This window comes from Thauera sp. DNT-1, assembly GCF_055393985.1.
Map to the genome: position 1 here is coordinate 3,540,485 of NZ_AP043752.1, position 55,654 is coordinate 3,596,138.

Consider the following 55,654-nt stretch of genomic DNA (forward strand, 5'->3'; position numbering starts at 1 on the left):
ACTGAAATGGAACACCTCATCAGCCTGTTCGTGCGCTCCGTGTTCATCGAGAACATGGCGCTGTCCTTCTTCCTCGGCATGTGCTCGTTCATCGCGATCTCCAAGAAGGTCGAGACCGCGATCGGCCTGGGCGTGGCGGTCGTCGTCGTGCAGGCGATCACCGTGCCGGCCAACAACCTGATGTACAACCTGCTGCTGCGCGAAGGCGCGCTGGCGTGGGCGGGGCTGCCGGAGGTCGACCTGTCCTTCCTCGGCCTGCTGTCCTACATCGGCGTGATCGCGGCGATCGTGCAGATCCTCGAGATGCTGCTCGACAAGTACATGCCCAGCCTCTACAACGCGCTCGGCATCTTCCTGCCGCTGATCACGGTCAACTGCGTGATCATGGCCGGCTCGCTGTTCATGGTCGAACGCGACTACACGCTTGCTGAAAGCGCGGTGTATGGCGTGGGCTCGGGCGCATCCTGGGCGCTGGCGATCGCGCTGCTCGCCGGCATCCGCGAGAAGCTCAAGTACAGCGACGTGCCCGAGGGCCTGCAGGGCCTGGGCATCACCTTCATCACCATCGGCCTGATGTCGCTCGGCTTCATGTCGTTCTCGGGCGTGCAGCTCTAAGGAGACCGTGCAACGATGAATACCGAAATCATCCTCGGCATCGGGATGTTCACCGCCATCGTGCTCGCACTGGCCGTGTTCATCATCGCTGCCCGCTCCAAGCTGGTTTCGTCGGGCGACGTCACCATCGACATCAACGGCGAGAAGAAGATCGTCGTCCCCGCCGGCGGCAAGCTGCTGCAGACGCTCGCCGGCAACGGTCTCTTCCTGCCCTCGGCCTGCGGCGGCGGCGGCACCTGCGCGCAGTGCAAGTGCGTGGTCATGGAAGGCGGCGGCTCGATGCTGCCCACGGAGGAGTCCCACTTCACCAAGCGCGACGCCAAGGAAGGCTGGCGTCTGTCCTGCCAGACCCCGGTCAAGCAGGACATGAAGATCGAGGTCCCGGAAGAGGTCTTCGGGGTCAAGAAGTGGGAGTGCACCGTCGAGTCCAACCCCAACGTCGCCACCTTCATCAAGGAGCTCACCCTGCGCCTGCCCGAAGGGGAGGACGTGCACTTCCGCGCCGGCGGCTACGTGCAGCTCGAGTGCCCGCCCCACGTGGTCAATTACAAGGACTTCGACATCCAGGACGAGTACCGCGGCGACTGGGACAAGTTCAACCTGTGGCGCTTCGTCTCCAAGGTCGACGAGACCACGATCCGCGCCTACTCGATGGCGAACTACCCCGACGAAAAGGGTGTGGTGAAGTTCAACATCCGCGTGGCTTCGCCCCCGCCGGGGCGCGACGATGTCCCGCCCGGCAAGATGTCGTCCTGGGTGTTCAACCTCAAGAAGGGCGACAAGGTCACGGTGTACGGTCCCTTCGGCGAGTTTTTCGCGCGCGACACCGACCACGAGATGGTCTTCGTCGGCGGCGGCGCGGGCATGGCGCCGATGCGCTCGCACATCTTCGACCAGCTCAAGCGTCTGCACAGCAAGCGCAAGATCAGCTTCTGGTACGGCGCGCGCTCGATGCGCGAGGCCTTCTACGTCGAGGAGTTTGACAAGCTCGCTGCCGAGAACCCCAACTTCAAGTGGCACCTCGCGCTCTCCGACCCGCTGCCCGAGGATAACTGGACCGGCTACACCGGCTTCATCCACAACGTGCTGTACGAGAACTACCTCAAGGACCACCCGGCCCCCGAAGACTGCGAGTTCTACATGTGCGGTCCCCCGATGATGAACGCCGCGGTGATCAAGCTGCTGCTCGACCTCGGTGTCGAGCGCGAGAACATCATGCTCGACGACTTCGGCGGCTGAAGGCTGCCGCATCCGCGACCGCACCCGCCCGCGCATCCGCCTTCAGAGACGGGCGCGGGTTTTTTCATGAACGGCGAGACGGTCTGCCGGTGCCCTGCGGTACGACGGGGCGGTCGTCGTGTTCTGACCTCCCCGCAGGTCTCAGCGCGACCAGCGGTAGGCGAGCCGGCCCAGCAGCTCGTGCAGCGCGAACCAGGCCGCGTAGGCGGTGTTCTGGCTTGGCGCGAAAGGCAGGGGCTGGGCGTCGCCGGGGCTGTCGCCGCCGCCCAGCCAGGCCGTCGGAGCCGGGATCACGTCGAGTCCGGCGGCCTCGAACTCGGGGCGCGCGCGCTCCATGTGCATCGCGTGGGTCACCAGCAGGATCCGCTTCACCCCCGCAGCCTGCAGATGAACCGCCGAGAAACGTGCGTTCTCGCGCGTGTCGCGCGAGGCCGATTCCACCCAGCGCGGCGGCACGCCGTATTCGTCGCGCAGCAAGGCCTCCATCAGGTAGGCCTCGGGGGTGTCGCCGGCCGGTGCGCCGCCGCTCACCAGCACCGGCAGCCGGGTCTCGCGTGCGAGCGCGGCAGCGTAGCGCAGGCGCTCGAGCGCGAGCCGGTTGACCGTCTCGCCGCCGAACTCGGGCGCGTGCGTGCGCTTGCCGGCGCCGAGCACCACGATCGCCTGCGCCTCGCGCGCCCGCGCGCGATCGAGCATCTGCGGATATTCGACGCGCGCCACCAGCCACCCCACGCTCGGCGGGAAGATCAGCAGCAGGTTCAGCGCCACGCCCGCCCACGCGAGCGCCAGGCCGAGCCGAGGCCGTCGGCGCAGGGTGATCAGGCCGATCACGATCGGCAGCAGCGGCAGCACCGGTGGCAGCGCGAGCACTGCGACCAGCTTCTTGAGCCAGAAGAGCAGGGTGTCGGGGTCGAGTTCCATGGTCGGTCGGGGCGGGTTTGGCGGCGGCTGCCGCGGCCAAGTATTATCGGTGCATCGAGCCTCTGTTGCCCTCATGCGCCCTCTCCTGAACTCCCGCCGTCGCCCGCTGCGAGATCGCTGCCGATTCCGCGTGGGTGACCGTGCCTCGTGGAGGATCGCCGCTCATGCGTGAGGCCTTGTGGTCGCTGGCCCTGTTGCTGGCGGCCTATGCCGCGTTCGAGTTCCTGCGCGCGCTGCGCCTGCCGCGCGAAGGGGCGTCCGGGCTTGCCGTCGGGCCGCAGCCCGTCACGGGGACGCGGACGGCGGCGGCCGCGGCAGCCCACGACGCGAGAGATGACGAGGACGACGACTTCCTCGCCTACGCACCCTTGCCTTCCTCCGTTTCCTCCGCGGCGCCTGCAGGCGCTGCGCCTTCCGCCCCCACCTCCGCTCCTGCCGCCTCTTCCGGCGCCGCCGAGGCCGAGGCGGCCGCCGCAGCGCGCTTCGAGCTCGAGCTCGAGAACTCCCGGCTGCGCCAGGCACTGCAGGCGCAGCGGGACCTGGTGGCGCTGCAGCAGACCGAGATCGATCGTCTGGTGGAGGACATCGCCGCGTTGCGCGACGAACTGGACGCCCAGGCGTCGTCCGTCGCCAGCTCGCCCGAATACTCCGAAGCCATGGTGCTCGCCAGGCAGGGGCTTAACGCCGAGATGATCGCCGTGCGCTGCGGCATCACCCTCGCCGAGGCCGAACTGGTCCTCGCACTCGGGCGCGGTGCGGAAGGGCACGGATGAAGCTGCCGCGCTTTCCGGCCACCCGCTCCGCGCTGCCGCGCGGCTCGCCGCGGCGCGCAGCGCTGCTCCGCGCAGCCGCGGCGCTGGCCGCCGCTCTCGTGCTGTTGGTGCTCGGGCTGCTCGACCGCGACCGTCCGGTGCCGTCGCGCGCGGGCGCTGGCGCGACGGTTGGTGGGGCGGCGCCCGGCGCTGCGGCCTCGACTCCTCCTGCCATGCCCGCGAACCCGCTGCCGGCGGCCGGAAAGCCCGGCCCCGGTGCGCCAGCGTACGAGGCCGCCGTGCCGCTCACGGCCGGGGCCGGGCAGGGGGCTGCATGCGCGCCCCCATCCGCGCCCCCACCCTCCTGCCCGACTCCGCCACCTGCGCCGGCATGCACTCCGCTTCCGGTTCCCACCGCAAAGCTCGATGGTGTCCTGCTTCCCCGTGCCGCCGTGGCGCCCGCCGGCTCCGGCTATCTTGTCCAGCTCGGCGTCTTCGCCGCCCCCGACAACGCGCTGCGCATCTACCAGCAGGCCGCAGCCGCGGGGCAGCCGGCGCACATCCAGAGCCGGGTGGTGCTCGGTCCTTTCGTCGACCGCGAGGCCGCCGAGCGTGCGCGCAAGCGGCTGCAGGCGGCGGGCGCCGGGCCTGGCGTGTTGATCCCCCCAGAACGCCCGCGTTGAGCGGACGTGAAGCGTGTCACGGCGGGTCCGCCGTGCCTCGGATGATGATGTTTTTTTGAAGCGAGGTTCCAGTCATGCAGATCAAGAGTCCGCTGTTCGGCAGCGCCGAGATTGCCGAAGACAAGATCATCGAGTTTCCCAAGGGCCTGCCCGGCTTCGAGGAGTGCCGCCGCTTCACCCTGCTGCACGAGGAAGGACGCGAGGCGCATGTGTTCCTGCTGCAGAGCGTGGACGAGCCCGATGTCGCCTTCTCGGTGACCGCGCCCGAGCGCCTCGGCGTTCACCTGGAATTCCCGCTGAGCGACGAGGAAGTCGCGATGCTGCGCCTGCGCACGCCCGAGGATGCCGCGGTCGCGGTGATCGTGCGCAAGGACGAAGGCGAAAGCCCGGCTGGCACCGGCCTGCGCGCCAATTTCATGGCGCCGCTGGTCATCAACACCGGCGAGCGTGTCGGCTTGCAGAAACTGATCGATCGCCTCGGCTGCGAGATCACCCTGCGCGCCGGCGGCTGAGCCGCCCGGGTGCCCTGCGGGCGGCATGTCCGCCCGCGCCCGCGGGTACAATGCCGGCTTTCCCCAAGCAGAGGCAAAACCATGGCCCGTCAGATCATCTCCACCCCCAAGGCACCCGCCGCCATCGGCCCCTATTCGCAGGCGGTAAAGGTCGGCAACCAGGTCTTCCTCTCCGGCCAGATCGGTCTCGACCCCGTCACCATGGAAATGGTCGAGGGCGTCGAGGCGCAGGCGCGTCGCGTGTTCGACAACCTCGCCGCGGTGGCCGAGGCGGCCGGCGGCTCCTTCGCCGACGTGGTCAAGATCACCATCTATCTCACCGACCTGGCCAACTTCGGCGTGGTCAACGAGATCATGAAGTCCTGCTTCGCCGAGCCCTATCCGGCACGTGCCACCGTCGGCGTGCGCGAGCTGCCGCGCGGCGCGCTGGTCGAGGCGGATCTGGTGCTCGTGCTCGGCTGAGGCCTGCAAGGGGCAAGGCACGAGGTGTGAAACGTAAGGGGCGGGGCGCTCGGAGCGCTGCCTCCTTGGCCTACCGCTTCGGTGTCCCGGTCGCGTGCCGGCCGATGAACGGCGGGCGCGCGAGACCTGTTGCCCCTTTCCTCCTTCCGAGAAGGATCGACGATTGAACGCGACGCAGCCGCCGCGCGGCTGGCCGGGGGTCGGGGCGCAGCTGGCGGGGCGGCTGGCCAGGCTCGACCTGCGCGGGCCACGCGATGTCCTGCTCCACCTGCCGCTGCGCTACGAGGACGAGACCCGGCTGACCCCGATTGCCCGGTTGCGCCCCGGCTTTCCCGCCCAGGTCGAGGGCGAGGTGCTCGGTAGCGAGGTGGTGCTGCGTCCGCGCCGCCAGCTGGTGGCGCGGATCGCCGACGACAGCGGCACCCTGGTGGCGCGCTGGCTCAACTTCTACCCCTCGCAGCAGAAACCGCTCGCGCCGGGCGGGCGCGTGCGCCTGTTCGGCGAGGCGCGCGGCGGCTTCTTCGGGCTCGAGATGGTGCATCCGCGCCTGCGCGCCGTGGCGCCCGGCGAGGCGCTGCCCGATGCGCTCACCCCGGTCTATCCCACCACCGCCGGCGTCGGCCAGATCACCCTGCGCAAGCTGGTCGCACAGGCGCTGCAGAGCGAGCCGCTCGACGAACTGCTGCCGGCCGCCTGGCTGCACCGCCTGGGGCTGCCCGGCTTCGCCGAGGCCTTGCATGCGCTGCACCATCCCGCGCCCGACGCCGACCCCTTCGCGCTCGAGCAGCGCGAGCATCCCGCCTGGCAGCGCATGAAGTTCGAGGAGCTGCTGGTGCAGCAGCTCTCGCTGCGCCGCGCCTGGCTCGCGCGCCGTGCCCAGGCGGCGGTGGCGCTGCCGGCGCGCGCCCTGCTGACCGCGGCTTTGCTCGAATCGCTGCCTTTCCGTCCCACGGGGGCGCAGGCGCGGGTGGGCGCGGAGATCGCCGCCGACCTCGCGGCGCCGCATCCGATGCAGCGCCTGCTGCAGGGCGATGTCGGCTCGGGCAAGACCCTGGTCGCCGCGCTGGCGATGCTGCAGGCGGCCGAGAACGGGTGGCAGGCGGCGATGATGGCGCCCACCGAGATCCTCGCAGAGCAGCACTGGAAGAAGCTCTCGGCCTGGCTGGAGCCCCTGGGCATCGGCGTCGCCTGGCTGTCGGGCAGCCGCAGGAAGCGCGCGCGCGAGGCCGAGCTCGCCCGCCTGGCGAGCGGCGAGGTGCTGCTCGCGGTCGGCACCCATGCGCTCATCGAGGACCCGGTGACGCTGCCGCGGCTGGCGCTCGTGGTGGTCGACGAGCAGCACCGCTTCGGCGTGCGCCAGCGCCTGGCGCTGCGCGAGAAGGGCGAGGGCGGGCGGCGGCCGCACATGCTGATGATGTCGGCGACGCCGATCCCGCGCACGCTGGCGATGACCCACTACGCCGATCTCGACGTGTCGGTGCTCGACGAGCTGCCGCCCGGGCGCACGCCGATCCGCACCCGCCTGGTCTCCGACGTGCGTCGTGACGAGGTCGTCGCGCGCGTGCGCGCGGCCTGTCTGGAGGGCCGCCAGGCCTACTGGGTGTGCCCGCTGATCGAGGAGTCCGAGGCGCTGCAACTGCAGACCGCGCAGGACACCTTCGCGACGCTGGTCGAGGCGCTCCCCGAGCTGCGCGTGGGCCTGGTGCACGGCCGCCTCAGGAACGAGGAGAAATCCGCCACCATGGCCGCCTTCTCCGCCGGCGCGCTCGATCTGCTGGTGGCCACCACGGTGATCGAGGTCGGGGTGGATGTGCCCAACGCCAGCCTGATGGTGATCGAGCACGCCGAGCGCTTCGGGCTCGCCCAGCTGCACCAGCTGCGCGGCCGGGTGGGGCGCGGCACGGCGGAGTCGGTATGCATCCTGATCTACGCCCAGCCGTTGTCGCAGACCGGCCGCGAGCGCCTCAAGGTGATCTACGAGAACACCGACGGCTTCGCGATCGCGCGCGAGGACCTGCGCATCCGCGGTCCGGGCGAATTCGTCGGCGCGCGCCAGAGCGGCGTGCCCCTGCTGCGCTACGCCGATCTCGAACTCGACGCCGGGCTGGCCGAGCCCGCGCGCGAGCTCGCCGAGCACCTGCTCGCCCACGACCCCGCCGCCGCCAACGCGCTGATGCGGCGCTGGCTGGGCGGGCGCGAAGCCTTGCTGCGCGCATGATGGGCTGGCGAGTGCTGTCGGTGCCCTGTGGCACTTTTCGCCGCGCATCGGGTGGAGAACGGCAGATCGCGACTTGCGTCGCTCCCACGGAAAACCCGGAGCGCCCGGTGTGGGACGCAGGAGCACCGCAAGTCGCGATTGCTGCCGCCCGGACGCACCGCATCTCCCGTGGGAGCGACGCAAGTCGCGATTGCTGCCGTCCGGACGCCCCTCGCGTGCCCTTGCGTTGCAAGCGGCCTGCTCCTGCACGAAGAAACCGAAACCCGCTCCTGACCCGATGCGCCCCCTGACCGCCTTCCCCCTGCACACCGGCCCGCGCCACGAGACCTGGCTCGCCCATCCGCCGCGCGTCTTGCTCCCGTCCGCGCTGCTGCCCTGGCTGAAGGATGCCGGCTCGCTCACCGCGCGCATCCGCGCGCGCTGCACCCGCTTCGAGGTGCGCGTGCTGTGCCAGCGCCTCGCCCACGTGCGGCGCGACGAGGCGTGGCTGCTCGGCCTGCGCGTCGGCGAGCTGGCCTGGCTGCGCGAGGTGCTGCTGGTGGCAGACGGCCGTCCGGTGGTGTTCGCGCGCTCGCTGCTGCCCCGCCGCAACCTGCGCGGGGCGTGGAACCTCTTCCACGGCATCGGCGCCCGCCCGCTCGGCGCGGCGCTGTTCTCCGACCCGGCGATCGCGCGCCTGCCGCTCGCCTGCAGGCGTCTGGACGGGCGCGATGCGCGGTATCATCGCGCGGCCGCGGCGCTCGCCCGCCAGTCCCGCGCGCCGGCACTGCCGCGCGCGCTGTGGGCGCGGCGCTCGGTCTTCCTGCTGCGGGGCCGCGCGCTGATGGTGAGCGAGGCCTTCCTCCCCGCAATCCTGGAACTGCGCAAATGACCCCCGCCATGAGCCTGAGCGACAAGCTTCCCCACTATGCCCGCCTGATGCGGATCGACAAGCCGATCGGCACCCTGCTGCTGCTGTGGCCCACGCTGTGGGCGCTGTGGATTGCCGCGGCAGGCTGGCCGCCGCTGCACATCCTGGTGATCTTCATCGTCGGCACCTTCCTGATGCGCTCCGCCGGCTGCGTCATCAACGACTACGCCGACCGCGACTTCGACGGCCACGTCGAGCGCACCCGCACTCGCCCGCTCGCCACCGGCGTGGTCAGCCCCGGCGAGGCGCTCGCGCTCGCCGCCGCGCTGTCGGCGGCCGCCTTCGTCCTCGTGCTGCCGCTCAACACCCTCACCATCCTGCTCTCGGTGCCCGCGCTGCTGCTCGCCGGCAGCTATCCCTTCACCAAGCGCTTCTTCGCGATCCCGCAGGCCTACCTCGGCATCGCCTTCGGCTTCGGCATCCCGATGGCCTTCGCCGCCGTCACCGGCACGGTGCCGGCGACCGGCTGGCTGATGCTGCTGGCCAACATCTTCTGGGCTGTCGCCTACGACACCGAATACGCGATGGTCGATCGCCCGGACGACCTCAAGATCGGCATCAAGACTTCGGCGATCACCTTCGGCCGCCACGACGTGCTGGCGGTCATGCTGTGCTACGCCGCCACTTTCGTGCTGCTCACCGTCGTCGGCGCGCTCGCCGGGCTGGGCTTCGCCTGGTACGCAGGCCTGGTCGTCGCCTGCGCCATCGCGGGCTACCACTACACCCTGATCCGCGCGCGCGACCGCGCCGACTGCTTCAAGGCCTTCCGCCACAACAACTGGGTCGGCGGCGCGATCTTCGCCGGCCTCTTCATCGACCTCCTGCTGCGCGCTTGAGCCCTGTCGGCGCGCGGCGCGCTCTGCCTCACACCGGACCGATCCCCATGCACTTCATGACCGCCCTCCGCGCCGCCTGGCAGCAGCGCGACAGCCTGCTCTGTGTCGGCCTCGACCCCGACCCCGCTAGGTTCCCCGCCCACCTGCAGGGGCGCTCCGACGCCATCCTCCGGTTCTGCACGCAGATCGTCGACGCCACCGCCGACCTGGTGTGCTGCTTCAAGCCGCAGATCGCCTACTTCGCCGCGCACCGCGCCGAGGATCAGCTCGAGGCGCTGGTCGAGCACATCCACGCCCGCCATCCCGGCACCCCGGTCGTCCTCGACGCCAAGCGCGGCGACATCGGCAGCACCGCCGAGCAGTACGCCATCGAGGCCTTCGAGCGCTTCAAGGCCGACGCCATCACGGTCAATCCCTACATGGGCCGCGACTCGGTCGATCCCTACCTGGCCTACCCCGACAAGGGCGTGATCCTGCTCTGCCGCACCTCCAACCCGGGCGGTTCGGACCTGCAGTTTCTGGAGGTCGATACGTCGAAGGGCCGCATGAAGCTGTATGAACACGTCGCGCGCACCGTCGCCGAGGACTGGAACGCCAGCGGCAACTGCGCGCTCGTCGTCGGCGCCACCTTCCCGGCCGAGATCGCACGCGTGCGTGCGCTCGTCGGCGAGCTGCCGCTGCTGGTGCCGGGCATCGGCGCCCAGGGCGGCGACATCGCCGCGACCCTGGCGGCGGGGCGCACGGAGAACGGCACCGGGCTGATGATCAATTCCTCGCGCGCGGTGCTGTATGCGGGGAAGGGGGAAGACTTCGCGGAAGCGGCGCGGAGGGTGGCGGAGGAGACGCGGGACGCGATCAATGCGTACCGCTGATCGAGTCCGATCGCTCGCGGCGGCAACTTACCGGCGGCGGGTGCGTCAACGCCGGCCGCTGCTTCGCACCCATCACGAGACGCACGAATGAAATACGACGACCTCCGCGACTTCCTCGCCCAGCTCGAAGCCCGTGGCGAGCTCCGGCGCATCAAGACCCCCGTCGACACCCACCTCGAGATGACCGAGATCGCCGACCGCGTGCTGCGCGCCGGCGGGCCGGCGCTGCTGTTCGAGAGGCCGGTGACCAGGGGCGTGGCGCAGGCGATCCCCGTGCTCGCCAACCTCTTCGGCACGCCGCAGCGGGTGGCGATGGGCATGGGGGAGGAGGTCGCCGACGGCGACTGGAGCACGCCCCTGCGCGAGGTCGGCAAGCTGCTCGCCTATCTCAAGGAGCCCGAGCCGCCCAAGGGGCTGAAGGACGCCTGGGACAAGCTGCCGGTGCTGAAGCAGGTGCTCAACATGGCGCCCAAGGAGGTGCGCTCCGCGCCCTGCCAGCAGGTGGTGTGGTCGGGCGACGAGGTCGACCTGGCGAAGCTGCCGATCCAGCACTGCTGGCCGGGCGACGCCGCGCCGCTGATCACCTGGGGCCTGGTGGTGACGCGCGGGCCGCACAAGAAGCGCCAGAACCTGGGCATCTACCGCCAGCAGGTGATCGGCCGCAACCGGGTGATCATGCGCTGGCTGGCGCACCGGGGCGGGGCGATCGACTTCCTCGAGCACCAGCGCGCGCATCCGGGCGAGCCTTTCCCGGTCGCGGTGGTGCTGGGCTGCGATCCGGCGACCATCCTCGGCGCGGTGACGCCGGTGCCCGATTCGCTCTCGGAGTACCAGTTCGCCGGCCTCCTGCGCGGTGCCAAGACCGAGCTGGTGAAATGTCTCGGCAGCGACCTGCAGGTGCCGGCGTCGGCCGAGATCGTGCTCGAGGGCGCGATTCACCCGGGCGACATGGCGCCCGAAGGCCCCTATGGCGACCACACCGGCTACTACAACGAGGTCTCCGATTTCCCGGTGTTCACGATCGAGCGCATCACCATGCGGCGCGATCCGATCTATCACAGCACCTACACCGGCAAGCCGCCCGACGAACCGGCGATGCTCGGCGTCGCCCTGAACGAGGTCTTCGTGCCGCTGCTGCAGAAGCAGTTCACCGAGATCGTCGACTTCTACCTGCCCCCGGAGGGCTGCTCGTATCGCCTGGCGGTGGTCAGCATCCGCAAGCAGTACCCGGGCCACGCCAAGCGGGTGATGTTCGGCATCTGGAGCTTCCTGCGCCAGTTCATGTACACCAAGTTCATCATCGTGGTGGACGAGGATGTGAACATCCGCGACTGGAAGGAGGTGATCTGGGCGCTCACGACGCGCATGGACGCCACGCGCGACACCACGCTGGTCGACAACACGCCGATCGACTATCTCGACTTCGCCAGTCCGGTGGCGGGGCTGGGCAGCAAGATGGGGCTGGACGCGACCAACAAGTGGCCGGGCGAGACCAGCCGCGAGTGGGGGACGCCGATCGTGATGGATGCGGCCGTGAAGGCGAAGGTGGATGCGATGTGGGGCGAGCTGGGGCTGTAGGCTTACGTTTTGTTGTTGCACTGCAGCCGAACACCCGGCATGGTCCGCGGTCGAAGCCCTCGTCATGCGCTGCGGATGTCCCCGGCGCGGGCTTCCGTTCGAGGAAAGTCGATGAACAGTCCCTACCCCGCCCCGCTCGAGGCCGGCCAGCCGTCCGAGAACATGGTCACCGTCACCCACCTGGTGTATGCGCTGCATGCCTTCGCGGTGTTCTCGGCGGTGGTGGGCTCGGCCACCATCATCTTCAGCTTCGTGGCCAGCCTGCCCTCGATCGCTGCGGTGATCCTGAACTACTGGAATCAGAATGCGGTGCGGGGTACCTGGCTGGAGAGCCACTTCCGCTGGCAGATCCGCACCTTCTGGTTCGCGGTGCTGTGGATCGCGGTGTCGGTGCTGATGGTGGTGACCATCATCGGCGTGCCCTTCGCGCTCGCGCTGCTGTTGATCGCCGGGCTGTGGATCCTCTACCGCGTGGTGCGCGGGTGGTGGAACCTGATGCAGCGGCAGACGATGCCGATGGCGTGACGTCGCGATGGAGGAGTCGTGGCTGGCGCGAGCCAGCGGGCGCCTGTGCTTGCCGCAGCGCTTGCCGGAGCGCCGCATTCGCGGCTTGCGCCGCTCCTACAGGAGCCGCGGTGCTTCCTGACCCGCAGGAGCGCCGGAAGGCGCGAATGCGGCGCCGCCGTTGCGCGTGGGCCTCATTCCCCGCCGCTCCATAGCCACTCCAGCAGGGCGTCCTGCGCCGCGGCGCTGGCAGCGGCCTCGGGGTGGTTGACCATCATCACCACCGCGTGGCGTTGGCCATTGCGGTCGAGCAGGTAGCCGGCCATCGCGCGCACGCCATTGAGCGTGCCGGTCTTGATGTGGGCCTGGCCGCGTGCGGGGCTGTCGCCGAGGCGGCGGCGGGCGGTGCCGTCGACGCCCGCCACCGGCAGGGCGGCGATGAACTCCGGCATCCACGGCCGCTGCCAGGCGGCCAGCAGCAGCATTCCCAGGCTGTCGGCGCGGATGCGCTCGATCCGCGACAGCCCCGAGCCGTTCTCGATCACCAGCCCGTCGGTGTCGATGCCGGCGGCGGCCAGCGTCGCGGCGGCCGCGCGTGCGCCCGCGGTCACCATGTCCTCGGTCGCGTCCTCGCGCAGGCTCACCCGGCCCAGCGTGGCAAGCAGCTGGCGCGCGATCACATTGCTCGACCACTTGTTCATGTCGCGCACCACGTCCGCGAGTGGATCCGAGTCATCGGAGAACAGTTCTTCCGCCCCGGTCGGCAGGCGGCCTTCGCGCACCGTCCCGCCCAGGTGTCCGCCGACCTCGCTCCACAACGCGGCGACCAGTGCGCTGCCGAATTCGGCTGGCGGCAGCGGCGCGGCGCTCCAGGTGCGCGGGCCGCAGGCGGCGGGCAGGCTGCCGCTCAGTACCAGGCGGCGACCGGGTTCGACCACGGCCTGCAGGTCCTGGTACCAGCTGCCGCAAGGGGCGTCCGAGGTGAGGACGCGGTTGTCGATGACGAGGCCGGCGAGCGGCGGCTCGGCGGCCAGGGCGACCGGCGCGTTGGCCGCCTTGCCCGGGGTCAGGCCGAGCAGCAGGGTGTTGTATTGCAGCAACAGGCCGTACGGACCGCTGTTGTAGGGGCGCACGCCGCGGCCATCGAAGGCGTCGGGGTCGTGCGGCGGCAGGCGCAGCACCGAGGCGTCGAGCACGATGTCGCCCGCCACGCGCTCGATGCCGAGCGCGCGCAAGCGGCGCAGCACCTTCCACAGGCGGTCGTAGCCCAGTACCGGATCGGCGCCGCCGACGAGGTAGAGGTTGCCTTCCAGCACCCCGGCATGGATCGGGCCGTCGCGGGCGATGCGGGTCGTCCAGGTGTGGGCGGGGCCGAGGCGTTCGAGCGCGCTGAAGGCGGTGACGAGCTTCATCACCGATGCCGGATTCATCGGTGCGGTGGCGTTGATTGCGAGCGCGGGCGTGGCGTGGTCCACAGGGCGGGTCCAGAGGCTCACCGCCTCTGCCGGGATACGCGCGCTGTCGAGTGCAAGGCGCACCCCGGGCGGCAGGCCGGCGACGCCGGCGTGGGTGATCGGGGCCAGCAGCAGGCCGGCGATGAATAGCGCGCAAAGGGAAGGATTCTTCATGGGCAGCACAGGGATCCTGATCGAGTGCAGGCGGGCGAGGCGCTAGAATGCGCCCTTCGCCGGCGCAGCTGCGCGGCGGTTTCCATTCGGAGCGGCACACCCGCCGCGCATCTGCAGTCACGCGGCAGGCATACACGGGAAAGATGAGCGGATTCGGACACTACACGCGCACCGCGGATGAACTGGAGCGTGAAATCGTCAAGCGCGGCATCGCGATCGGCATCGACTGGGACGACGCGTCGAGGATGCGCGAGCTGGCACACCGTGCGCTGACTTGCACGCCCGCCTGCATGATGAAGCTGCTGCGCAGCCCGGTGCGCCAGGACAAGCTCACCGGCGAGCTCTTCGCGCTCTCCGAGCTGATGCTGCAGAACATGCGCCAGAGCGCCGAGATCGGCTTCGAAACGCACGGCGGACCGGCCTGGAAGGCCTTCGGGCGCGCGCTCAACGAGGAATACGACGCCGGGGCGCGCCCGCCGGTGGCGAGCGCCTGAGGCGGGCCCCATACGCCGAGCAGGTGCGTCGGTCCGATCGCGGGCCGATCGCGGGATCTGCGGCCGTTGCCCTCGCCACCGGGCTCCCGCCGTCTTACCCCGGCGTGCGCTCGCGCGCGAACAGCTCTTCCACCGTCTCACGCTCGCGCACCACGTGCGCGCTGGCGCCGTCGACCAGGATCTCGGCAGCGCGTGGGCGGGTGTTGTAGTTTGAAGCCATGGTCATGCCGTAGGCGCCTGCCGACAGGATCGCGAGCAGGTCGCCCTCGGCCACCGCGAGGCTGCGCGCACGGGCGAGGAAATCGCCGCTCTCGCAGATCGGCCCGACCACGTCGTAGGTGGTGGGGGCGAGGGCGCGCGGCGTGACCTCGACCACCTCGTGCCAGGCGTCGTAGAGCGCGGGGCGGGCGAGGTCGTTCATGGCCGCATCGACGATCGCGAAGTTCTTCGTTTCGCCCGGCTTGAGGTATTCGATGCGGGTCAGCAGCAGACCGGCGTTGCCGACCAGGGAGCGGCCGGGCTCGAAGCAGAGCTCTTCCTCGCGATCCGCAAAGACCTCCAGCAGCGGGGCGAGGTATTCCGCGACCGGTGGTGGGGTCTCGTCGCGATAGCGGATGCCCAGGCCGCCGCCGAGGTCGATGTGTTCCAGCACGATGCCGTCGGCGGCGAGGCCTTCGACCAGGCCGCGCAGCTTCTGTGCGGCCTCGGCGATGGGCGCGCGGTCGAGCAGCTGCGAGCCGATGTGGCAGGCGACGCCGGTGATGCGCAGGTTGGGCAGCGCCGCGGCGCGGCGGTAGAGCGCCGGGGCGTCCGCGAAGGCGACGCCGAACTTGTTGCCCTTGAGGCCGGTGGAGATGTAGGGGTGGGTCTTGGGGTCGACGTCCGGATTCACGCGCAGCGACACCGGCGCGCGCACGCCGAGCTCGCCCGCCACCGCGTCGAGGTGCTCGAGTTCCGCGGCCGACTCGACGTTGAAGCAGCGGATGCCCGCCTGCAGCGCCTGGCGCATCTCGGCGCGGGTCTTGCCGACGCCCGAGAACACCACCTTGTCGGCACGCCCGCCGGCGGCCAGCACGCGCGCGAGCTCGCCGCCCGAGACGATGTCGAAGCCTGCGCCCAGGCGCGCGAACACCGACAGGATGCCGAGGTTGGAGTTGGCCTTGACCGCGTAGCACACCAGCGCCCGGCGCCCGGCGAGCGCGTCCTTCCAGGCCGCGAAGGCGGCCTCGAGCGCGGTGCGCGAGTACACATAGGTAGGGGTGCCGAAGCGCGCGGCGATCTCGGCGAGCGGCAGCTCCTCCAGCCAGAGCGCGCCGTCGCGCGCGGACAGGGTGGGGGCGGGCCAGCGGGAGGCGGGGGCGTTCATTCGAGCGGCGATTCCTTGATCAGATCCTTCGGCACGACGGGTTTGCTATGATCGGCGCCCGCCGGGGGCGCCGAGGCGGTGCCGGGCGCCGGCAGATAGAGCGGGCCCTTGATGCCGCAGGCCGTCAGCAGCGCGCAGGCGAGCGCGATCGCGGGGAATTGCACGCGTAGGGGGACTCGCAACGGGACTCGCTGTGGGACTCGCATCGCCGTTCTTCGCAAAAAACCGGAATGCTAACAGAAGGAATCAGCATGGAAGAGTCTGTGTTCAATGCGCTCGCCGAGGCCGAGCTGGCGCGCATCGAGACGGCCCTGGAGGATTGCGGGGCCGAGCTCGACGTCGAGCCCAAGCCGGGTGGGATCCTCGAGATCGAGTTCGACAACGGCAGCAAGATGATCATCAACCGCCACACCGCGGCGCGCGAGATCTGGGTGGCGGCGAAGTCGGGCGGCTTCCACTTCCGTCCGCTGGACGGGGGCTGGGTCAACACCCGCGATGGTCGCGAGCTGTGGGCGATGCTCGCCGCGCTGGTGGGCGAGCAGTCCGGCGAAGCGGTGAGGCTGCTGCGGCCGAGCTGAGCGGAAGGGGTGCTCCTTCCGGGGCGTCCGATGGCGACTTGCGTCGTTCCTGCACGGCGGCCGCGGAGTCGTCATCGCGGGTTCCGCCCCTTGCAGGATCGACGCGAGTCGCCATCCCGCGAGCGCCCGCCTGCTCAAGGCCGGATCGGCATCGGCCGGCGTTCCTCGACCGGGGCGGGCGCCTGTGCGCGCGCCGGGCTGGGCGGCGGCAGGATCAGCGGTGCCGGGCCGGGCGGGATCGCCTCGCTTTCGGCCTCCATCGCCGGTGCACTGTCGTTGGCGAACATGTCGCGCAGCCAGTCCGGAACCGGCGGCGGCGCGGGCGGAGCGTATTCGGCATACTGCCAGTCCTGGCTGGTGCCCAGACCGTTCTGCACCTGCATCAGGCCCTCGGGGCGCGGCAGTTCGACCTGCGGCGCGCCTTCGAGCGCGGAGGCCATGTAGTTGATCCAGATCGGCAGCGCGGCCGCGCCGCCGGTCTCGCCCTTGCCGAGGTTGCGCGGCTGGCTGTGGCCGACCCAGCTCACCGCGACGAGGTCCGGGTTGTAGCCGCAGAACCAGGCGTCGACGTAGTCGTTGGTGGTTCCGGTCTTCCCGGCGATGTCCTCGCGCTTGAGGCTGCGCGCGCGTGTCGCGGTGCCGCGCTGGACCACGTCGCGCATCATCGAGTCCATCAGCCAGGCGTTGCGCGCATCGATCACGCGCGGCGCGCTCTGGCCCGCCACCGGCGGGTCGGTACGCGCGATCAGGCGGCCGCTGCCGTCGTACATTTCCTTGACCACGAAGGGATCGACCCGGTAGCCGCCGTTCGCGAACACCGCGTAGCCCGCCGCCATCTGCCAGGGGGTGGCGGCGCCGGCGCCGAGCGCCATGGTCAGGTAGGGGGGATTCTGCGCGGGGTCGAAGCCGAAGCGGGCGAGGTAGTCGCGTGCGTAGTCGGGGGTGATCTTCTCCAGCAGCCGGATCGAGATCATGTTTTTCGAGCGCGCCAGGCCGTCGCGCAGGGTCATCGGTCCCGCATAGCGCCCGTCGTAGTTCTTCGGCTCCCAGGCCTTGCTGCCCGTGACCCCCGCCGGGTAGTAGAGCGGGTTGTCCTCGAGCACGCTTCCCGGACCGAACTGGCGGTCGAGCGCGGCCGAGAAGATGAAGGGCTTGAAGCTCGATCCGGGTTGGCGCACCGCCTGGGTCACATGGTTGAACTTGTTGCGGTGGAAGTCGAAGCCGCCGATCAGCGCGCGCACCGCGCCGCTGTGCGAGTCGATCGCCACCAGCGCGGCCTGCACTTCCGGCAGCTGTGCGAGCTCCCAACCATCCTTGCCGGTATTGCGCACGCGCACGATCGCCCCGCGGCGCACGCGTCGGGCTTGCGGGGCCTTGTCCGAGAGCATCGGCGCGACGAAGGACAGGCCCTTGCCGGTGATGCGGATCTCCTGGCCACGGCGGTAGGCGAGCACCTCCTTCGGGCTGGCCCTGAGCACCAGTGCGGCAAGCAGGTCGTCGTGGTCGTTGGTCTCGCCGAGTGCCTCGTCGAGTTGCTCGTCGGGCACCTGCCCGGAGGGCAGCTCGACGAAGGCCTCGGGGCCGCGATAGCCGTGGCGGCGGTCGTAGTCGAGCACGCCGCGGCGCAGCGCGGCGTAGGCCGCTTCCTGGTCCTTGCGGGTGACCGTGGTGATGATGCGGATGCCGAGCTCGTAGGCCTGCTCGCCGAACTGTTCCACCGCGATCTGGCGCGCCATCTCGGCGACGTAGTCTCCGGGGACGACGATGTCCTGGACGCGGCGGGCCGCGGCGATGTCGCGCTGGCTTTGCTTCGGAGTGGCGAAGGCGAGCGCATGCTGATACTGGGCGTCGTCGATGAAGCCGGCTTCGAGCATGCGGCGCAGGACGTATTGCTGCCGCACTGCGGCGCGCGCGGGGTTTACGATCGGGTTGAAGGCCGAGGGGGCCTTGGGAAGGCCGGCGAGCATCGCCGCTTCGGGCAGGGTGAGCTGTTCGAGTGTCTTCCCGTAGTAGGCGCGTGCAGCGGCGGCGAAGCCGTAGGCGCGCTGGCCGAGGAAGATCTGGTTGATGTAGAGCTCGAGGATCTGGTCCTTGCCGAGGTTCTGCTCGATCTTGAGCGAGAGCAGGATCTCGTAGAGCTTGCGGTTGTAGGTCTTCTCCCGGGAGAGGAAGAAATTGCGCGCGACCTGCATGGTGATCGTCGAGGCCCCCTGGCCGCGGCCCCCGGACGACAGGTTGGCGAGTGCGGCGCGGGCGAGGCCGAGCGGGTCGATGCCGCGGTGTTCGTAGAAGCGCTCGTCCTCGGCGGCGAGGATGGCGTGCTTGAGGTGGGAGGGAACCTCTGCGATGCGAACTACGTCACGGCGCTCCTCGCCGAACTCGCCGATGAGGTGGCCATCGGCCGTATATACTCGGAGCGGAACACGCGGCCGGTAGTCGGTGAGCGTGTCGAGCGCGGGCAGGTTGGGCCAGGCGAAGAACGCCATCGCCGCGAGCGTGGCGATGCCGAGAATGGCCAGCGCGAGCAGCGCTGCGATCGGATACAGGACCCAGCGCATGGGCAATCCAGGATGGTTTCGAGCGGAGCGGCATTATACGGGATGCGCCCGCGTGGCTCGTGTGTCCGTGGATGAGCCGGTCTCGACCGTGACGGGGTTCGCTTTACACCCCAATGGCTTGTTGCTAGCATGCTAGAGCGTTGCTGAGCAATAGCGCGTAACATAAAGAAATTCAAGGGTTTTCTTTGTGATCGACCTCCCCTTTTTCAGCCCTTCGGCGCGCCAGCTCGTCGGGCTCGACATCTCGTCTTCATCCGTGAAGCTCGTCGAGCTATCGGCCGGGGAAAAGGACGCTTACAAAGTGGAGCGCTATGCGGTCGAGACCCTGCCGCGCGATGCGGTGGTCGATGGCAACATCGCCAACCTCGACGCGGTGAGCGAATCCGTGCGGCGCGCGCTGCGCCGCTTCGGCTCCGGCGTGCGCAACGTGGCGCTCGCGTTGCCGTCGTCCTCGGTCATCACCAAGAAGATCATTCTCCCCGAAGGCCTGCGCGAGACCGAGATGGAGTTCGCGGTCGAGGCCGAGGCCAATCAGTACATCCCTTTCGCGCTCGAGGAGGTCAATCTCGACTTCCAGAGGATCGGCCCCGCACCCGGCAGCCCCGGGGATGTCGAGGTCCTGATCGCCGCCTCGCGCAAGGACAAGGTGGAGGATCGCGTCGCGGTGGCGCAGGCGGCCGGGCTCAAGGCGGTGATCGTCGATGTGGAGTCGCTGGCCACCGAGTCCGCCCTGGAGTTGGTGTGCCGGCAGTTGCCGCGCGGCGGAGCCGACCAGGTGATCGCGCTGGTCGACATCGGCGCCTCGGTCATGAACGTGACGATGTTCCGCAACGGCCACTCCATCTATTCGCGCGAGCAGGCCTTCGGCGGCAGCCAGTTGACCCAGGACATCGCACGCCAGTACGGCATGAGCTTCGAGGAAGCGGAATCCGCCAAGCGCGCCGGCTCGCTGCCCGACAGCTACCCGCGCGACCTGATGCGTCCTTTCATGGACAGCCTCGCGCTCGAGGTCTCGCGCGCCTTGCAGTTCTTCTTCACCTCCACGCCGTTCAACCAGGTCGACCACGTCGTGCTTGCGGGCGGCTGCGCGGTGCTGCCGGGACTCGGCGACGTCGTCGCGGCGCGTACGCAGGTCGATACGCTCATCGCCAATCCCTTCGCGAGCATGACCTTGAGCGGCAAGGTCCGCCCTAAGGCGCTGCTCGCCGACGCGCCGGCGCTGATGGTCGCGTGCGGGCTGGCGCTGCGGAGGTTCGACGCATGATCCGCATCAATCTGCTGCCGCACCGGATTGCCAAGCGCAGGCAGCGCAGGCGGCAGTTCTACGCGCTCGCCGGCAGCATGGTGCTGCTGGGGGCGCTGATCGGCTTCGGCGTGCACATGGTTTACACCGCACACATCGAGGACCAGGAGGCGCGCAACGCCTTCCTCAAGGAGGAGATCGTCCGGCTCGACCGCGAAATCGCGGAGATCCGCCGCCTGCGCGAACAGATCGATGCGATGCTGGCGCGCAAGCAGGTGATCGAGTCGCTGCAGGGGACCCGGGCCGAAACCGTGCATCTGTTCAACGAGCTCGCCCAGCGCCTGCCCGACGGCGTATATCTGAAATCGGTCAAGCAGACCGGCAGGCAGGTGAGGGTCGTCGGGCTGGCGCAGTCGAACGCGCGGGTGTCGCACTTCATGCGCAACGTCGAGGCTTCCGCCTTCCTGGAGCAGCCCCGGTTGATCGAGGCCAAGGCCGTCACCCAGGATAACCGCCGCTTGAGCGAGTTTTCCCTCGACATCGCCATCCGCCCGCCGGTGCAGGCGGAGCCCGAGGGGGCCGCCGGCGCCGCGAAGGCGGCCGCGAAGGGGACGCAAAAATGAGCTTCGATCTGGGCGCGCTGCGCGACGGCATCGACTTTCGCCGCCTGGCGGAGGATTTCCGCGGCCTTGATCCGCAGGATCCCGGCATGTGGCCCGCCGCGCCGCGCGTGGTGGTCGCGGTCTGTCTGCTGTTGCTTACGGTCGCCGGGTTCTGGTGGTTCGACTGGCAGGGCCAGGTCGAGACCCTGGAGGCGCGCCAGACCGAGGAGGTGCAGCTGCGCGAGAGCTGGGTGACGAAGAAGCGCCAGGCAGTCAATCTCGAGGAGCACCGCCGCCAGCTCGCCGAGATCGATCGCCAGTTCGGCGCCCTGCTCAAGCAGTTGCCCAACCGCGCCGAGATGGACTCGCTGCTTTCGGACATCAACCAGGCCGGCCTCGGGCGTGGCCTGCAGTTCGAGCTCTTCAAGCCGGGCGCGGACGTGATCAAGGAGTTCTACGCCGAGATGCCGATCGACGTGCGCGTGACCGGCGTCTATCACGATCTCGGGGAGTTCGTCGCCGACCTCGCCAGCATGCCGCGAGTGGTGACCCTGGGCGACGTCGGCATCGAGGCCGACAAGGATGGACGCCTCAAGCTGCAGGCCAAGGCGGTCACCTACCGCTACCTCGACGAGGAAGAGCTCGCGCAGCAACGCAAGGCGGCGCAGGCCGCGAAGCAGGGGAACAAATGATGAACAGGGCCGTGTTGATCGGCGCCTGTGTACTGCTCGCCGGCTGTGCCGGGGGTGGCCAGGACGACCTCGAGGCCTGGATGGGCGAGCAGGCCAAGACCATGCGCGGCGCGGTGCGGCCCCTGCCCGAATTGCGCCAGGTCGCGGTCGTCGCCTATGCGGGAACGCAGGGAGACGATCCCTTCCGCAGTGCGCGCATGGAGCCCGAGCGGCGGGCCTCGGCGAGCGCGCTGCGCCCCGACCTCGATCGCCGCCGCGAGCCGCTCGAGGCCTTCCCGCTCGAATCGCTGCAGATGGTGGGCGTGCTGATGCAGGGAAACAACACCCATGCGCTGGTCAAGGCGGGGACCGTGCTCCATCAGGTGAAGGCCGGGAACTACATGGGACAGAATTTCGGCGTGATCACTCTGGTCACCGAGAACGAGATCAAGCTGCGCGAACTGGTCGAGGATGTCTATGGCGACTGGGTTGAACGGACCAGCACGCTGACATTGCAGGAGCGCCAGGAGGCAGGAAAATGAGACACCGCATCGGAGTGCTGCTGACCGCAGCCGCTTTCGCAGGCCTGGCGCCCGCGCCTGCCGTGCTGGCCCAGGACGCGTCGCAGACGCAGAGCTTCGACAACCGGATCGAGGCGCTGGAGGTCGCCGAACAGGGCGGCGCGATCTACGTGCGCCTGACCCTGCGCGAGCCGCTCGCCAGCCCGCCGCCGAGCTTCAGCGTGGCCAACCCGGCGCGCATCGCCTTCGATTTTCCGGGTACCGCGAACGCCCTCGGGCGCAACGTGCAGACCATCGACCAGGGCGACCTGCGCAGCGCCAACATCGTCCAGGCCGGCGACCGCACCCGGCTCGTGCTCAACCTCACCCGCATGAGCCCCTACGAGGCGCGCGTGCAGGGTCGCGACCTCATCATCGCGCTCTCGCCGGCCGCTGCGCGCGCGGTGCAGGGCACGGCGGTGAGCGAAGCTGCGGCCAACTTCGCCGCGCCGCGTTCGAATGCGGCGGCCGCGGGCGGCCTCGCGGTGCGCGACATCAACTTCCGCCGCGGCGCCGGCGGCGAGGGGCGCGTGGTGGTCGACCTGTCGAATCCGGAGGCCGGCATCGACATCCGCCAGCAAGGCGGCAACCTGGTCGTCGACTTCCTGCAGGCCGCGTTGCCCGACCACCTGCGCCGCCGCTCCGACGTCACCGACTTCGCCACCCCGGTCACCTCGATGACGGCCCAGCAGGTGGGCGACCGCGTACGCCTGACCGTGACCCCGAACGGGCTGTGGGAGCACAACGCCTACCAGAGCGACAACCGCTTCGTGCTCGAGGTGCGGCGCGTCGCCGAGGACCCGACCAAGCTCGGCGGCGGGCGCAGCGACTACAAGGGCGACAAGCTCTCGCTGAACTTCCAGAATGTGGATGTGCGCTCGGTGCTGCAGGTCATCGCCGACTTCACCGACTTCAATATCATCACGTCCGACTCGGTGCAGGGCAACCTGACCCTGCGCCTGAAGGACGTGCCCTGGGACCAGGCGCTCGACATCATCCTGCAGGCCAAGGGCCTGGACATGCGCAAGAACGGCAACGTCATCTGGATCGCCCCGGGTGACGAACTCGCCGCGCGCGAGAAGCTGCAGCTCGAGGCCAAGGCGCAGATCGTCGACCTCGAGCCGCTGCAGACCGAGAGCTTCCAGATCAACTACCACAAGGCCAAGGAGATCTTCGATTTCCTCAAGAGCAAGGACCAGACCATGCTCTCGAAGCGTGGCAGCGTGGTGGTGGACGAGCGCAGCAACAAGGTCTTCGTGACCGACGTCGCCACCCGCTTGCAGGCCTTGCGCCGGCTGGTGCAGGAGATCGACGTGGCGCCGCGCCAGGTGCTGATCGAGGCGCGCATCGTCGAGGCCAACAAGACCTTCGCGCGCGATCTGGGGGTCCGGCTCGGTTTCGGCAGCAAGGGCGTCGCCTCGCTGGATGGTGCACGCCTCGGCTTTGGTTCGTCGTCGCTGACAGGGGGGGGGAGCAACAATCCCAACACCTTCACGCCGACCGTCGCGCAGTCGGGGACGGGGTTCATGCCGGTCGGCTACGGCTCACTCGGGCTCAGCCTGTTCAACAGCCGAGCCACCCGTTTCCTCAACCTCGAGCTGCAGGCTCTCGAGACCGATGGCCGTGGGCGGGTGGTTTCCAGCCCGCGCGTTCTCACCGCCAACCAGGTCGAGGCTTCGATCGAGCAGGGCACCGAGATTCCTTACCAGGAGGCGTCGAGCTCCGGCGCGACCAGCGTGTCCTTCAAGAAGGCGGTGCTGTCGCTCAAGGTCAAGCCGCAGATCACCCCCGACGGCCGCCTGCAGCTGTCGATCGAGGTCAACAAGGACCGCCCGCTCTACGAGCAGACCCTGCTCGGCGTGCCGCCGATCGAGACCAAGAACGTCAAGAGCGAGGTGCTGATCGAGAACGGCGGGACCGTCGTGATCGGTGGCATCTACGAGGAAGAGGAGTCGACCGGCGAGGACAAGGTGCCGGTGCTCGGCGACGTGCCGGTGCTCGGCCATCTGTTCAAGTCGCAGAGCAAGGTGTCGAACCGCAAGGAGCTCCTCGTCTTCATCACCCCGCGCATCGTCTCCGACGCGCTCACGCTGCGCTGAGTCCGGCGCTTCTGCTGATACAATCCCGAGGGCGGGCATCCGGCATGGATGCCCGCCCTTTTTCATCAGGATTTCCGGCGAGTCACGCGTGAGCTGTCTGATACTGATCGGCATGATGGGCGCCGGCAAGACCACGGTCGGCAAGGAACTGGCACGCAGGCGCCGGATGCGCTTCGCCGATTGCGACCAGGCGATCGTGGCGCGCACCGGCGTCAGCATTCCGACCATCTTCGAGCTCGAGGGCGAGGCGGGATTCCGCCGTCGCGAGACGCAGATGATCGACGAGCTCACCCGCGAGCCCGACCTCGTGCTCGCCACCGGCGGGGGGGTGGTCGTCACGCCGCTCAACCGCGAGCTGATGCGCGAGCGCGGCATCGTGATCTACCTCGACGTGCCGACGCAGGTGCTGTTCGAGCGCACCCGTCACGACCGCAACCGCCCGCTGCTGCAGGTCGAAAATCCGCGCCAGCGCATCGAGGAACTCCACCGCGCGCGCGACCCCCTCTATCGCGAGACCGCCCACATCATCCTCGCAGGCGGCCGCGGCAACCCCTGCAACATGGTGCGCCAGATCGAGGAGGCGCTCGCCCGCTACAAGGCCGACACATGCAGACCCTGAACGTGGCGCTCGGCGAGCGCGCCTATCCCATCCACATCGGCCGCGGCCTGCTCGGGCGCGCCGACCTGATCCTGCCTCACCTGAAGACGCAGCGCGTCGCCATCGTCACCAACGAGGTGGTGGGCCCGCTCTACCTCGAACGCCTGCGCGCCGGCCTCGAGGACGCGGGCGTGCGCACCGCCGCGGTGGTGCTGCCCGATGGCGAGGCGCACAAGGACTGGGAGACGCTCGCCCGCATCTTCGACATGCTGCTCGCCGAGCGCTGCGAGCGCTCCACCACCCTGGTCGCGCTCGGCGGCGGGGTGGTGGGCGACATGGGCGGCTTCGCCGCGGCCTGCTACCAGCGCGGCATGCCCTTCATCCAGGTGCCGACCACGCTGCTGTCGCAGGTCGACTCCTCGGTGGGCGGCAAGACCGCGATCAACCACCCGCTCGGCAAGAACATGATCGGCGCCTTCTACCAGCCCAGGCTGGTGCTCGCCGACATCGACACCCTCGACACCCTGCCCGATCGCGAGCTCTCCGCCGGCCTGGCCGAGGTGATCAAGTACGGCCTGATCCGCGACCCCGGCTTCCTCGCCTCGCTGGAGCTCAATCTGGACCGCCTGATGGCGCGCGACACCGATGCGCTCGCGTGGGCGATCGAGCGCTCCTGCCGCAACAAGGCCGAGGTGGTGGCAGCCGACGAGACCGAGCAGGGCGAGCGCGCGCTGCTCAATCTCGGTCACACCTTCGGTCACGCCATCGAAACAGGCCTCGGCTACGGCGAATGGCTGCACGGCGAGGCGGTCGCGGCCGGCACGATGATGGCCGCCGAGCTGTCGCGCCGCCTGGGCTGGATCGACGCCGCCGCGGTGGCGCGCATCGAGGCGCTGCTCGAGCGCGCCCGCCTGCCGGTGTGGGGCCCGCGGCTCGGCGTCGAGCGCTATGTCGAGCTGATGTCGCACGACAAGAAGGTCGAGGCTGGCAAGCTGCGCCTGGTGCTGCTGCGCGCGCTCGGGTGCGCGGTGATGCACGGCGAGGCCCCGGCCGGCGAGATCGCCGCGGCGATCGAGGCGCGCTGCCGCTGAGTTCGCGGCGATCGAGGCGCGCTGCCGCTGAGTTCGCGGCGAGCGCGGTCGAGGGCGCTCCCGCTGCGTGCTCCGCCGTCGTGGGCGCGGGCATGCCCGCGAATGGGGCGGCGAGGAACGTCCGCCCGCTGTCGTCTTGCTGCGCCAATTCAGGAGCCTGCATGCTGCAACTCGCCCCCTATGCCGTCACCGAGACCGCGTCGCGCGGCCGTGTTCATGACGAGCCTGCCCCGGTCGCGCGCGGCCAGTTCCAGCGCGACCGCGACCGCATCGTGCATTCCACCGCCTTCCGCCGCCTGGAATACAAGACCCAGGTGTTCGTGAACCACGAGGGCGATCTGTTCCGCACCCGACTCACGCACAGCATCGAGGTGGCCCAGCTCACCCGCGGCATCGCGCGCGAGCTCGGCCTCAACGAGGATCTCGCCGAGGCCATCGCGCTCGCGCACGACCTCGGCCATACCCCCTTCGGCCACGCCGGGCAGGACGCGCTCAACGCCTGCATGAAGGACTACGGCGGCTTCGAGCACAACCTGCAGTCGCTTCGAACGGTGGACCTGCTGGAAGACCGCTATGCAGGCTTCGACGGGCTGAACCTGATGTTCGAGACGCGCGAGGGCATCCTCAAGCACTGCTCGCGTGCCAACGCCGAGCGCCTCGGCGAGCTCGGCCAGCGCTTCCTCGACGGCACCCAGCCCTCGCTCGAGGCCCAGCTCGCCAACCTCGCCGACGAGATCGCCTACAACAATCACGACGTGGATGACGGCCTGCGCTCGGGGCTGATCACGCTCGAGCAGCTCGACGAGGTGCCGATCTTCGCGGTGCAGCGGCGCGAGGCCGAGGCGCGCTGGTCGGGTCTTTCGGGGCGCAAGCTGATCAACGAGACGGTGCGGCGCATGATCCACCTGATGGTGATCGACCTCATCGAACAGACTCGCGCCAACATCGCCGCCGAGGGGGTGGCGACGCTCGCCGACGTCCATGCCGCACCGCGCCTGGTGGCGTATTCCGACGCGCTGCTGCCGCGTCTGCGCGAGCTCAAGGTCTTTCTGCGCGACAAGCTCTACCGCCACTACCAGGTGCTGCGCATGACCAACAAGGCGCGCCGCATCGTCGGTGACCTGTTCGCGGCGTTCATGGACGATCCCCACATCCTGCCGCCGCAGTATCAGGCAATGGCGCGCGAGGACAAGCCGCGCGCCATTGCCGACTACATCGCCGGCATGACCGACCGCTACGCGATGAAGGAGCACCGGCGCCTGTTCGCGGTGGGGGAGATTTATTGAGACGGGGGCTTCCTGCATGCTCGGTGCAGTCTCCGGACTGCACGGCGAGTCGGGTCGGCTGAATCGCGACTGGCGTCGCTCCCACGGGCAAGTCGAGCACCATGGCGCGCATCGGTCACGGCGGCGGGGTGGGCGGTGGTTTTCGTAGGAGCGACGCGAGTCGCGATCCATGCATGCGAGCCCCCGCGGCGCTCGTTTGCGCGCCGCACATCGGGTTCGCCGAATCGCGACTGGCGTCGCTCCCACGGGCAAGCCGAGCACCATGGCGCGCATCGGGCGCGGCGGCGGGGTGGGCGGTGGTTTTCGTAGGAGCGACGCGAGTCGCGATCCATGCATGCGAGCCCCCGCGGCGCTCGTTTGCGCGCCGCACATCGGGTTCGCCGAATCGCGACTCGCGTCGCTCCCACGGGCAAGCCGAGCGTCGCGGTGCCATTCGGCTGCGGGGGGCGACTGCGGGGTCTCGGAGAGGCCGCCCGGCGGGTGTTTTCGTCGCGTGCCGCAGTGCAAAAAAACTGTTGAATCCGGCGAGCTTTGGGGGGTATAGTTTTTCGACCGCAGCGAACAGGACGGTAGTGTCCAAAATGGTGCATGAGGCCTGAAAAGGTCGCCCTTCGACCCTGTGGAATCGCTGTTTCTGCACCAGATTGGTGCAGACTACAAAGCCGGTGCGCGCGCGCCCGGCTTTTTTGTGCGCGTTCGGTTTGTCGGCGACGGCCTTTCGGCCGATTTCGTCCGACCCCGAGCACGTGATCTTGAGTGTCGTTTGAGGAATCGAAGATGGATCTGCCCCAAAAGCAGGGTCTGTATGACCCCGCCAATGAACACGATGCCTGTGGCGTGGGTTTCATCGCCCACATCAAGGGCGAGAAACGTCATGACATCATTCTGCAGGGCCTCGAGATCCTGAAGAACCTCGACCATCGCGGCGCGGTGGGGGCCGACCCGCTGCAGGGCGACGGCGCGGGCATCCTGATCCAGATCCCCGACCAGCTCTACCGCGAGGAGATGGCGGCGCAGGGCGTGACCCTGCCGTTGCCCGGCGAGTACGGCGTCGGCATGGTGTTCATGCCCAAGGAAGCCGCCTCGCGCCTCGCCTGCGAGCAGGAGATCGAGCGTGCGGTCGTGGCCGAAGGCCAGGTCGTGCTCGGCTGGCGCGACGTGCCGGTCAACCGCGACATGCCGATGTCGCCCACGGTCAAGGCCATGGAGCCGATGATCCGCCAGATCTTCATCGGCCGCGGTCCCGACGTCATGGTCACCGAGGCGCTCGAGCGCAAGCTCTACGTCGTGCGCCGCCGCTCCGCCAACGCCATCGGCGCGCTCAAGCTCAAGCACGCCAAGGAGTTCTACATGGTGTCGTGCTCGGCACGCACCGTGAACTACAAGGGCCTGCTGCTCGCCGACCAGGTCGGCGAGTACTACCCCGACCTGCGCGATGCGCGTGCGGTGTCGGCGCTGTCGCTGGTGCACCAGCGCTTCTCGACCAACACCTTCCCGAAGTGGAACCTCGCCCACCCGTTCCGCTACATCGCACACAACGGCGAGATCAATACCCTGCGCGGCAACTACAACTGGATGCGCGCGCGCGAGAAGGGCGTGCATTCGCCGCTGCTCGGCGACGACCTGCAGAAGATCTGGCCGCTGATCTACCCCGGCCAGTCCGACTCGGCCTCCTTCGACAACGCGCTCGAGCTGCTGGTGATGAGCGGCTACTCGCTCGCCCACGCGATGATGATGATGATCCCCGAGGCCTGGGAGTCGCACACGCAGATGGACGAGAAGCGCCGCGCCTTCTACGAGTACCACGCGGCGATGATGGAGCCCTGGGACGGCCCCGCGGCGGTGGCCTTTACCGACGGCCGCCAGATCGGTGCCACCCTCGACCGCAACGGCCTGCGTCCGGCGCGCTACCTGATCACCGACGACGACCTCGTGGTGATGGCCTCCGAGTCCGGCGTGCTGCCCATCGCGGACAGCAAGATCGTCAAGAAGTGGCGCCTGCAGCCCGGCAAGATGTTCCTGATCGACATGGAGCAGGGCCGCATCATCGGCGACCAGGAGATCAAGGAGTCGCTCGCCCACGCCAGGCCCTACGCCGACTGGCTGCGCCGCATCAACATCAAGCTCGACACCCTCGAGGCGCCGGCCGTGCTCGACACCGCCGCCGCCGACGAGCGCGTCGCGCCGCTGCTCGATCGCCAGCAGGCCTTCGGCTACACGCAGGAGGACATCAAGTTCATCCTCGAGCCGATGGGCAAGGCAGGTGAGGAAGGCACCGGCTCGATGGGCAACGACTCGCCGCTGGCGGTGCTGTCCTCGAAGAACAAGCCGCTGTTCAACTACTTCCGCCAGCTCTTCGCGCAGGTCACCAACCCGCCGATCGATCCGATCCGCGAGCAGATGGTGATGTCGCTGGTGTCCTTCATCGGCCCGCGCCCCAACCTGCTCGAGATCAACGAGATCAACCCGCCCTTCCGCCTCGAGGTGAGCCAGCCCGTGCTCGACTTCGAGGGCATGGCCAAGATCCGCAACATCGCGCGCTACACGCAGAACAAGTTCCGCTCCGCCGAGCTGGACATCTGCTACCCGGCGGAGTGGGGCAACGAGGGCGTCGAGGCGCGCCTGGCCTCGCTGTGTGCCGACGCCGAGAACGCGGTGCTGGCGGGCACCAACATCCTCATCGTGTCCGACCGCAAGCTCGCCGCCGACCGCGTCGCCATCCCCGCGCTGCTGGCGCTGTCCGCGATCCACCAGCACCTGGTGGAGAAGGGCCTGCGCACCCGCACCGGCCTGGTGGTCGAGACCGGCTCGGCGCGCGAGGTGCATCACTTCGCGGTGCTCGCCGGCTACGGCGCCGAAGCCGTGCATCCCTACCTCGCGCTCGAGACCCTGGCCCACCTGGCCGACGACGCCGAGACCGCGGCCAAGTACGTCAAGCACTTCGTCAAGGCGATCGGCAAGGGCCTGATGAAGGTGATGTCCAAGATGGGCATCTCGACCTACATGTCCTACACCGGCGCTCAGATCTTCGAAGCCGTCGGCCTCAAGCAGGCGCTGCTCGACAAGTACTTCACCGGCACCACCAGCCAGGTCGAGGGCATCGGCGTGTTCGAGGTGATGGAAGAATCCATCCGCCTGCACAAGGCCGCCTTCGGCACCGACCCGGTGCTGCACGACATGCTCGACGCCGGCGGCGAGTATGCCTTCCGCATCCGCGGCGAGGAGCACATGTGGACGCCGGACGCGATCGCCAAGCTGCAGCACGCCACGCGCTCGGGCAAGGCCGACACCTACAAGGAATACGCCAAGATCATCAACGACCAGAGCCGCCGCCACATGACGCTGCGCGGCCTGTTCGAGCTCAAGGCCGCGCTCACCCCGGTGCCGCTCGACGAGGTTGAGCCCGCCAAGGAGATCGTCAAGCGCTTCGCCACCGGCGCGATGTCGCTCGGCTCGATCTCCACCGAGGCGCACACCACGCTTGCGGTGGCGATGAACCGCATCGGCGGCAAGTCGAACACCGGCGAGGGCGGCGAAGACCCGATGCGTTTCAAGCCGCTGACCGAGGCGATCAAGCTGTCGCAGGTGATCGGCGAGAAGCGCATCGCGCGCGACCTCGACCTCAACGCCGGCGACTCGCTGCGCTCGGCGATCAAGCAGGTGGCCTCGGGCCGCTTCGGCGTCACCACCGAGTACCTGGTCAACGCCGACCAGATCCAGATCAAGATGGCCCAGGGCGCCAAGCCCGGCGAGGGCGGCCAGCTGCCCGGCCACAAGGTCTCGGAGTACATCGGCTTCCTGCGTCACTCGGTGCCGGGCGTTGGCCTCATCTCGCCGCCGCCGCACCACGACATCTACTCCATCGAGGACCTCGCGCAGCTCATCCACGACCTCAAGAACACCAACCCGGCCGCGAGCATCTCGGTCAAGCTGGTGTCCGAGATCGGCATCGGAACGGTGGCGGCGGGCGTGGCCAAGGCCAAGGCCGACCACATCGTGGTTGCCGGCCATGACGGCGGCACCGGTGCGAGCCCGTGGAGCTCGATCAAGCACGCCGGCTCGCCGTGGGAGCTCGGGCTGGCCGAGACGCAGCAGACCCTGGTGCTCAACCGCCTGCGCGGACGCGTGCGCCTGCAGGTCGACGGCCAGATCAAGACCGGCCGCGACGTCGTCATCGGCGCGCTGCTCGGCGCCGACGAGTTCGGCTTCGCCACCGCGCCGCTCGTCGTCGAGGGCTGCATCATGATGCGCAAGTGCCACCTCAACACCTGCCCGGTCGGCGTCGCCACCCAGGACCCGGTGCTGCGCGCGCGCTTCTCGGGCCAGCCCGAGTACGTGGTCAACTACTTCTTCTTCGTCGCCGAGGAAGTGCGCGAGCTGATGGCGCAGCTCGGCGTGCGGACCTTCGACGAGCTCATCGGCCGTGCCGACCTGCTCGACATGAAGAAGGGCATCGCGCACTGGAAGGCGCAGGGCCTCGACTACTCGCGCATCTTCTACCTGCCCAACGTGCCCGCCGAGGTGCCGCGCCTGCATCGCGAGACGCAGGACCACGGCCTCGACAAGGCACTCGACAGGCAGCTCGTCGTGCTCGCCAAGCCGGCACTGGAGAAGGGTGAGAAGGTCAACATCGACCTGCCGGTGCGCAACATCAACCGCACCGTGGGCGCGATGCTCTCGGGCGAGGTGGCCAAGCGCTACGGCCATGCCGGCCTGCCCAACGACACCATCCACATCCGCCTCAACGGCACCGCCGGGCAGAGCTTCGGCGCCTTCCTGGCGCGCGGCGTCACGCTCGAGCTGGTGGGCGAGGGCAACGACTACGTCGGCAAGGGCCTTTCGGGCGGCCGCATCATCGTGCGCCCGAAGGCCGAGTTCCGCGGCGACACGCCGCAGAACATCATCGTCGGCAACACCGTGCTCTACGGCGCGACCGAGGGCGAGGTCTACTTCGCCGGCGTCGCGGGCGAGCGCTTCGCGGTGCGCAACTCCGGCGCCACCGCGGTGGTGGAGGGCGTGGGCGACCACGGCTGCGAGTACATGACCGGCGGCACCGTGGTCGTGCTCGGCGAGACCGGGCGCAACTTCGCCGCCGGCATGTCGGGCGGCGTGGCCTACGTGCTCGACGAGGACGGCACGTTCGAGCAGCGCTGCAACATGGCGCAGGTCGCGCTCGAGCCGCTGCCCGAGGAGATCGCCGCGCGCAAGGGCTCGGAGTCGGGCGACGAGCTCGAGTCCCACGGCCGCGTCGACATCGACCACCTGACGATGGGCGACGAGCTCATCCTCAAGGGCCTGATCGAGCGCCACGTCCGCTTCGCCAGCAGCGTGCGTGCGCGCGAGATCCTGAACAACTGGGGCCTCTGGCGGAAGAAGTTCGTCAAGGTGTTCCCGCACGAGTACCGCCGCGCGCTGACCGAGATGGCTCAGCAGCGCGAAGCTGAGAAGGAGGCCGCATAAATGGGCAAGCCCACCGGATTCATGGAATATCAGCGTCTGTCCGAGGCCTACGAGCCGGTCGACAAGCGCCTGAAGACCTACAAGGAGTTCGTCGTCCGCCTCACCGACGAGCAGGCGTCGGTCCAGGGCGCGCGCTGCATGGACTGCGGCATCCCGTTCTGCAACAACGGCTGCCCGGTCAACAACATCATCCCGGACTGGAACGACCTCGTGTATCGCGGCCACTGGCGCGAGGCGATCGAGGTGCTGCACTCGACCAACAACTTTCCCGAGTTCACCGGCCGCATCTGCCCCGCACCCTGCGAGGCGGCGTGCACGCTGAACATCAACACCGACGCGGTGGGCATCAAGTCGATCGAGCACGCGATCATCGACAAGGCCTGGGAAGAGGGCTGGGTGGTGCCGCAGCCGGCCGAGGTCAAGACGGGCAAGAAGGTCGCCGTGGTCGGCTCCGGCCCGGCCGGCCTCGCGGCCGCGCAGCAGCTCGCGCGCGCCGGCCACGACGTCACCGTGTTCGAGAAGAACGACCGCATCGGCGGCCTGCTGCGCTACGGCATCCCCGACTTCAAGATGGAGAAGTCGCTGATCGACCGCCGTGTCGAGCAGCTCCAGGCCGAGGGCGTGGTGTTTCGCACTGGCGTGCTGGTCGGCGCGCAGAATGTGCCCGCCGGCATCGTCAATGATGCGAAGCAGGTCGTCAGCGCCGAGCAGCTCAAGCAGGACTTCGACGCCGTGGTGCTCGCCGGCGGCTCCGAGATCCCGCGCGACCTGCCGGTGCCGGGCCGCGAGCTCGGCGGCGTGCATTACGCGCTCGAGTTCCTCATCCCGCAGAACAAGCAGGTCGCCGGCGACAAGCCCAATCCGATCTCGGCCAAGGGCAAGCACGTGGTGGTGATCGGCGGTGGCGACACCGGCTCCGACTGCGTGGGCACCTCCAACCGCCACGGCGCAGCCAGCGTGACCCAGTTCGAGCTCATGCCGATGCCGCCCGAGCAGGAGAACAAGGCGCTGACCTGGCCCTACTGGCCGACCAAGCTGCGCACCTCGTCCTCGCACGAGGAAGGTTGCGAGCGCGACTTCGCCGTCGCCACCAAGGAGTTCATCGGCAAGAACGGCAAGGTCAAGGCGCTCAAGGCCTGTCGCCTGGAGTTCAAGGACGGCAAGATGTCCGAGGTGCCGGGCTCCGAGTTCGAGATCAAGGCCGACCTGGTGCTGTTCGCGATGGGCTTCACCCAGCCGGTGGGCGGCGTGCTCGAAGCCTTCGGTGTGGACAAGGACGCCCGCGGCAATGCCAAGGCGAGCACCGACGGTGCGGGCAGCTACACCACGAACGTGCCCAAGGTCTTCGCCGCCGGCGACATGCGCCGCGGACAGTCGCTGGTGGTGTGGGCGATTCGTGAGGGCCGCCAGTGCGCCCGTGCGGTCGATGAGTTCCTGATGGGTGAGAGCTTGTTGCCCCGATAGGCGAATCGCCCACGAGGGGAGAGTTGACGATTGCGGGCCGACCGGCCCGCAAGGCGCGAGGGCCGCCAGTGTGCCCGTGCGGTCGACGAGTTCCTGATGGGTGAGAGCCTGCTGCCGCGCTGATATCCTCTGCGCTGAAGCGATTTGCGAAAGGCGGTCCGCGGACCGCCTTTTTTCTACCCGCCGCCCGGAGCGCGCCCCCCATGCCCAAGGTCCTCGTCATCAACGGCCCCAACCTCAACCTGCTCGGCACCCGCGAGCCCGAGATCTACGGCGCGACCACGCTTGCCGACGTCGAGAACGGCCTGCGCGCGCAGGGCGAGGCGCTCGGCATCGAGCTGCTGTGCTTCCAGAGCAACCACGAGGGCGCGATCGTCGATCGCATCCACGCTGCGCGCACCGAGGGCGTCGCGTGGATCCTCATCAATCCGGGTGCCTACACCCATACCAGCGTGGCGATCCGCGACGCGCTCGCCGGGGTGGCGATCCCCTTCGTCGAGGTGCATATTTCCAACGTGCACAAGCGCGAGCCCTTCCGCCACCACTCCTACCTGTCGGACGTCGCCGAGGCGGTCATGGCCGGCTTCGGCGTGCACGGCTACGGTCTCGCGCTGCAATACATCGCCCTCCGCCTGAGCTGATCGCCCCCGCGCCTGCCCGGCGATGGACGCCCTCGGCTGGTTCGTCACCGCCTCGCCATCCTGCTCACCGGCATCTCCAAGGCTGGGCGGGGCGCTCGGCGGGCTGGCGGTGCCCTTCATGTCGATGTGGATCCCGCCGCGCGACGCAGTGGCGGTGGTGTTGCCGATCCTGAGCGCGATGGACATGGTCGGTATCCGGGTGTGGCGCGGCAAGGCCGACCGGGGCGATCTGCGCCACCTGATCCCGGCCGCGCTGCTCGGCATCGGCGCGGGGACGCTGCTCTGCGGCGTGCTCTCCGACCGCATGGTCAAGCTCGTGCTCGGGCTGATCGTGCTCGCCTTCGTTGCCGACCGCCTGCTGCGCCGGCGCACCGCGGTCGCCGCGACCGGCGAAGGACCGCGCGTGCTGCCCTTCGCCCGGTCGTGCGGCGCCAAGCTGCTGTGGGACGGGCTGGGCGGCTGAAGCCGGCCGATCAGCCGGAAAAGTGGAACACCTCGGGGTCGTCCCAGTGCTCGACGAGCACGCGCCGGACGCGGTCCTGCCACAGCTGTCCGAAGCGCTGCAGTTCGCCGGCGTCGGCGTCGCCGCGCATGCAGCGGCCCATGCGCTCGGCCATCTCGGGGTGGGGCTGCACCTTTGCCAGTTCGGCGGCAGCGTCCACGGAGGCGCCGGTGTCGCTGCGGCTGAAACGCAGCGCGAGCGGCTGCGGTTCGCCGAAGCGCTGCAGGTTGCGGCGCACGAAGCGCCCGGCGATGCCCTTGAAGCCGCCGTCCTGGGCGCTGCCGGTGAGGAGCCCGACCACCGCGGCGACGACGCCGGTCACGCCCTCGTCGAGAGGATGCTGGAAGCCCACCTGCACCATGCCGCGCACGGGCAATGCGCCGGGGAAGAGCCGCGTCATCGCGTGGTGGGCGAGGGCGTAGGCCGAGGCCACCGTCGGGCAGGAATGGCCGGCCAGGCGCACCGCGTCGGCGTAGCCGTACTCGAGCACGCCCCCCTCGGCGGCGCCGAGGAACTCGGCGAGCGGATCGCGCACCACGAGGCGTGGCACCTGGTCGAAGAAAGCGGGAAAACGTTCGCTGGACATGCTCGCTCCGGGGCGTTGGGGAGCGCCGATTCTCCGTCCGCGCCGGTGTCGGCCGCCTTGACGTGGCTCAGGCCGCCTGCTTGCCGAGGCGGCGCTCGATCGCCTTCGCAGCCGCGCGCACCCGGCATGCGGTGAGGCCTTCCCAGTCCGGATCGACGCTGCCGACCGGTCCCATCGCGGTGATCGCGAGCGCGAGCTGGCCGCCGCCGTCGAAGACCGGCGCGGAAAACGCATGGATGCCCGGGATCGGATTGCCGAGTGCGCGCGCGAGGCGCTGCGTGCGGATCTCGTCGAGCACCGCCCGGACGTCGGCGGGGGACATCTCCAGCGGTGGGGCGCCCACCGCAGCCGCTTCGGCGGCGAGCACGGGGGCGACGATGCGCTGCGGCAGGAAGGCCGCGAACACGCGCCCGGTGGCCGACAGCAGCAAGGGCGTCATGACCGTGCCGGGCCGCATGTTGATGTGGATCTGGCGGCTGCACTCCTCGATGTGCACGACGGTGGGGCCGTGGTTGCCCCACACCGCGATCGCCACGTTGAGCTCGATGTCGTCGGCGAGCCGGGCGGCTTCGGGCAGGGCCGCCTTGATCGGATCGAGGCCGTGCAGCGCGCTCAGGCCCATCTGCAGCGCGAACGGGCCGAGCCCGTAGCGGCCGGTGAGCGCGTCCTGCTCCACCAGGCCGAGCTTGCCGAAGCTCACCAGGTAGGGATGCGCCTTGGCCGCCGGCATGCCGGCCTCGCGTGCGAGGTCCTTCAGCATCATCGGCTTGCCTTCGCGCACCAGGGCGGACAGCAGGCTGCCGCCGACCTCGATGGACTGGATGCCGCGGCGCTCGGCGGCGGACTCGGCCGCATCGCGTGCGGTCGAGGGGGAGGGATTAGGGATGTCCTGCATGCTGCTCTCCGGATTCGCGGCGCATCTTAACAGTCCACCGGACTGGCCGCGTATCCGGAAGATTTGCCTATAACAAACGTATTGACTATTAACGAACTCACAACTAGTATGGATCCATCGCTGCACATCACCGGAGACCTCCCCTCATGAGCACCAAGAAATTCGCCTCCCAGGCCGACCTCGAAGAGAAGAAGATCAGCTGGGAGAAGCTGTCCGAAAACGCCTATGCCTATACCGCCGAGGGCGACCCCAACACCGGCGTGATCATCGGCGACGACGGCGTGATGATCATCGACGCCACCGCCACCCCGGTGGCCGCGCAGGGCGTGATCGCCAAGGTGCGCGAGATCACCGACCTGCCGATCAAGTATGTGGTGCTCACCCACTACCACGCGGTGCGCGTGCTCGGCGCCTCGGGCTACAAGGCCGAGGGCCTGGAGCAGATCATCGCCAGCAAGGACACCTGGGACCTCATCGTCGAGCGCGGCCAGCAGGACATGGACTCCGAGATCGGCCGCTTCCCGCGCCTGTTCCAGGCGGTCGAGAGCGTGCCCGGACTGACCTGGCCGACCATGACCTTCAGTGGCGAGATGACCGTGTGGATGGGCAAGCTCGAGGTCCGCATCAAGCAGCTCGGCCGCGGCCACACCAAGGGCGACACCATCGTCTATCTGCCCGCCCAGGACATCTGCTTCTCCGGCGACCTGGTCGAGGCCGACGCCGCCTGCTACACCGGCGACGCCTACCTCGCCGACTGGCCGCAGACCCTCGACAACCTGGCAGCGATGAACTTCGCCAAGCTCGTGCCCGGCCGCGGCCCGGCGCTGATGACGCCGGAGAAGGTCCAGGCCGGCCTCGCCTACACGCGCGATTTTGTCTCCACGCTGTACCGCAGCGCGCAGGAGGCGGTCGCGAAGGGCATGGACCTGAAGGCGACGATGGCGCACACCCGCGCCAACATGGACCCGAAGTTCGGCCAGGTCTTCATCTACGAGCACTGCCTGCCCTTCGACGTCACCCGCGCCCACGACGAGGCGAGCGGCATCCGCGATCCGCGCATCTGGACCGCCGAGCGCGACCAGCAGATGTGGCACGCGCTGCAGCAGGGCTGAGCCTGCAGCGGGCAGGGCGTCGTGTGGCGCCGCGCCTCTCGCACCCCTGATTTCCAGCAGCGTCCGGCGCCGGCTGCGGCGCCCCGCACCGCACCGCAGGACCGCGCGCCAAGACGCGGCCCCGGCGCACACGAACAAACCCGGAGGAGACCGCCGTGCTGAGCACGTACCAATACCCCAAGTTCGAATACGTCCGTCCGCCCGAGATCGCCGAAGGGCGCGACGGCCACTACCCGGTGGTGATCGTCGGCGCCGGCCCGGTGGGTCTGTGCACCGCGATCGACCTCGCCCGCCAGGGCCGGCAGGTGCTGCTGCTCGACAACGACGACACGGTGTCGATCGGCTCGCGCGGCGTGTGCTACGCCAAGCGCACCCTCGAGGTGCTCGACCGCCTCGGCTGTGGTGAGGAGATGGTGCAGAAGGGCGTGTCGTGGAACGTGGGCCGCACCTTCTTCCGCGAGGACGAGGTATTCAACTTCAACCTCTGCCCCGAACCCGACCACCACCGCCCGGGCATGATCAACCTGCAGCAGTACTACCTCGAGGACTACCTGGTGCAGCGCGCGCGCAAGCTCCCGAACCTCGAGATGCGCTTCAGGAACAACGTGATCGCGGTCACCCCCGGCGAGAAGCAGGCGAGCCTGCGCGTGGAGACGCCCGATGGCGCCTATACGCTCACCACCGACTGGCTGGTGGTGGCCGACGGCGCGCGCAGCCCGATCCGCACCATGCTCGGGCTGGATATCGAGGGCAAGGTCTTCATGGACCGCTTCCTCATCGCCGACGTGGTCATGAAGGCGGACTTCCCCACCGAGCGCTGGTTCTGGTTCGACCCGCCCTTCCATCCCAACCAGTCGGTGCTGCTGCACCGCCAGGCCGACAACGTCTTCCGCATCGACTTCCAGCTCGGCTGGCAGGCCGATCCGGAGCAGGAGAAGAAGCCCGAGAACGTGATCCCGCGCATCCAGGCGATGATCGGGGACGATCGCGAGTTCGAGCTCGAGTGGGTCAGCGTGTATACCTTCCAGTGCCGGCGCATGAACCGCTTCAATCACGGTCGCGTGCTCTTCGTCGGCGACTCGGCGCACCAGGTCTCGCCCTTCGGCGCGCGCGGCGCCAACTCCGGCATCCAGGACGCCGACAACCTGGTGTGGAAGCTCGCGCTGGTGATGGACGGCAAGGCGCCCGCCACGCTGCTCGACACCTACGGCGACGAGCGCGGCTTCGCGGCGGACGAGAACATCATGAACTCGACGCGCTCGACCGACTTCATCACGCCCAAGAGCCGCACCAGCAGGACCTTCCGCAACGCGGTGCTGGGCCTGGCCGAGCACCATCCCTTCGCGCGCGCCCTGGTCAACTCCGGGCGCCTGTCGGTGCCGAGCTTCCTCGTCGATTCGCGGCTCAACACCGCCGACGATGCGGTGTTCGCCGGCAACATGGTGCCGGGCGCGCCGATGGACGACGCCCCGATCGAGTCCGTCGGCGGCGAGCCCTGGCTGCTGCAGGTGCTCGGCGACCGCTTCCAGTTGCTGCACTACGTGGCCGACGCCGCCGACCTCGACGCCGCCAGCGTGGCCGCGCTGCAGTCGCTCGCGGAAGGGCCGATTCCGGTGGAGCCGATCGTGGTCGCGGCGCGCGGCCGGGCGCCGGCCGGACTGCGCACGCTGATCGACGCCAAGGGCCGCATCCGCGAGCGCTACGACCTGCAGCCCGGCACCACCTACCTCGCCCGCCCCGACCAGCACGTCGCCGCGCGCTGGCGCGCCCTCGACCCGGCCCGCGTGCGCGCCGCCGTCGCCCGCGCCACCTGCAACGCCTGAAGGAGACCGTCATGGCCCTGAACACCCAGCCCAACCTGTTCGAACCCGGCAAGCGCTACTTCCGTGCCTTCTCGCCCGGCGACGATTTCTACGAAGCCCTGATCGAGACCCACCGTGATCTGAGCGACGAGCAGAGCGAGATGGTCAACGCCCGCCTGATCCTGCTGCTCGCCAACCACATCGGCGACATCGCGGTGCTGCGCGAGGCGATGAGCATCGCTCGCGCAGGGGTGGTCGCAAAGGACTGATCGTTACGCGAGCCGGTCGATGGTGGCCGTGCTGCAGACGACGTGCAGCGAGCGGGATCGCTGCAATGATGATGCCCGGACCGGAGCGCTCCGTTATCTTCCCGAAATGCCGCAACGGAGCTTCGGCACTGAACCAAGGACGAGGAGACCGCAATGACCCCGATCGTGAAGAAGATCCATCACGTCGCCTACCGCTGCAAGGACGCGCTCGAGACCGCGCGCTGGTACGAGAAGCACCTCGGCATGAAGCTCGTGCTGTCGATCGCCGAGGACGCCGTGCCCTCTACCGGCGAGCCCGATCCCTACATGCACATCTTCATGGACGCCGGCATGGGCAACGTGCTCGCCTTCTTCGAGCTGCCCACGCGTGCGCCGATGGGCCGCGACGAGAACACCCCGGCGTGGACCCAGCACCTGGCGATGGAGGTCGACTCGATGGAGACCCTGCTCGCCACCAAGGCCCGCCTCGAGTCCGAGGGCATCCAGGTGGTCGGTCCCACCGACCACGCGCTCTTCCAGTCGATCTACTTCTTCGATCCGAACGGCCACCGCCTCGAGCTCGCCTGCAACACGAACCGCCCGGGCATGCTGGAGGCGCTCGACAAGGTCAAGTGGGACATGCTCGAGGAGTGGGCGCAGACCAAGAAGGCCCCCAGGCACGCGGCCTGGATGCACGACGGCCGCTACAAGGAGATGTTCCAGTGAAACTCGCCACCCTCAAGCAAGGCGGCCGCGACGGCACCCTGGTCGTCGTCAGCCGCGATCTCACCCGCTGCCGTGCCGTGCCGGCGATCGCCCGCAGCCTGCAGGCCGCGCTCGACGACTGGCAGGCCTGCGAGCCGCCGCTGCGCCAGGTGTATGAGGCGCTCAACAGCGGCGCGGTCGACGCCCAGCCCTTCGACCAGACCGCCTGCGCCTCGCCGCTGCCGCGCGCCTACCAGTGGGCCGACGGCTCGGCCTACATCAACCACGTCGAGCTGGTGCGCAAGGCGCGCAACGCCGAGATGCCGCCCTCGTTCTACACCGACCCGCTGATGTACCAGGGCGGCTCGGACAGCTTCATCGGCCCGCGTGACGCGGTGGTGGCCGACGAGGCCTGGGGCATCGACTTCGAGGCCGAGGTCACGGTGGTGACCGGCGACGTGCCGATGGGCGCCACCCCCGCCGAGGCGGCGCAGGCGATCCGGCTGGTGATGCTGGTGAACGATGTGTCGCTGCGCAATCTGATTCCCAACGAGCTCGCCAAGGGTTTCGGCTTCTTCCAGAGCAAGCCGGCCTCGGCCTTCAGTCCGGTCGCGGTCACGCCCGACGAGCTCGGCGAAGCCTGGAGGGATGCCAAGGTGCACCTGCCGCTGGTGGTGCACCTCAACGGCAAGCTCTTCGGCAAGCCCGAGGCCGGCGTCGACATGACCTTCGACTTCGGCCAGCTCGTCGCCCACGTCGCCAGGACGCGCGAGCTCGAGGCGGGCTCGATCATCGGCTCGGGCACGGTCTCGAACAAGCAGGGCGACCTGTGGGGCTCGTCGATCGATCACGGCGGCGTCGGCTACTGCTGCCTCGCCGAAGTACGCACCTACGAGACCATCGAGCAGGGCAAGCCGGCCACGTCCTTCATGCGCGACGGCGACGTCGTCCGCATCGAGATGTTCGACCGCCAGGGCCGCAACGTCTTCGGCACGATCGAGAACCGGGTGACGGCGCGCAAGGGCTGAGGCAAGTGAAGCTCTACACCTACTTCCGCAGTTCGGCCGCGTATCGCGTTCGCATCGCACTGAACCTCAAGGGCCTGGACTACGAGGCCGTGCCGGTGCACCTGGTGCGCGGCGGCGGCGAGCACCGCCAGCCCGCCTACCTGGGCCTCAATCCCGCCGGCCTGGTGCCGGCGCTGGAGGACCAGGGCCAGGTGCTGACCCAGTCGCTGGCGATCATCGAGTATCTCGAGGAGAGCCATCCGCAGCCGGCACTGCTGCCGGCCGCGCCGCTCGACCGCGCCCGCGTGCGTGCGATCGCGCAGGCGATCGCCTGCGACATCCACCCGGTGAATAACCTGCGCGTGCTGCAGTACCTCACGCGCGAGCTCGATGCCAGCGAAGAGCAGAAGAACGCCTGGTACCGGCACTGGATCGGCGTCGGCCTGCAGGCGGTGGAGGCGATGCTCGCCGGCGATGCGCGTACCGGTGCGTTCTGCCACGGTGATACGCCCGGCCTGGCCGACTGCTGCCTGGTGCCGCAGGTCTTCAACGCCCGCCGCTTCGGCTGCGAGCTGGCGGCGATGCCGACGGTGCTGCGCATCGCGGAGACCTGCGCCGGGCTGGAGGCTTTCCAGCGCGCCGCGCCCGAGGCCCAGCCCGACGCCGAGTGAGCGGCGCAGTCTGGCTTTCCGGCCTTGCAGGTGAGCGGTTGCGAATGGCTGCGCGCGCAGGCGAGGGAGACCGGGGCGCGTGCGCGAGTCGCGCAGGGATGCCCGGCGACGATCTTTTTTTGCCCTTCGTCCTGCCACCGGCGGTATCTTCCGCGGGCTTGGTCCCCGTTTTCGGAGTCCCGATGTCGACCGCTTTCGTCGTCCTTGCCTTGTCGCTGCTGCTCGGCCTCCAGCCGGTCACCACCGATCTCTATCTGCCCGCGCTGCCCTCGATCACCCAGGACCTGGGCGCCTCGGTGGCGCAGGCGCAGCTCACGCTGTCGGGCCTGCTGCTCGCCTTCGGCCTGTCGCAGCTGGTGTGGGGACCGATCTCGGACCGCTTCGGGCGCCGGCCGGTGCTCCTGCTCGGGCTGGCGAGCTACGTCGTGGCGGCGGTGGGCAGCACGCTCGCCGGGTCGATGGAGGCGCTGCTGCTGTGGCGGATCGCCCAGGGCGCGGCGATGGGGGCGTCGGTGATGTGCGCGCGTGCGCTGGTGCGCGACCTCTACAGCCCCGAGATCGGGGCGCGCGCGATCAGCAAGGGGCTCACCGGGCTGGGCGTGATCGCCTGCCTGAGCATTCCGCTCGGCGGCGTGCTCGCCGAATTCTTCGGCTGGCGGAGCGCCTTGTCGGCGCTGGCGCTGTTCGGTGCGGCCACCTTGGCGCTGATCGCGCTGCGCTTCGAGGAGACCCTGCAGCGCCCCGATCCGGATGCGTTGCGCCCGGCCACGCTGGTGCGCACCTGGATCACCATCCTGCGCAACCCCACCTTCCTCGCCTTCGCGCTGCTGGCTGCGGCGACCTACGGCGGCCTGTTCACCCTGCTGGCGGCCTCGTCCTTCGTGTTCATCCGTCTGATGGAGCTGTCGCGCATCGAGTACGGCGCGCTGATGTTCGTGATCGTGCTCGCCTACGTTGGCGGGACCCTGTTGTGCCGCCGCCTGCTCGTGCGCTTCGGCGTGCAGCGCACGGTGGCGATCGGCGGCGTGTTCTCGCTCGCGGGCGGCAGCCTGCTCGGGCTCGGCGGGCTGGCCGGCCTGGAGGGCGTGTGGCCGATCCTGCTCCCCGCCTTGATCTACATGGTCGGCCACGGCATCCACCAGCCCTGCGGCCAGGCGGGCGCGGTCGGGCCCTTCCCGAAGGCGGCGGGCGCCGCCTCGGCGATGAGCGGCTTCCTGATGATGGTGGTGGCGTTCGCGATGGGGCAGTGGCTGGGCGCGAGCATGGACGGGACGCCGCTGCCGATGACCAACGGCATGTGGTTCTGGGGCGTGGCGACGGCCGCGGTGGCCTGGGGGCTGGTCGGCCGGGTGCCGCGCCAGGCTTGAATGCATGGGGCGGGTGCCGCGAAGCGGGGCGGCTCCGATCGGAACGGCGCTCGCTCCTCCGCCGCATTCGCGCCTTGCGGCGCTCCTGCACGGGGCGCCTGCATTGAGTTTGCCGGATCAGATCGCGCCGGCTGCGCGCAGCGCGGCGATGCGGGCCTCGTCGTAACCCAGGCCCGCCAACACCGCGTCGGTGTGCGCGCCCAGCGCCGGCCCGATCCATTCGCTGCCGCCGGGCGTGCCCGACAGCTTCGGCACCACGCCCGGCATGCGGCAGTCGCGCCCGTCGGGCAGCTTCACCGTGTGCAACATCTCGCGCGCCAGGAATTGCGGGTCGGCGAACATGTCGGCCACCGAGTAGATGCGCGAGGCCGGCACCTCGGCGGCGGCCAGCGTCGCCAGCACCGCGGCCTCGTCGTGCTGCGCCACCCAGGCGTCGATCAGCGCGTACAACTCCTCGCGGCGAGCGTCGCGGCCGGCGTTGTCAGCGAGCGTGGCGTCCTCGGCGAGGTCGTCGCGCCCCATCGCACGCATCAGGCGGCGGAAGATCGCGTCGCCGTTGGCGCCGATGGTGATGTGGCGGCCGTCGCGGGTGGTGTGGGTGTTGGACGGCGTGATGCCGGGCATGATGTTGCCGGTGCGCTCGCGCACGAAGCCGAACACGTCGAACTCGGGCACCAGCGACTCCATCATCGCGAACACCGCCTCGTAGAGCGCGACATCCACCACCTGGCCTGCACCGCCATTCACTTCCTTGTGGCGCAGCGCCATCAGCGCCCCGAGCGCACCCCACAGCGCGGCGATCGAGTCGCCGATCGAGATCCCGGTCTTCACCGGCGGGCGGTCGGGAAAGCCGGTCACGTAGCGCAGCCCGCCCATCGACTCGCCGATTGCGCCGAAGCCCGGCTGCTGCGCCATCGGCCCGCTCTGCCCGAAGCCCGACAGGCGCACCATGACCAGACCGGGGTTGATCTTCGACAGCGCCTCCCAGCCCAGCCCGAGCTTGTCGAGCACGCCGGGGCGGAAATTCTCCACCACGATGTCGGCCTCGGCGACCAGCCGGCGCACCACCTCGACGCCGTCGGGGTGCTTGAGGTTGACCGTCACCGACTTCTTGTTGCGCGCCTGCAGGTACCACCACAGCGAGGTGCCCTCGTAGAGCTTGCGCCACTTGCGCAGCGGGTCGCCGCCGTCGGGCGCTTCGATCTTGATCACCTCGGCGCCGAACTCGGCGAGGATGCGGGCGGCGAAGGGGCCGGCGATGAGCGTGCCGAGCTCGACGACCTTGATGCCGGCGAGGGGTTTGGTGGGCGTGGTCATGGTGGGGTGGGGCGGTGAAGGGGATGCGTCATTATCTCAGCCTCCGGGCGTGCATCCCTGCGTCACTTGGCCGAACCGGAGCAGGCGATAATCGCGACGTCTTCCATCCTGCCCGCCGCGCCCCATGCCCACCCTCGACCGCCGCCAGTTCTCCCCCTCCGCCGCGCGCAACCGCGGCCCCATCCTCGCCGTGCTGCAGCGCGTGCTGCCGGTCGACGGGCTGGTTCTGGAACTCGGCAGCGGCACCGGCGAGCATGCGGTGCATTTTGCCCGCCACCTGCCCGCGCTGTGCTGGCAGCCGAGCGACGCCGACCCCGCGGCGCTGGCCTCGATCACGGACTGGGTGGCGCACAGCGGGCTGCCCAACCTGCTGGCGCCCGTGTGCGTCGACCTCGCCGCCACCCCCTGGCCGGTCGCCGCCGCGGACGCGATCGTGGCGATCAACGTGCTGCATTACTCGCCCTGGGAGAGCACGCCGGCGCTGTTTGCGGGCGCGGCGGCGGTCGTGCCGGAAGGCGGCGTGGTGGTCTGCTACGGCCCGTATCGCCGCGGCGGCGCCCACACCGCGCCGAGCAACGCCGACTTCGACGAATGGCTGCGCAGCGTCGATGCGCGCTTCGCGGTGCGCGACCTGGAGGCGGTGGAGACCGAGGCCCGGCGTTGTGGCTTCGGGCTGGAGGCGGTGGTCGACATGCCGGCGAACAACTTCAGCCTGGTCTTCCGTCGCGGTGGGGGGCTCGGCGTGCGCGCATGATGTGCGCGGCCGGCGCATCGGCGACAATCGATGCTGATGCGTTTCCACGCACCTGAACCGTTCTTGAGACTCCCATGCCCATCTTCTGGCGACCGCAGTTCCGCATTGGCCACGACGACATCGACGCCGACCACCGCTACCTGATCCTGCTCATCAACACGGTGGAGCTCGTGCTGCGCTTTCCGGACGACCCGCGCAATGTCGAGCTGGCGCTGACCGAGCTGCGACGCTACGCAGAGGACCACTTCGAGCGCGAGGAGCGCATCCAGATCGCCTACGGCTACCTCCACCTCGACCAGCACAAGCTCGAACACCGCGCCTTGCTGGCCGAGCTCGACATCCTCGTGCAGCGCATCCACGCCACGCTCGAGGATTCCGATGGCGGGGTGGAAGGTGTCAAGGCGCAGAGCGGCGAGATCACCGCCTTTCTGCGCAAATGGCTGGTGGATCACGTGATGAAGTCGGACATGCAGCTCGTGCCGCTGTTCCGCAAGCCGGTCGTGCGTTAGGAGCTCCGCTTTGAGCGAGCAGCCCTCGATGGATGGAGAAGATCTTGGTGCGGGCGGCTGTTGTGGCACGTGCGGTGGCGCGGCGCCCAAGCCGCGGCTGCAGCCGCTGGCGGCCGCCGAGGCGCGCACGCGCAGCGTGTTTCGCATCCCCGGCATGGACTGCCCGTCCGAGGAGCAGATGATCCGCCTGCGCCTGGCCGAGGCGCCGGTGGCGGCGCTGGCGTTCGACCTCGCCGGGCGGCGGCTGACGGTGGATCACGACGGCGACCCGCAGGCGATCCTCGCCCGTCTCGTCCCGCTGGGTTACGGCGCCGAGCTGGCGGAGTCGCATACGCTCGCCGCCGATGAGGCCGCGCCCGCCGCGCCCGCCGACGACGCGGCCGAGGCCCGCGTGCTGTGGATCCTGCTGGCGCTCAATGCCGTGATGTTCGTGGTCGAACTCGGCGCCGGAATCTGGGCGCGCTCGGCTGGCCTGGTTGCCGACGCGATGGACATGTTCGCCGACGCCGCCGTCTATGGCGTCGCGCTTTACGCGGTAGGACGGGCCGCGCGCTACAAGCTGGGTGCCGCGCGCCTGGCGGGGGGGCTGCAGCTGGTGCTGGCCCTTGGCGCGCTTGCCGAGGTCGTGCGTCGCATCGTCGGCGATGCCACGCCGGAGCCGATCGGCATGATGGGCATCGCGCTGCTCGCGCTCGCCGCCAACGTCGCCTGCTTGGTGCTGATCGCCCGCCATCGCGAGGGCGGCGTGCACATGAAGGCGAGCTACATCTTCTCGGCCAACGACGTCGTCGCCAACCTCGGTGTGATCGTCGCCGGCGTGCTGGTGGCGTGGACCGGCAGCGCGTGGCCGGACTGGATCATCGGCCTGGTGATCGGCGCGGTGGTGCTGACGGGCGCGGTGCGCATCCTGCGACTCGGGTGAACGCCACGGGGGGGCCGGTACCTTGCCTGGGATGGGTGATGCTCGACCGGGCCTCGTCGATGCGGGTGCGCCTGCGCCTGATGACGCCGGCTCCGAGCATCCTGCAAGACCCGATCAACTTCTGTGAAAGCCGACATGAACGAAGCGAAAGACGTCGAGCACAGCCCCTGGGCGGTCTTCCTGATCTTCCTGCGCCTGGGCCTCACGTCGTTTGGCGGGCCGGTGGCGCACCTGGGCTATTTCCACGCCGAGTTCGTCGCGCGCCGGCGCTGGCTGGGTGAGCGCGCCTATGCCGATCTGGTGGCGCTGTGCCAGTTCCTGCCCGGCCCGGCGAGCAGCCAGGTGGGCATGGCGCTCGGGCTGCAGCGCGCCGGATACCGTGGTGCTCTGGCTGCATGGGCGGGCTTCACGCTGCCCTCGGCGATCGCGCTGATCCTCTTCGCGCTCGGTCTCGCACGACATGGCGACGCGCTGCTGTCGGGCGCGCTGCACGGGCTGAAGGTGGTGGCGGTGGCGGTGGTGGCGCAGGCGGTGTGGGGCATGGCGGGCAAGCTCTGCATCGGCCGCGCCCGCATCACCCTGATGGCGCTCGCGGCGTGCATGGTGCTGGCGCTGCCGACGGCGTGGACCCAGGTCGGGGTGATCGCGCTCGCGGGGCTGGCCGGGCTGGCGCTGTTCAGAGCGCAGGCGGAGGCCGGGGTGCGCGAGCCCTCGGCGGCGACGCGGCGCGCGGCTTCCTCGGGCGCGCGTGCGGGGGGCCTCGGGCCGCTTCCGAGTGTGTCGGTGCCACTTGCGGGCGTGTCCGAGCCGGACTCGGGGGTCTTGGGGGCGAATACGGGTGCGCCGGGGCCGCGCTCGGGGTGGCTGTGGCTGGCGGCCTTCTTCGCGCTGCTCGCCGCCCTGCCGCTGCTCGTCGCGCTGCAGCCCGATGGCTGGCTGGCGCGCGTGGATGCCTTCTACCGTTCGGGCGCGCTGGTGTTCGGCGGCGGGCACGTGGTGCTGCCGCTGCTGCAGGCCGAGGTGGTGCCGACGGGCTGGGTGGACGGGGAGGCCTTCCTCGCCGGATATGGCGCGGCGCAGGCGGTGCCGGGGCCGCTGTTCACCTTTGCCGCCTTCCTCGGTGCCGCGGCGCAGGACGGCTATGGCGGATGGGTGGGCGGAATCGTGTGCCTGCTCGCGGTGTTCGCGCCGTCCTTCCTGCTGGTGGCGGGCGCGCTGCCCTTCTGGGAGCGCCTGCGCGGGGATGCGCGCATGCAGGCCGCGCTCGCCGGCATCAACGCGGCGGTGGTGGGGCTGCTGCTGGCTGCGCTGTACCAGCCGGTGTGGACCAGCGCGATCCACCGCCCGCAGGATTTCGCGCTCGGCCTGGTGGCGCTGGTCGCGCTGATGTCGTGGAAGTGGCCGCCCTGGCTGGTGGTGGCGGCGTGCGGGGTGGCGGGCGGGGTGCTTTCCGCGTAGCGAGGGCAGACGCTTTGATTTACCCCGGCAATTTGTCAGCCGGCATCCTCCTTATTGGTCCCGCGCTTGGCGTGTTCCCGGGATATCGCCGCCGGTTATAAATGCACGAATCCATAAGCGGAGCAGTCATGGCTATCACTCGCTCTCATCTCTGCTCATGCGGAGGTACTATCTGATCTTCATTTTTTGAAACGCATCCGAGGTCGCAGAGATCCATGGCGTTCTTCGCTCATTCCACGCAGCGTCCGGATAGGTCTGACTGGCAGGCACTGGCGGAGCATTTGCAGAACGTCGCAGCGATCGCCAGGGACAAGGCCTCGCTCTTCGGTGCCGGTGGAATGGCCGAGGTGGCGGGGCTGCTTCATGATCTCGGCAAATACTCCGACGATTTCCAGCGTCGAGTGGCAGGTGACGCGATTCGAGTGGACCACGCGACGCGCGGTGCGATGCTAGCCGTTGAGCGCTACAAGCACACCGGCATGCTGCTAGCCTATGGTATCGCTGGTCATCATGCCGGCTTGGCGAACGGCAGCGAGGGTGGTGAGCGAACCGCACTCAGCGACCGACTGAAGGGTGTTGGGCTGCCGCCCTTTAGGGAGGAGTGGCAGTACGAGGTTACCCTGCCGGAGCAGTTGCTCCCACCGAAGTTAGTTCTGAAGAAAGAACACGCCATGTTCCAGTTCGCATTCTTTGCACGCATGTTGTTCTCGTGCCTTGTGGATGCGGACTATCTCGACACCGAGTCCTTTTACGACCGGGTCGCACTTCCCGGCCAGCCCAACGACCGCAGCGCATCGCGTGGGCTGGCGTCGCCATCCCTGGAGTCTCTGCGCGAGCGCCTCGACGCTTATCTTTCCGGCTTCGATGCCGACTCGCACGTCAATCGCGTCCGGGCGGACATCCTTGCTCACACGCGGAAGGCCGCGACATACGCGCCTGGGCTGTTCTCGCTTACGGTGCCGACCGGCGGCGGAAAGACGCTGGCCTCCCTTGCCTTCGCGCTCGACCATGCCATCGCGCACGGGCTGCGGCGGGTGATCTTCGTGATCCCCTTTACCAGCATCGTTGAGCAGAACGCCGCGGTGTTCCGCACTGCCCTGGGCGATCTCGGTGAGGCTGCGGTGCTGGAGCATCACAGCGCTTTCATCGCCGCCCAACCTCTCCGATCGGACGCCGAGCGCTACCAAGCCAAGGAAAAGCTGCGGCTGGCGATGGAGAACTGGAACGCGCCGGTCATTGTCACCACCGCCGTGCAGTTCTTCGAGAGCCTGTTCGCGGCACGCCCGTCGCAGTGTCGCAAACTGCACAACATTGCAGGCAGCGTGGTGATTCTCGATGAGGCACAGACCCTGCCGCTCAAGCTGTTGCGGCCGGCGGTCGCGGCCATCGACGAACTGGCTCGCAACTACCGCAGCAGCGTCGTCCTCTGCACCGCCACCCAGCCGGCCTTGACCGCACCGAACTTTCGCGGTGGATTCGACAAGGATCAGGTGCGCGAACTCGCCCCGAACCCGCCGGAACTCTTCCGCAAACTCGACCGGGTGCGTGTGCGCCATGTCGGCACGCTCGACGATGACGCGCTCGCGGCGCAACTCCGCGACCTCAATCAGGTGTTGTGCGTCGTCAACAACCGCCGCCACGCCCGCGCCCTGTATCAAGCGCTCGCCGATCTGCCCGGTGCGCGCCACCTGACTACGCTGATGTGCGCCAAGCACCGCAGCCAAGTCCTGGCCGAGGTGCGGGCGCGTCTCAAGGCCGGCGAGCCTTGCCGGCTTGTTTCGACGTCGCTGATCGAAGCCGGTGTCGATATCTCCCTGCCCACTGTCTATCGCGCAGAAGCGGGCCTGGACTCCGTCGCCCAGGCCGCGGGGCGCTGCAACCGCAACGGCGAACGAGCGGCCGACCAGAGCGAGGTGCGTGTGTTCGCAACCGCCCACGGTGATTGGGCGCCTCCGCCAGAACTTCGCCAGTTCGCCCAGGCTGCGCAAGAGGTCATGCGCCAGCCGCAATTCCGTGACGATCCGCTCTCGCCGTCGGCGATCGAAGCCTATTTCCGCCTGCTGTACTGGCAGAAGGGCGACCAGGAACTGGATGCCACGAACCTGCTTGGCCTGTGCGCAGAAAGCCGGATCGACTCCCTGCCGCTGGAAACGCTGGCAACCAAATTCCGCATGATCGACACGGTGCAGATGCCGGTCATCGTGCCCCTCGACGACCATGCGCGCCGCTATATCGAAAGCCTGCGCTTTGCGGAAAAGAGCGGCGGGCTCGCACGCAAGCTCCAGCCCTATCTGGTGCAGCTACCACGCAACGGATTCGATGCGCTGCGCAAGGCGGGCGCGATTCAGTCCGTTGCGCCGGAGAAGTGGGGTGAGCAGTTCATGGAACTGGTGAACATGGACATCTATAGCCGCGAGTTCGGCATCTGGTGGGAGGACCCCACGTTCATGGAGTCGGCAAATACGATCATCTAGCAATGGGGGATGGTTCAAGGAGGAATGTGTGTACTAGAAAAACTCTTTGGAACTAGAAATTTTGGTAACGGAACACTACCATGCAACGGCACAACAGCGGAGTTGCCGTCATGGAACGAGAGTCCGAGATTGCCAGAGACGTTGAGATCGACCTCACGCTCAAAGTCAGGGCTCAATGGCGTCCTGCCCGGCTGTTGTGGTGTGTCGTCAGCTTGCTTGGCTCCGCCTTGCTTGTTTGGCTGGGCCGATGACGTGGGTTGAAACCAAAGTGTCTTGCTAGTAGCTGTTGAGAGGAATGGCGTCCCGGGTAATCCCGGGACGCCAACTTCGGAGGGTTATTGGATGACTTACGGAATCCGCCTGCACGTATGGGGCGAGCGGGCCTGCTTCACGCGGCCGGAAATGAAGGTGGAGCGGGTCAGCTACGACATCATCACGCCGTCGGCCGCGCGCGGCATCCTGGAGGCCATTCACTGGAAACCAGCGATCCGCTGGGTCGTGGATCGCATTCACGTGCTCAAGCCGATCCACTTCGAGTCCATTCGCCGCAACGAGGTTGGCGGGAAGCTGTCGCCGGCCAGTGTTAGCAAGGCGATGAAGGCCGCCTCCACCGCCGGGCTGGCGACCTACGTAGACCAAGACCGCCAGCAGCGCGCTGCCACAGTCTTGCGCGACGTGGCCTATGTGATCGAGGCCCACTTCGAGCTCACCGACAAAGCCGGGCCGGACGATTCGGTGGGCAAGCATCTGGACATCTTCAACCGCCGTGCCCGCAAGGGGCAGCACTTCCACGCACCCTGCCTTGGCGTGCGCGAGTTTCCCGCTCATTTCAGCCTGATCGAGGACGGCCAGCCCCTGCCCGACGCGCATCCGGAGCGCGATGTCGACAAGGATCTGGGTTGGATGCTGCACGATATCGATTTCGCTCGGGATATGACGCCGCGCTTCTTCCGTGCACAGTTGAGAGCAGGCGTCATCGAGGTGCCGCCGTGGCAGGGTGAGGAGGTCAAGTCATGATCCTGCTGGCGTTGAACCGCTACTACGAGCGGTTGATCGAGCAACAGGCCGAAGGTGTCGCCCCCGCCGGTTGCAGCCCAGAGAAGATCAGCTTCGAGATCCTGCTGACACCAGATGGTGAGATAGCGCAGGTCAACGACATTCGAGACACCAGCGGCAAGAAGCCCCTGCCGCGCGTGCTAAACGTGCCGCAGGCCGAAAAGCGCACGGTCGGCATCAAGTCCAACTTTCTGTGGGACAAGACGAGTTACGTGCTTGGCGTAAGCAACACCAGCAAGCGCGCCGACAAGGAGCATGAGGCCTTTGTCGAACTGCACGAAACAGCGCTCGCCAGTGAGGACGACCTCGGACTCAAGGCCGTGCTGAGCTTCCTGCGCGGCTGGTCGCCGACGCAGTTCGAGGCGCGCGGTTTTCCGCCCGACATGGTCGACGCCAACCTCGTGTTTCGCGTGGACGGCGAGCACTGCTATCTTCACGATGGGCCGGCCGCGCGAGCGGTACGTGCCAAGCTCCTCGCGGGCGATGAGGGGCAGGAAACGGCGACAGGCGCGGCTGTCTGCCTGGTCAGCGGGGAGGTCGCACCGGTGGCCCGCTTGCACCCCGCGATCAAAGGTGTGAACGGGGCGCAGAGTTCGGGCGCGTCCATCGTCTCATTCAATCTCGACGCCTTCACGTCCTATGCCAAGAGCCAGGGCGACAACGCGCCGGTATCGGAGTCGGCCGCCTTTGCCTACACCACGGCGCTGAACTATCTGCTGCGCCGGGGCGAACACAACCGCCAGCGCCTGCAGGTGGGCGACGCCTCGGTGGTGTTCTGGGCCGAAGCGGCCGATGCGAAGCAGGCGAGCGCGGCCGAGGATCTTTTTGCCACGCTGCTCAGCCCGCCCGCCGATGATGCGTCGGAGGCGGCACGGGTGCGCGCGGTGCTGGAGCGCATCGCAAAGGGCTGCCCGGTGGCGGACCTCGCGCCCAATCTCGAACCCGGCACCCGCATGTATGTGCTGGGCCTCGCACCCAATGCGTCACGCCTGTCGGTGCGCTTCTGGCAGGTCGATACGCTGGGGGTGCTCGCTGGCCGTATCGCCCAGCATGCGGAAGACCTGCATCTGGAGCCGCTGCCGTGGCGCACCGAGCCGTCCGTGTATCGGCTGGTGCTGGCGACAGTGCCGCACCGCGAGGGCGCCAAACCCAAGGCCGACGACGCGATCAACATCGTCATCGGCGAGACGATGCGCGCCATTCTCAGCGGCGGGCCGTATCCACGCAGTCTGTTGGCCAACACCATCATGCGGTTTCGGGCGGACGGAGACATTTCCGGCCTACGCGTGGCCTTGTGCAAGGGCGTTCTGGCGCGCGAACGGCGCCGGGACATTCGTACATCCGAGGAGGAGATCCCCGTGAGTCTCGACAAGCAATCCACCCAGCCCGGCTACCTGCTCGGGCGGCTGTTCGCAGTGCTGGAAAACGTGCAGCGTGCCGCCCTGGGCGGCCAGGTCAACGCCACGATTCGCGACCGCTTCTACGGCGCGGCATCGGCCACTCCGGCCTCGATCTTTCCGGTGCTGTTGCGTAACACCCAGAACCACCTCGGCAAACTGCGCAAGGAACGCATGGGCCAGGCGGTGAACCTGGAGAAAGACATCCGCGAGATCGTCGGCGGCCTGCCCGACCAGTTCCCGCGCAGCCTCAAGATCGAAGACCAGGGCCGCTTCGCCATCGGCTACTACCACCAGTCGCAGTCCTACTTCACGCGCCGCGACGCGGCCGGGGACGCGACCGCCGACGAATCCGCCGAACCCACCGCCATCGAAACCGAAGGAGCCGACCAATGACCGCCATCGCCCACCGCTACGAGTTCGTCTATCTGTTCGAAGTCACCAACGGCAACCCAAATGGCGACCCGGATGCCGGCAACCTGCCGCGCCTGGACCCGGAAACCAACTGCGGTCTGGTGACCGACGTCGCGCTCAAGCGCAAGATCCGCAACTTCGTCACGCTGGACAAGGACGGTGGTCCTGGTTTCGCCATCTACATGCAGGAAAAGGCGGTGCTCAACAACCAGCACAAGCGGGCCTACGATGCGCTGGAGATCAAGCCGGAGGACAAGAAACTGCCCAAGGACGAAGCCAAGGCACGTGAGATCACCGCCTGGATGTGCGCCAACTTCTTCGACGTGCGCACCTTCGGTGCGGTGATGACCACCGGAATCAACGCCGGCCAGGTACGCGGCCCGGTGCAACTGGCCTTCGCTACCTCGGTGGAGCCGGTGCTGCCGCTGGAAATCTCCATTACCCGCATGGCGGTTACCACCGAGAAGGAAGCCGAAGCGCAAAGCGGCGACAACCGCACCATGGGGCGCAAGCACATCCTGCCTTACGGGTTGTATCGTGCCCACGGTTTTGTTTCCGCCAAGCTGGCCGAGCGCACCGGCTTTTCCGATGACGACCTGCAACTGCTGTGGAACGCGCTCATCAACATGTTCGAGCACGACCGCTCCGCCGCGCGTGGCGAGATGGCGGCGCGCAAGCTGATCGTGTTCGAGCATGAAAACGCCATGGGCAATGCCCCGGCGCACGCGCTGTTCGACGCGGTCAAGGTGCAGCGCGCCGAGGGCACGGAAGACCGCCCCGCGCGCAACTTTTCGGACTATCGCGTCAGCGTCGATGCCGAAGCCATGCCCAAGGGCGTGAGCGTGCGCGAGCTGCTGTAAGGCGGCGGGCAGAAGGGGGAGAAGCATGGAGGAATCCGACGACCTCGTTCCCCTGTCCGCGCTGCAGCACTATCTCTACTGCCCGCGCCAGTGTGCGTTGATCCACGTCGAGCGCCTGTGGGCTGAGAACCGCCAGACCGCGGAAGGGCGCTTGCTGCACGACCGCGCCGACACCCCGCAGATCGAGCGCCGCCACGGCGTGCGCACGATTACCGCAATGCCGCTGTCCAGCGCGGAACTGGGCATCGCTGGGGTGGCGGATGTCGTCGAGTTCAGGGCGGATGCGGGAGGCGAGCATCCCGTGCCGATCGAGTACAAGCGCGGCCGCCCCAAGGCCCACCGTGCCGACGACGTACAGCTGTGCGCGCAGGCGCTGTGCCTGGAAGCGATGCTCGGCTGCCGGGTGGAGCAAGGCGCCCTTTTCTACGGCCAGACCCGCCGACGGCAGGCGGTGGTGTTCGACGACGAGCTGCGCTCGCTGACCATGGCAACGATACAGGCCGCACGCGAGATGATCCGTGCGGGGCACACGCCGACGGCGAGCTACCAGGCGAAACGCTGCGATGCGTGCTCGCTCATCGAGCTGTGCCAGCCGAAATTGCTCGGTAAGGGGCGGGATGTTGAGACCTGGTTGCGCGGTCAGATTGCAGAGGAGCTGTGAAACATGCGCCGGCAGCTCAACACCGTGTATGTGACGACCGAAGGCGCGTGGCTGCGCAAGGATGGCGAAAACATCGTCATGGAGGTCGAGGGTGAGACCCGTGCCCGACTGCCGGCACACATGCTCGAGAGCTTGGTTTGTTTCGGCCGCGTGCTGGTGTCGCCGCCGCTGCTTGGTTATTGCGCGGAGCAGGGCATCAGCGTTTGCTACCTGAGCCACAACGGCAAATTCCTCGCTCGCGTGGAGGGGCCGGTTTCCGGCAACGTGCTGCTGCGCCGCGAGCAATACCGCCGTACCGACGATGCACCGCGGTGCGCTGGCATTGTGCGTAATCTGCTGATCGGCAAGATTCACAACCAGCGTGCAGTGGTGTCGCGCGGGCTGCGTGACTACGGCGATGATTTGCCGACGCAGGCCCGCGATGCGCTGATACACACCGACAAGCGGCTCAAGCGTATCGGTGTGCGTTTGCTTGCCGAGGCGCCGGTCGACATCT

The 55,654-nt window shown here is 68.7% G+C and carries 52 protein-coding genes (2 of these 52 cut by a window edge); 44 read left to right on the forward strand and 8 right to left on the reverse strand.

All coding sequences use genetic code 11. From position 1 onward, the window contains the following. The 3 genes in view from ACZ5PP_RS16335 to nqrF are tightly spaced (at most 15 nt apart) and all read left to right on the forward strand, a layout consistent with a single transcriptional unit that may run on beyond the window. Positions 1-5, forward strand: the final stretch of a protein-coding gene (locus ACZ5PP_RS16335) for an NADH:ubiquinone reductase (Na(+)-transporting) subunit D (RefSeq protein ID WP_004300940.1). 664 nt of this gene lie to the left of the window's left edge; 5 of the gene's 669 nt are visible here — the last part of the coding sequence; its start codon lies beyond the left edge, outside the window; it ends in the stop codon at positions 3-5. A 1-nt stretch (position 6) separates the two neighbouring features. Next, positions 7-615 carry an NADH:ubiquinone reductase (Na(+)-transporting) subunit E gene (gene nqrE / locus ACZ5PP_RS16340; protein WP_004300942.1) on the forward strand — a complete coding sequence of 203 codons (609 nt, stop codon included), beginning with the start codon at positions 7-9 and terminating at the stop codon, positions 613-615. 15 nt (positions 616-630) lie between these two features. After that, entirely contained in the window at positions 631-1,854 is a 1,224-nt protein-coding gene (nqrF, locus tag ACZ5PP_RS16345; RefSeq protein ID WP_004300944.1) for an NADH:ubiquinone reductase (Na(+)-transporting) subunit F, read from the forward strand. A 141-nt stretch (positions 1,855-1,995) separates the two neighbouring features. On the opposite strand, the gene ACZ5PP_RS16350 is transcribed toward nqrF, so the two are convergent. After that, positions 1,996-2,775 (reverse strand): YdcF family protein, encoded by a 780-nt coding sequence (locus ACZ5PP_RS16350; protein WP_004300946.1) that lies wholly within the window; start codon positions 2,773-2,775, stop codon positions 1,996-1,998. A gap of 164 nt (positions 2,776-2,939) precedes the next feature. On the opposite strand from ACZ5PP_RS16350, the gene ACZ5PP_RS16355 reads away from it, so the two are divergent. The 10 genes from ACZ5PP_RS16355 (at position 2,940) to ACZ5PP_RS16400 (ending at position 12,123) form a co-directional block, all read left to right on the forward strand. Next, on the forward strand, positions 2,940-3,548 hold the full coding sequence (locus tag ACZ5PP_RS16355; protein WP_004300947.1) for a DUF2802 domain-containing protein: 609 nt from the start codon (positions 2,940-2,942) through the stop codon (positions 3,546-3,548). Next, entirely contained in the window at positions 3,545-4,210 is a 666-nt protein-coding gene (locus tag ACZ5PP_RS16360; protein ID WP_464826301.1) for an SPOR domain-containing protein, read from the forward strand. The genes ACZ5PP_RS16355 and ACZ5PP_RS16360 overlap by 4 nt, the downstream gene beginning before the upstream one ends. 74 nt (positions 4,211-4,284) lie before the next feature. Next, a complete protein-coding gene (gene fliW, locus ACZ5PP_RS16365) occupies positions 4,285-4,722 on the forward strand; it encodes a flagellar assembly protein FliW (RefSeq protein ID WP_004326451.1) in 438 nt (145 codons plus the stop codon). Between the two features lie 81 nt (positions 4,723-4,803). After that, entirely contained in the window at positions 4,804-5,184 is a 381-nt protein-coding gene (locus tag ACZ5PP_RS16370) for a RidA family protein (RefSeq protein WP_004326450.1), read from the forward strand. 163 nt (positions 5,185-5,347) lie between these two features. Continuing rightward, positions 5,348-7,402 carry an ATP-dependent DNA helicase RecG gene (gene recG, locus ACZ5PP_RS16375; protein WP_464826302.1) on the forward strand — a complete coding sequence of 685 codons (2,055 nt, stop codon included), beginning with the start codon at positions 5,348-5,350 and terminating at the stop codon, positions 7,400-7,402. A 277-nt stretch (positions 7,403-7,679) separates the two neighbouring features. After that, entirely contained in the window at positions 7,680-8,273 is a 594-nt protein-coding gene (locus ACZ5PP_RS16380; RefSeq protein ID WP_464826303.1) for a chorismate--pyruvate lyase family protein, read from the forward strand. Beyond that, positions 8,270-9,148 carry a 4-hydroxybenzoate octaprenyltransferase gene (gene ubiA, locus ACZ5PP_RS16385; RefSeq protein WP_012584657.1) on the forward strand — a complete coding sequence of 293 codons (879 nt, stop codon included), beginning with the start codon at positions 8,270-8,272 and terminating at the stop codon, positions 9,146-9,148. The genes ACZ5PP_RS16380 and ubiA overlap by 4 nt, the downstream gene beginning before the upstream one ends. A gap of 47 nt (positions 9,149-9,195) precedes the next feature. Next, positions 9,196-10,020 carry an orotidine-5'-phosphate decarboxylase gene (gene pyrF, locus ACZ5PP_RS16390; protein WP_004299508.1) on the forward strand — a complete coding sequence of 275 codons (825 nt, stop codon included), beginning with the start codon at positions 9,196-9,198 and terminating at the stop codon, positions 10,018-10,020. Positions 10,021-10,107: 87 nt separating this feature from the next. Further along, positions 10,108-11,598 carry a 4-hydroxy-3-polyprenylbenzoate decarboxylase gene (ubiD, locus tag ACZ5PP_RS16395; RefSeq protein ID WP_004299506.1) on the forward strand — a complete coding sequence of 497 codons (1,491 nt, stop codon included), beginning with the start codon at positions 10,108-10,110 and terminating at the stop codon, positions 11,596-11,598. Between the two features lie 111 nt (positions 11,599-11,709). Further along, on the forward strand, positions 11,710-12,123 hold the full coding sequence (locus ACZ5PP_RS16400; protein ID WP_004299505.1) for a DUF4870 family protein: 414 nt from the start codon (positions 11,710-11,712) through the stop codon (positions 12,121-12,123). Between the two features lie 173 nt (positions 12,124-12,296). On the opposite strand, the gene dacB is transcribed toward ACZ5PP_RS16400, so the two are convergent. Then, positions 12,297-13,730, reverse strand: coding sequence for a D-alanyl-D-alanine carboxypeptidase/D-alanyl-D-alanine endopeptidase (gene dacB, locus ACZ5PP_RS16405; RefSeq protein WP_004299504.1), 1,434 nt, complete (start codon positions 13,728-13,730; stop codon positions 12,297-12,299). Positions 13,731-13,873: 143 nt separating this feature from the next. Here dacB and ACZ5PP_RS16410 point away from each other — a divergent pair, with 143 nt between their 5' ends. Further along, a complete protein-coding gene (locus ACZ5PP_RS16410; protein WP_004299503.1) occupies positions 13,874-14,224 on the forward strand; it encodes a hypothetical protein in 351 nt (116 codons plus the stop codon). A 94-nt stretch (positions 14,225-14,318) separates the two neighbouring features. Here the strand turns inward: ACZ5PP_RS16410 and lysA are convergent, their stop codons facing one another. Both lysA and lptM read right to left on the reverse strand, forming a co-directional pair. Then, a complete protein-coding gene (gene lysA, locus ACZ5PP_RS16415) occupies positions 14,319-15,590 on the reverse strand; it encodes a diaminopimelate decarboxylase (RefSeq protein WP_273422245.1) in 1,272 nt (423 codons plus the stop codon). Continuing rightward, on the reverse strand, positions 15,587-15,754 hold the full coding sequence (lptM, locus tag ACZ5PP_RS16420; RefSeq protein WP_004299501.1) for an LPS translocon maturation chaperone LptM: 168 nt from the start codon (positions 15,752-15,754) through the stop codon (positions 15,587-15,589). The genes lysA and lptM overlap by 4 nt, the downstream gene beginning before the upstream one ends. A gap of 87 nt (positions 15,755-15,841) precedes the next feature. Here lptM and cyaY point away from each other — a divergent pair, with 87 nt between their 5' ends. After that, positions 15,842-16,168, forward strand: a complete 327-nt coding sequence (gene cyaY, locus ACZ5PP_RS16425; protein WP_273422249.1) for an iron donor protein CyaY — start codon at positions 15,842-15,844, stop codon at positions 16,166-16,168. A gap of 134 nt (positions 16,169-16,302) precedes the next feature. Here cyaY and ACZ5PP_RS16430 read toward each other — a convergent pair whose 3' ends face one another. Next, a complete protein-coding gene (locus ACZ5PP_RS16430; RefSeq protein WP_004299499.1) occupies positions 16,303-18,726 on the reverse strand; it encodes a penicillin-binding protein 1A in 2,424 nt (807 codons plus the stop codon). 187 nt (positions 18,727-18,913) lie between these two features. Between ACZ5PP_RS16430 and ACZ5PP_RS16435 the strand changes: the two genes are divergently transcribed. The 12 genes from ACZ5PP_RS16435 to ACZ5PP_RS16490 all read left to right on the forward strand — a co-directional run bounded on the left by ACZ5PP_RS16435 (position 18,914) and on the right by ACZ5PP_RS16490 (position 34,904). After that, positions 18,914-19,990 carry a pilus assembly protein PilM gene (locus tag ACZ5PP_RS16435; protein ID WP_004299498.1) on the forward strand — a complete coding sequence of 359 codons (1,077 nt, stop codon included), beginning with the start codon at positions 18,914-18,916 and terminating at the stop codon, positions 19,988-19,990. Next, on the forward strand, positions 19,987-20,592 hold the full coding sequence (locus ACZ5PP_RS16440) for a PilN domain-containing protein (RefSeq protein WP_004299497.1): 606 nt from the start codon (positions 19,987-19,989) through the stop codon (positions 20,590-20,592). The genes ACZ5PP_RS16435 and ACZ5PP_RS16440 overlap by 4 nt, the downstream gene beginning before the upstream one ends. Continuing rightward, the gene (locus tag ACZ5PP_RS16445) at positions 20,589-21,263 is read left to right on the forward strand and encodes a type IV pilus inner membrane component PilO (protein WP_004299496.1); all 675 of its coding nucleotides are present in this window, start codon (positions 20,589-20,591) and stop codon (positions 21,261-21,263) included. The genes ACZ5PP_RS16440 and ACZ5PP_RS16445 overlap by 4 nt, the downstream gene beginning before the upstream one ends. After that, positions 21,260-21,784, forward strand: a complete 525-nt coding sequence (locus ACZ5PP_RS16450; protein ID WP_004299495.1) for a pilus assembly protein PilP — start codon at positions 21,260-21,262, stop codon at positions 21,782-21,784. The genes ACZ5PP_RS16445 and ACZ5PP_RS16450 overlap by 4 nt, the downstream gene beginning before the upstream one ends. Continuing rightward, positions 21,781-23,901 carry a type IV pilus secretin PilQ gene (pilQ, locus tag ACZ5PP_RS16455; protein WP_004299494.1) on the forward strand — a complete coding sequence of 707 codons (2,121 nt, stop codon included), beginning with the start codon at positions 21,781-21,783 and terminating at the stop codon, positions 23,899-23,901. The genes ACZ5PP_RS16450 and pilQ overlap by 4 nt, the downstream gene beginning before the upstream one ends. Before the next feature lie 88 nt (positions 23,902-23,989). Continuing rightward, entirely contained in the window at positions 23,990-24,520 is a 531-nt protein-coding gene (locus ACZ5PP_RS16460; RefSeq protein ID WP_004299493.1) for a shikimate kinase, read from the forward strand. Continuing rightward, on the forward strand, positions 24,508-25,590 hold the full coding sequence (gene aroB, locus ACZ5PP_RS16465; RefSeq protein ID WP_464826304.1) for a 3-dehydroquinate synthase: 1,083 nt from the start codon (positions 24,508-24,510) through the stop codon (positions 25,588-25,590). The genes ACZ5PP_RS16460 and aroB overlap by 13 nt, the downstream gene beginning before the upstream one ends. 161 nt (positions 25,591-25,751) lie before the next feature. Then, positions 25,752-26,876, forward strand: a complete 1,125-nt coding sequence (locus ACZ5PP_RS16470) for a deoxyguanosinetriphosphate triphosphohydrolase (protein WP_004299491.1) — start codon at positions 25,752-25,754, stop codon at positions 26,874-26,876. A gap of 777 nt (positions 26,877-27,653) precedes the next feature. Continuing rightward, positions 27,654-32,336, forward strand: coding sequence for a glutamate synthase-related protein (locus tag ACZ5PP_RS16475; RefSeq protein WP_004299489.1), 4,683 nt, complete (start codon positions 27,654-27,656; stop codon positions 32,334-32,336). Then, the gene (locus ACZ5PP_RS16480) at positions 32,337-33,800 is read left to right on the forward strand and encodes a glutamate synthase subunit beta (protein WP_004299478.1); all 1,464 of its coding nucleotides are present in this window, start codon (positions 32,337-32,339) and stop codon (positions 33,798-33,800) included. It abuts the gene before it with no gap. Positions 33,801-34,003: 203 nt separating this feature from the next. Continuing rightward, entirely contained in the window at positions 34,004-34,441 is a 438-nt protein-coding gene (gene aroQ, locus ACZ5PP_RS16485; RefSeq protein WP_004299468.1) for a type II 3-dehydroquinate dehydratase, read from the forward strand. Positions 34,442-34,463: 22 nt separating this feature from the next. After that, positions 34,464-34,904, forward strand: coding sequence for a sulfite exporter TauE/SafE family protein (locus ACZ5PP_RS16490; protein ID WP_245537126.1), 441 nt, complete (start codon positions 34,464-34,466; stop codon positions 34,902-34,904). A 10-nt stretch (positions 34,905-34,914) separates the two neighbouring features. On the opposite strand, the gene ACZ5PP_RS16495 is transcribed toward ACZ5PP_RS16490, so the two are convergent. Together ACZ5PP_RS16495 and ACZ5PP_RS16500 are read right to left on the reverse strand one after the other, a co-directional pair. After that, positions 34,915-35,529 (reverse strand): hypothetical protein, encoded by a 615-nt coding sequence (locus ACZ5PP_RS16495; RefSeq protein WP_004299460.1) that lies wholly within the window; start codon positions 35,527-35,529, stop codon positions 34,915-34,917. A gap of 67 nt (positions 35,530-35,596) precedes the next feature. Continuing rightward, the gene (locus ACZ5PP_RS16500) at positions 35,597-36,424 is read right to left on the reverse strand and encodes an IclR family transcriptional regulator (protein ID WP_004299458.1); all 828 of its coding nucleotides are present in this window, start codon (positions 36,422-36,424) and stop codon (positions 35,597-35,599) included. Between the two features lie 146 nt (positions 36,425-36,570). Here ACZ5PP_RS16500 and ACZ5PP_RS16505 point away from each other — a divergent pair, with 146 nt between their 5' ends. The 7 genes from ACZ5PP_RS16505 to ACZ5PP_RS16535 all read left to right on the forward strand — a co-directional run bounded on the left by ACZ5PP_RS16505 (position 36,571) and on the right by ACZ5PP_RS16535 (position 43,336). Then, complete coding sequence (locus tag ACZ5PP_RS16505) at positions 36,571-37,536, forward strand: MBL fold metallo-hydrolase (RefSeq protein WP_004299456.1); 966 nt, start codon at positions 36,571-36,573, stop codon at positions 37,534-37,536. A 155-nt stretch (positions 37,537-37,691) separates the two neighbouring features. Then, complete coding sequence (locus tag ACZ5PP_RS16510) at positions 37,692-39,359, forward strand: FAD-dependent oxidoreductase (RefSeq protein ID WP_004299454.1); 1,668 nt, start codon at positions 37,692-37,694, stop codon at positions 39,357-39,359. 11 nt (positions 39,360-39,370) lie between these two features. Continuing rightward, positions 39,371-39,607: a DUF2783 domain-containing protein gene (locus ACZ5PP_RS16515; protein ID WP_004299452.1), complete on the forward strand. Its 237-nt coding sequence runs from the start codon at positions 39,371-39,373 to the stop codon at positions 39,605-39,607. A 153-nt stretch (positions 39,608-39,760) separates the two neighbouring features. Continuing rightward, positions 39,761-40,312: a VOC family protein gene (locus ACZ5PP_RS16520; RefSeq protein WP_004299450.1), complete on the forward strand. Its 552-nt coding sequence runs from the start codon at positions 39,761-39,763 to the stop codon at positions 40,310-40,312. Continuing rightward, on the forward strand, positions 40,309-41,319 hold the full coding sequence (locus ACZ5PP_RS16525; RefSeq protein WP_004299449.1) for a fumarylacetoacetate hydrolase family protein: 1,011 nt from the start codon (positions 40,309-40,311) through the stop codon (positions 41,317-41,319). Before ACZ5PP_RS16520 ends, ACZ5PP_RS16525 begins: the two co-directional genes overlap by 4 nt. Before the next feature lie 5 nt (positions 41,320-41,324). After that, positions 41,325-41,969, forward strand: a complete 645-nt coding sequence (maiA, locus tag ACZ5PP_RS16530; RefSeq protein WP_004299448.1) for a maleylacetoacetate isomerase — start codon at positions 41,325-41,327, stop codon at positions 41,967-41,969. Positions 41,970-42,151: 182 nt separating this feature from the next. Further along, entirely contained in the window at positions 42,152-43,336 is a 1,185-nt protein-coding gene (locus tag ACZ5PP_RS16535; protein WP_004299447.1) for a Bcr/CflA family efflux MFS transporter, read from the forward strand. Between the two features lie 117 nt (positions 43,337-43,453). Here ACZ5PP_RS16535 and ACZ5PP_RS16540 read toward each other — a convergent pair whose 3' ends face one another. Next, complete coding sequence (locus tag ACZ5PP_RS16540) at positions 43,454-44,653, reverse strand: CaiB/BaiF CoA transferase family protein (protein ID WP_004299445.1); 1,200 nt, start codon at positions 44,651-44,653, stop codon at positions 43,454-43,456. 124 nt (positions 44,654-44,777) lie between these two features. On the opposite strand from ACZ5PP_RS16540, the gene ACZ5PP_RS16545 reads away from it, so the two are divergent. The 10 genes from ACZ5PP_RS16545 to cas1c form a co-directional block, all read left to right on the forward strand. Beyond that, positions 44,778-45,407: a DUF938 domain-containing protein gene (locus ACZ5PP_RS16545; RefSeq protein ID WP_004299443.1), complete on the forward strand. Its 630-nt coding sequence runs from the start codon at positions 44,778-44,780 to the stop codon at positions 45,405-45,407. Positions 45,408-45,481: 74 nt separating this feature from the next. Continuing rightward, positions 45,482-45,916 (forward strand): bacteriohemerythrin, encoded by a 435-nt coding sequence (locus tag ACZ5PP_RS16550; RefSeq protein WP_004299441.1) that lies wholly within the window; start codon positions 45,482-45,484, stop codon positions 45,914-45,916. A 10-nt stretch (positions 45,917-45,926) separates the two neighbouring features. Continuing rightward, the gene (locus tag ACZ5PP_RS16555; RefSeq protein ID WP_012584679.1) at positions 45,927-46,838 is read left to right on the forward strand and encodes a cation efflux transmembrane domain-containing protein; all 912 of its coding nucleotides are present in this window, start codon (positions 45,927-45,929) and stop codon (positions 46,836-46,838) included. A 135-nt stretch (positions 46,839-46,973) separates the two neighbouring features. Continuing rightward, on the forward strand, positions 46,974-48,296 hold the full coding sequence (locus ACZ5PP_RS16560; protein ID WP_004299437.1) for a chromate transporter: 1,323 nt from the start codon (positions 46,974-46,976) through the stop codon (positions 48,294-48,296). Positions 48,297-48,511: 215 nt separating this feature from the next. Further along, entirely contained in the window at positions 48,512-50,770 is a 2,259-nt protein-coding gene (locus ACZ5PP_RS16565) for a CRISPR-associated endonuclease Cas3'' (RefSeq protein WP_464826305.1), read from the forward strand. A gap of 342 nt (positions 50,771-51,112) precedes the next feature. Next, entirely contained in the window at positions 51,113-51,787 is a 675-nt protein-coding gene (gene cas5c, locus ACZ5PP_RS16570) for a type I-C CRISPR-associated protein Cas5c (protein ID WP_004299433.1), read from the forward strand. Continuing rightward, the gene (cas8c, locus tag ACZ5PP_RS16575) at positions 51,784-53,619 is read left to right on the forward strand and encodes a type I-C CRISPR-associated protein Cas8c/Csd1 (RefSeq protein WP_004299431.1); all 1,836 of its coding nucleotides are present in this window, start codon (positions 51,784-51,786) and stop codon (positions 53,617-53,619) included. Before cas5c ends, cas8c begins: the two co-directional genes overlap by 4 nt. Next, positions 53,616-54,497, forward strand: a complete 882-nt coding sequence (gene cas7c, locus ACZ5PP_RS16580) for a type I-C CRISPR-associated protein Cas7/Csd2 (RefSeq protein WP_004299430.1) — start codon at positions 53,616-53,618, stop codon at positions 54,495-54,497. Before cas8c ends, cas7c begins: the two co-directional genes overlap by 4 nt. Before the next feature lie 25 nt (positions 54,498-54,522). Beyond that, positions 54,523-55,158, forward strand: a complete 636-nt coding sequence (gene cas4, locus ACZ5PP_RS16585; RefSeq protein ID WP_004299428.1) for a CRISPR-associated protein Cas4 — start codon at positions 54,523-54,525, stop codon at positions 55,156-55,158. 3 nt (positions 55,159-55,161) lie between these two features. Then, on the forward strand, positions 55,162-55,654 hold the 5' portion of the coding sequence (gene cas1c, locus ACZ5PP_RS16590) for a type I-C CRISPR-associated endonuclease Cas1c (protein ID WP_464826306.1). The gene runs 485 nt beyond the window's last position; only the first 493 of its 978 coding nucleotides appear in the window; the start codon lies at positions 55,162-55,164; its stop codon lies off the right edge, out of view.

What these genes read in the sequence shown, in the direction of transcription:
- cas8c (WP_004299431.1), top strand. Translation starts at nt 51,784, where the DNA reads ATGATCCTGCTGGCGTTGAACCGCTACTACGAGCGGTTGATCGAGCAA.
- nqrF (WP_004300944.1), top strand. Translation starts at nt 631, where the DNA reads ATGAATACCGAAATCATCCTCGGCATCGGGATGTTCACCGCCATCGTG.
- ACZ5PP_RS16560 (WP_004299437.1), top strand. Translation starts at nt 46,974, where the DNA reads ATGAACGAAGCGAAAGACGTCGAGCACAGCCCCTGGGCGGTCTTCCTG.
- cas7c (WP_004299430.1), top strand. Translation starts at nt 53,616, where the DNA reads ATGACCGCCATCGCCCACCGCTACGAGTTCGTCTATCTGTTCGAAGTC.
- ubiA (WP_012584657.1), top strand. Translation starts at nt 8,270, where the DNA reads ATGACCCCCGCCATGAGCCTGAGCGACAAGCTTCCCCACTATGCCCGC.
- ACZ5PP_RS16470 (WP_004299491.1), top strand. Translation starts at nt 25,752, where the DNA reads ATGCTGCAACTCGCCCCCTATGCCGTCACCGAGACCGCGTCGCGCGGC.
- ACZ5PP_RS16550 (WP_004299441.1), top strand. Translation starts at nt 45,482, where the DNA reads ATGCCCATCTTCTGGCGACCGCAGTTCCGCATTGGCCACGACGACATC.
- ACZ5PP_RS16500 (WP_004299458.1), bottom strand. Translation starts at nt 36,424, where the DNA reads ATGCAGGACATCCCTAATCCCTCCCCCTCGACCGCACGCGATGCGGCC.
- fliW (WP_004326451.1), top strand. Translation starts at nt 4,285, where the DNA reads ATGCAGATCAAGAGTCCGCTGTTCGGCAGCGCCGAGATTGCCGAAGAC.
- ACZ5PP_RS16565 (WP_464826305.1), top strand. Translation starts at nt 48,512, where the DNA reads ATGGCGTTCTTCGCTCATTCCACGCAGCGTCCGGATAGGTCTGACTGG.
- ACZ5PP_RS16520 (WP_004299450.1), top strand. Translation starts at nt 39,761, where the DNA reads ATGACCCCGATCGTGAAGAAGATCCATCACGTCGCCTACCGCTGCAAG.
- ACZ5PP_RS16545 (WP_004299443.1), top strand. Translation starts at nt 44,778, where the DNA reads ATGCCCACCCTCGACCGCCGCCAGTTCTCCCCCTCCGCCGCGCGCAAC.
- ACZ5PP_RS16360 (WP_464826301.1), top strand. Translation starts at nt 3,545, where the DNA reads ATGAAGCTGCCGCGCTTTCCGGCCACCCGCTCCGCGCTGCCGCGCGGC.
- ACZ5PP_RS16400 (WP_004299505.1), top strand. Translation starts at nt 11,710, where the DNA reads ATGAACAGTCCCTACCCCGCCCCGCTCGAGGCCGGCCAGCCGTCCGAG.
- ACZ5PP_RS16445 (WP_004299496.1), top strand. Translation starts at nt 20,589, where the DNA reads ATGAGCTTCGATCTGGGCGCGCTGCGCGACGGCATCGACTTTCGCCGC.
- ACZ5PP_RS16350 (WP_004300946.1), bottom strand. Translation starts at nt 2,775, where the DNA reads ATGGAACTCGACCCCGACACCCTGCTCTTCTGGCTCAAGAAGCTGGTC.
- ACZ5PP_RS16540 (WP_004299445.1), bottom strand. Translation starts at nt 44,653, where the DNA reads ATGACCACGCCCACCAAACCCCTCGCCGGCATCAAGGTCGTCGAGCTC.
- ACZ5PP_RS16430 (WP_004299499.1), bottom strand. Translation starts at nt 18,726, where the DNA reads ATGCGCTGGGTCCTGTATCCGATCGCAGCGCTGCTCGCGCTGGCCATT.
- ACZ5PP_RS16440 (WP_004299497.1), top strand. Translation starts at nt 19,987, where the DNA reads ATGATCCGCATCAATCTGCTGCCGCACCGGATTGCCAAGCGCAGGCAG.
- ACZ5PP_RS16515 (WP_004299452.1), top strand. Translation starts at nt 39,371, where the DNA reads ATGGCCCTGAACACCCAGCCCAACCTGTTCGAACCCGGCAAGCGCTAC.
- lysA (WP_273422245.1), bottom strand. Translation starts at nt 15,590, where the DNA reads ATGAACGCCCCCGCCTCCCGCTGGCCCGCCCCCACCCTGTCCGCGCGC.
- ACZ5PP_RS16355 (WP_004300947.1), top strand. Translation starts at nt 2,940, where the DNA reads ATGCGTGAGGCCTTGTGGTCGCTGGCCCTGTTGCTGGCGGCCTATGCC.
- ACZ5PP_RS16505 (WP_004299456.1), top strand. Translation starts at nt 36,571, where the DNA reads ATGAGCACCAAGAAATTCGCCTCCCAGGCCGACCTCGAAGAGAAGAAG.
- cas5c (WP_004299433.1), top strand. Translation starts at nt 51,113, where the DNA reads ATGACTTACGGAATCCGCCTGCACGTATGGGGCGAGCGGGCCTGCTTC.
- ACZ5PP_RS16475 (WP_004299489.1), top strand. Translation starts at nt 27,654, where the DNA reads ATGGATCTGCCCCAAAAGCAGGGTCTGTATGACCCCGCCAATGAACAC.
- cyaY (WP_273422249.1), top strand. Translation starts at nt 15,842, where the DNA reads ATGGAAGAGTCTGTGTTCAATGCGCTCGCCGAGGCCGAGCTGGCGCGC.
- ACZ5PP_RS16410 (WP_004299503.1), top strand. Translation starts at nt 13,874, where the DNA reads ATGAGCGGATTCGGACACTACACGCGCACCGCGGATGAACTGGAGCGT.
- ACZ5PP_RS16480 (WP_004299478.1), top strand. Translation starts at nt 32,337, where the DNA reads ATGGGCAAGCCCACCGGATTCATGGAATATCAGCGTCTGTCCGAGGCC.
- aroQ (WP_004299468.1), top strand. Translation starts at nt 34,004, where the DNA reads ATGCCCAAGGTCCTCGTCATCAACGGCCCCAACCTCAACCTGCTCGGC.
- ACZ5PP_RS16490 (WP_245537126.1), top strand. Translation starts at nt 34,464, where the DNA reads ATGGACGCCCTCGGCTGGTTCGTCACCGCCTCGCCATCCTGCTCACCG.
- cas4 (WP_004299428.1), top strand. Translation starts at nt 54,523, where the DNA reads ATGGAGGAATCCGACGACCTCGTTCCCCTGTCCGCGCTGCAGCACTAT.
- nqrE (WP_004300942.1), top strand. Translation starts at nt 7, where the DNA reads ATGGAACACCTCATCAGCCTGTTCGTGCGCTCCGTGTTCATCGAGAAC.
- ACZ5PP_RS16450 (WP_004299495.1), top strand. Translation starts at nt 21,260, where the DNA reads ATGATGAACAGGGCCGTGTTGATCGGCGCCTGTGTACTGCTCGCCGGC.
- ACZ5PP_RS16535 (WP_004299447.1), top strand. Translation starts at nt 42,152, where the DNA reads ATGTCGACCGCTTTCGTCGTCCTTGCCTTGTCGCTGCTGCTCGGCCTC.
- ubiD (WP_004299506.1), top strand. Translation starts at nt 10,108, where the DNA reads ATGAAATACGACGACCTCCGCGACTTCCTCGCCCAGCTCGAAGCCCGT.
- pyrF (WP_004299508.1), top strand. Translation starts at nt 9,196, where the DNA reads ATGCACTTCATGACCGCCCTCCGCGCCGCCTGGCAGCAGCGCGACAGC.
- ACZ5PP_RS16370 (WP_004326450.1), top strand. Translation starts at nt 4,804, where the DNA reads ATGGCCCGTCAGATCATCTCCACCCCCAAGGCACCCGCCGCCATCGGC.
- dacB (WP_004299504.1), bottom strand. Translation starts at nt 13,730, where the DNA reads ATGAAGAATCCTTCCCTTTGCGCGCTATTCATCGCCGGCCTGCTGCTG.
- ACZ5PP_RS16495 (WP_004299460.1), bottom strand. Translation starts at nt 35,529, where the DNA reads ATGTCCAGCGAACGTTTTCCCGCTTTCTTCGACCAGGTGCCACGCCTC.
- ACZ5PP_RS16380 (WP_464826303.1), top strand. Translation starts at nt 7,680, where the DNA reads ATGCGCCCCCTGACCGCCTTCCCCCTGCACACCGGCCCGCGCCACGAG.
- pilQ (WP_004299494.1), top strand. Translation starts at nt 21,781, where the DNA reads ATGAGACACCGCATCGGAGTGCTGCTGACCGCAGCCGCTTTCGCAGGC.
- aroB (WP_464826304.1), top strand. Translation starts at nt 24,508, where the DNA reads ATGCAGACCCTGAACGTGGCGCTCGGCGAGCGCGCCTATCCCATCCAC.